We start from the raw sequence: 57,671 nt of genomic DNA, 5'->3' as shown, positions 1-57,671 counted from the left end.
CCAGAGATACGACGCGAAGTGTGTTATCTTTGATTTCAAAAAGCTCACCGGTCATCAGTTTGTTGTTCTCATTGGCTGCAATGGAGAAAATGGTCTGACGGATCAGTTCTTTTAAGGTGAACTGGGAAATGGAAACACAATCGGAAGTTTCGAGAATCGGCAGATAGGAAAAATCTTCTCCTGACTGTCCCGGAATGTTAAATTTTGCTTTTTCACACGTAATCGTGGTTACCAGATTTTCATCTGTTTCTATTGTAACCTGATTATCCGGAAGTTTTCTTACGATCTCAGAAAAAATCTTTGCATCCAGAGCAACAATACCGCGTTCCAGAATCATACCTGTGACGATGGTTTCGATTCCGAGTTCCATATCGTTGGAGGTAAATTTGATCACGTTGGAAGATGCATCAATCAGAATGCATTCCAGAATCGGCATGGTTGTTTTACCGGAGACAGCTTTCATAGCGATACCAACGCTTTTTACAAGGTCTGCTTTGTCAAACACTAATTTCATAATTGTGGATAACTCTCCTTTCCTCACTGCTTGGTGAGTCTGCTTATAAAGAAAAAATATAGTAAAAATCCGTAGTCTTAGTCGTAGGGGCTGTGGATATGTGGAAAACCCCGTCAAGAATGCGGAAATACTGGAAAAATCGATCTGTATAACTCTGTGAATAATCGAACGTGAACCTGTGTATGAAATGTTGATAACTTCAGGCCCCAAATTTGTCCACAATTCATCCACAGGCTTTCCACATCGGTTTGTGTATAAATAAGGGCCTGTCAACCGATGAGTTTCTTCTTATATAAATGTAAATCGTTTTTAACCGTTTTGACAGAGTTACAAAGGCTCCGCCTATTTCGACGGGTTGATCTTCTTCTTTAAGATGTCTACCGTGTTGCGGACACTGTCTTTAGCACTCATTTCCTTTTCGATCTTCTCAATGCCGTGCATGACAGTGGTATGATCGCGGTCGCCCATCATTTTTCCGATTCCGGTTAGCGGGGCATCGAGCATTTCGCGGCACAGATACATTGCGATCTGGCGCGGGAATACGATTTTGCTGCTCCGCTTGCTGCCGACAATGTCGGACGGCGTAATATCGAAGTGATCTGCAACGGTGTCGATGATAAATTCCGGCGTGATCACCTTCTTCTCGTTCGGGGAGATGATGTCGCGCAGCACCTGCTCTGCAAGATCAATGTTGATTTCACGTTTTTCAAGGTTTGCGTATGCAATGATTTTGTTGAGAGCGCCTTCCAACTCACGGATGTTCGATTTAATATTGGAAGCGATGTATTCGATCACATCGTCGCTGACGGAATAGCCGTCTAATTCCTGTTTCTTTCGGAGAATGGCGATTCGCGTCTCATAATCCGGGCTCTGGATGTCGGCAAGGAGTCCCCATTCGAAACGGGAACGGATGCGGTCTTCCAGGATATCCATGTCTTTCGGGGGACGATCCGAAGAAAGGATGATCTGTTTGTTGGCGCCGTGCAGCGTATTGAAGGTATGGAAAAACTCTTCCTGCGTGGATTCCTTTCCTATAATAAACTGCACATCATCGATGAGAAGTACGTCGATATTGCGGTATTTCTCACGGAATTTGGTCATTGCGGTGTTGTTGCTGTTTCGGATGGCCTCGATGACTTCATTGGTAAATTCTTCACTCGTTACGTAGAGAATCCGCGAAGACGGGTTCTTCTGAAGAATAAAATGTGCGATCGAGTGCATCAGATGGGTTTTGCCCAGTCCAACACCACCGTATAAAAACAGCGGATTGTAGATTTCTCCCGGGGATTCGGCCACGGCGAGAGAAGCTGCATGGGCAAATTTGTTATTGCTGCCGACCACGAAGGTATCAAAGGTATACTTTGGATTCAGGTTCGGCACATAGAGATTTTTCTGGACGGGAGCAGGCGCTTTTTCCTGTTTCACTTCTTCCGGAAGAATAAAGCGGATCTCATAGTTGACACCTGTGATTTCCGCGATTGCCACTTTAATAGGAAGAGTATATTTTTTGCTCACGTAATCGAGACCCATTTTTTCGGATGGAACCAGGATTGTGATCAGATTGTCCTCAACCGAATGGATCGTAAGTGGTTCAATCCATGTAGTAAAGGAGATCTCAGATAATTCGTGCTCGTCCCGCACTCTCTGCAGTATTTCTTTCCATTTATCTTGTACGATTTCCATGCTTTTTCTGTCGCTCCGCTTCTATAATCATTGCTTTTTGGGGATAACTTCTGTCTGGAAAACGAAATTTTCCCCGAATAGTCGCATTTTTACTTCTATATGATATAATAAAATGCCGTTTTATTCAACCCAAAAATGTGGATAATTATTTTTTTATCCACAGAATGTGTAAAAAATTTTCCTGTTGATGAAATGGAGGATAGTTTGTGGATAACAGGGAATCTTATGTTGATAAAATTGTGGATAGAGGGCTGGAAAAACCGAAATGTGTAAAGTCTGGAAAACTTATATACACATTATACATGGCGTAAATACTGGAAAAATTAGAAATGCCCACAGGTTGTACACAGCAAAACCGAAAGTTATCCACAAGGTTATCCACAGATTGTGGATAATGTTGATTACGGTTACAAGATATCGTGTGGAAAGCGCAAAAATCGAACTGGTATTTGTACGCGTGCGGCGGACAGTGTGGATAAGTTGTGGATAAACCGAAAATCAGCACACGGAAGGCACGGGCAGCGGCAGACCGGAAAACCGCGTTAGAGCGGCATTTTTCCCGAAAAAAACTGCGAAAATTATTGATTTTAGGGTTGACGAAATGGGGGTTTATGAATATAATTGAAATGATGTTTTCTGTCATACATGTAGTGAAATACTGCCTTGCAGGCAGTTATTGATTAGAATTTAAAGGAGGTGCCTTATCTTATGAAAATGACATTTCAGCCGAAAAAAAGATCCAGAGCTAAAGTTCACGGATTCAGAGCAAGAATGAGCACAAAAGGTGGAAGAAAAGTTTTAGCTGCAAGAAGATTAAAAGGAAGAAAAAAATTATCAGCATAAAACCAAAGGCCGCATAAAATTTATGTGGTCTTTTCTTCTATCTAAAGCTATTCAATGAAAAGAAAATTTAGACAAATCATGAAGGAAAGAATGGATTCATGAAATATTCGGAAAGCCTGAAAAAAAACAGAGATTTTCAGCTGGTTTATAAGCAGGGAACATCGTTTGCAAACCGATTTCTGGTCATGTATGTGAAGAAAAATCAGCTGGGACGGAACCGGATTGGAATTTCAGTAAGTAAAAAGGTGGGAAACAGCGTTGTGCGCCACCATCTGGCGAGACTGATCCGGGAGAGTTATCGTCTGCATGAAGAGGAATTTCAGTGTGGAATGGATGTAGTTGTGATCGCAAGAGTTAATGCAAAAAACTGTACGTATTTCGAGATAGAGGGAGCACTTTTGCATCTGGGAAGACTACATCATATATTAAAGGAAACAGAAAAATGAAGACGGTATTGATAAAAGGTATCCGGTTTTATCAGAAGTACCTGTCTCCTCTGAAGAGGGTGCACTGCCCTTATACGCCGACCTGCTCGCAGTACGGGCTGGAAGCGATTCAGAAATATGGTGCTTTCAAAGGAAGTCTGCTGGCATTATGGAGAATACTGAGATGTAACCCGTTTTCACACGGAGGTTACGACCCTGTGCCGTAGATAAATAAGGAGGAAAAGACGTTTTGGATATCGTACTGAGTAAGTCAACGTGGCCGATTATCGGGTGGGTATGCCAGATCCTCGGCTGGCTGATCAATGGAATTTATTTTTGCCTGGAAAAAATTGGAATTCCGAACATCGGTATTGCGATTATTCTGTATACGATTATCATTTATCTCGTTCTGACGCCGCTTCAGATCAAGCAGCAGAAGATGTCGAAGATGATGAGCGTAATGCAGCCGGATCTGCAGAGAATTGAAAAGAAATATCAGAACAAAAAAGACCAGGCTTCTCAGATGAAAAAATCTGAAGAAACCATGGCAGTTTATCAGAAATACGGTGTCTCCCCGACAGGAAGCTGCAGTACACTGCTGATTCAGATGCCGATTCTGCTTGCACTGTACCAGGTTATCTATCATATTCCGGGATATATCGGAAGTGTCCGCAATGTATTCCAGGGACTGACAACACAGATGATGGGTGTATCAGGATATTCTGACATCCTGACACAGTTTATCACAGATAACCGTGTTACCATGTACAGTAAAGTAAGTGAAACATTAACCGAAAATAACCTTCTGGACATGTTTTATGTGCTGAAACCGTCCCAGTGGACGAAGCTGGCCGATATCAGCGAGTTCTCCGGTATTGCGGATACCATTACAAAAACCGCCGCGGAGTCCAAACATATCAACATGTTCCTTGGATTTAATATTACACAGTCTCCGATGGATGTCATCCGCGAGGGTATGGCAAACGGATCTGCTCTTCTGATTGCAGGAGCAATTCTGGTGCCGGTTCTGGCATGGTTTACCCAGTGGCTGAACTACAAGCTGATGCCGCAGGCACCATCTTCCAACAACGGAAATAAGACAGCAAATTCCATGGAAAATTCCATGAAGACCATGAACACGGTAATGCCTGTTTTTTCCGCATTTATGTGTTTATCGTTCTCCATCGGTATTGGTATTTACTGGATTGCAGGTGCGCTTGTTCGAAGCGTACAGCAGGTTGTGATCAACCGTCATATGTCCTCGATTGACATGGATGAGGTGATCCGCAAAAATCAGGAAAAAGCGGCCAAGAAGAGAGAAAAAGCCGGCCTTCCGCCGCAGAAAATCACACAGGCTGCAACGCAGAGTGTGCGTAATATTCAGGTACAGGAGAACGAAGAGCCGTCTGCTGAGGAAAAAGAGGCAGCAAGAAAAGCTTCGACTGAGTATTACAACAGTAATCAGGAATACCGCGCCGGAAGCATCGCTGCGAAAGCAAACATGGTAAAACAGTTTGATGAAAAGAACAGCAAAAAGAAAAAATAGGGGGTAAATCTTTATGGAGTTTATCGAAGTATCCGCAAAAACCGTGGACGACGCTATTACAAAAGCCTGCATTGAGCTTCAGGCTGCCAGCGATAAACTGGAGATCCAGGTCATCAGCGAAGGCAGTTCCGGATTCTTTGGAATCGGAAGTAAACCGGCTGTGATCCGTGCCGCTGTAAAAGCCGCACCGGAAAAAGAACCGGAAGCACCCCAGAAACCAGAGAAAAAAGAGGCAGCTCCTGCACCGGTAAAGGAAGCGCCGAAAAAAGAAGCTGTAAAAAAAGAAACAGAAAGAAAAGCTGCTCCGCGTCAGGCAGAAACTGCAAGACGCTCCGAGCCAAGAGAAGAGCGTGAAGTAGTTCAGAGAACAGACGAGGAAATCGCCCAGATCAAGGCAACGGCACTTGAGTTCTTAAGCGGTGTATTCAAAGCCATGGAGCTCCCGGTTGAGATCCAGATGGAGTACAATGCCGAGAACGATTCTCTTGAAGTTGATTTTGCCGGTGAGGATATGGGCATCCTGATCGGAAAACGCGGACAGACACTGGATTCCCTTCAGTATCTGACCAGCCTTGTGGTCAACAAAGAGCAGAAGGATTACGTTCGTGTCAAACTTGATACGGAGAACTACCGCAAACGCAGAAAAGAAACACTGGAAAATCTGGCAAGAAACATCGCTTACAAAGTGAAAAAGACCAGAAGACCGGTTTCTCTGGAGCCGATGAATCCTTACGAGAGAAGAATCATCCACTCTGCACTGCAGGGAAATAAATTTGTGGAGACCTACAGCGAGGGCAGCGAGCCATACCGCCACGTAGTTGTAGCGCCGAAACGATAAGAAAAGCGTAAAAAATATGCAAAAAGACGGTACCTGTGTAAAATACGGGGTACCGTCTTTTCTGGTTTTCTGCTAAAATGGAACTATTCAGAGCCATGCGAAAGGAAAGAAAAAATGTGGATCTGAATACTGGGATCCCCAAAAAGAGAGGTTTTAGAAAGGACTGGAAACAATGGCAGGATTTCATTTGGATGATACGATTGCTGCGGTGTCCACAGCGATGGCGCCGGCGGGCATTGGTATTGTAAGAATCAGCGGAAACGATGCGTTCGAAGTGGCGGACCGCGTATTCCGTGCAAAAAAAGAAGGAAAAAAGCTTTCCGCGGTCAAATCGCACACCATTCATTATGGCTGGATTACCGAAGGGGAGGAAGTGATTGATGAGGTCCTTGTCATGGTAATGAAAGGACCGAAAACATATACAGGTGAAAATACCGTCGAGATCGACTGTCACGGCGGTGTGCTGGCGGTAAAAAAGGTGCTTGAGGCAGTCTTACATGCGGGCGCGCGGGCGGCAGATCCGGGCGAGTTTACGAAACGGGCGTTTCTGAACGGAAGAATGGATCTGACGCAGGCCGAAGCGGTCATGGATGTTATTTCGGCGAAAAGTGCCTATGCCTTAAAAAGCTCCGAGAGCCAGCTTCGCGGAACGGTGAAAAAGGCGATCCGGGCAATCCGCAAGAAGCTGATTTACGAGATCGCATTTATTGAGTCGGCGCTCGATGATCCGGAGCACATCAGCCTGGACGGGTATCCAAAGCGGCTGGCCCAGGTTGTTGCGGAGCAGAAAAAGCAGGTGGAAAAGCTGCTTGCATCTGCGGATGAGGGCAAGATGATCCAGGAGGGCATCAAGACGGTGATCCTTGGAAAACCGAATGCCGGAAATCATCGCTTTTAAATCTGCTGGCAGGCGAGGAAAAAGCGATTGTGACGGATATCGCCGGAACGACACGCGACGTGCTCGAGGAAAATCTGGTCTTAAAGGGCATTTCCCTTCGGATTCTGGATACGGCGGGGATCCGAAAAACGGCGGATACGGTCGAGAAAATCGGTGTGGATCGTGCTTTGGAGCATGCAAAGGACGCAGATCTGATTCTCTATGTGGTGGATGCATCCGTGCCGCTCGATGAGAATGATGCAAAAATCATGGAAATCCTGAAAGGGCGCAAGGCGATTGTGCTGCTGAATAAGTCGGATCTGACTGCGGTGATCGAAAAAGAGGAGATGGAGCAAAAGACAGGCGCTCCGGTCATCAGCATTTCCGCGCGGGAAGAGACGGGTATGGAAGAGCTGGAGGAACAGATGAAAAAGATGTTTTTCCAGGGCGAAATTTCGTTCAACGATGAGGTTTACATCACGAATGCGCGCCACAAGCAGGCGCTCCTTGCGGCAAAAAAGAGTCTGGAGCTGACGGCAGAAAGCATCGAAATGGGTATGCCGGAGGATTTCTTTTCCATTGATCTTATGAATGCGTATGAGGAGCTGGGTTCGATCATCGGTGAAGCGGTGGGAGAAGACCTTGTGAATGAGATTTTCAGCAAATTCTGTACAGGTAAATAAAGGCAGCAAATGCAGATTACGAAGATCTGCCGGAATAGAGTTACAAGGAACGACAGCCGGATTTTGACAGAGTAAAAAGCTTAAGACAGAATCTGAAGCTGTAGATAGAGAAAGAGGATAAAAGAAAAATGGCAGTTTTAGAAGAAACAATTGATATTGCCGTCATCGGCGCAGGCCATGCGGGATGCGAGGCAGCGCTTGCGGCAGCGCGGATGGGGCTGGAAACGGTTGTATTTACGGTAAGTGTCGACAGCATCGCCATGATGCCGTGCAACCCGAATATCGGAGGCACGTCGAAGGGACACCTCGTAAAAGAAATCGACGCGCTCGGCGGCGAGATGGGCAAAAATATTGACAAAACGTTCATACAGTCGAAAATGCTGAATCAATCGAAGGGACCGGCGGTGCATTCGCTGCGTGCGCAGGCGGATAAGCGGGCGTACAGCCAGTCGATGCGCGAGGTTCTCGAAAATACCGATCATCTGACGATCCGCCAGATGGAGATTGCGGAGCTGATCGTGGAAGACGGTGTTCTGACGGGTGTAAAGGCCGTTTCCGGCGCGGTTTACCACTGTAAGGCTGCCGTCCTCTGTACCGGCGTTTATCTGAATGCACGGTGCATTTACGGCGATGTGAGCACGTATACCGGCCCGAACGGCCTGCAGGCGGCGACGCATCTGACGGATTCCCTGAAAGCGAACGGCGTGGAGATGGTGCGTTTTAAAACAGGAACACCGGCGCGTATTGACAAGCGGAGCATTGACTTTTCGAAAATGGAAGAGCAGTTTGGCGATGAGCGCGTTGTGCCGTTCTCATTCTCGACCGATCCGGAGAGCGTACAGATCGATCAGGAATCCTGCTGGCTGACGTATACGAATGAAGAAACGCACAAAATTATCCGCGAAAACCTCGACCGGTCGCCGCTGTATTCCGGCATGATCGAGGGAACAGGCCCGCGGTACTGTCCATCCATTGAAGATAAAGTTGTAAAATTTGCCGATAAAAACCGCCATCAGGTGTTCCTGGAGCCGGAGGGACGATACACGAACGAGATGTACGTCGGCGGCATGTCAAGCTCGCTGCCGGAGGATGTGCAGATTGCGATGTATCACACCGTGCCGGGTCTGGAGCATGCAAAAATTGTGCGGAATGCGTATGCGATCGAGTACGACTGCATCAACCCGAGACAGCTTCTGCCGTCCCTCGAGTTCAAGGCGATCAAAAATCTGTTTTCCGGCGGCCAGTTTAACGGTAGTTCGGGATATGAAGAGGCTGCGGCACAGGGTCTGATCGCGGGTATCAACGCAGCGCTTTGCGTACAGGGAAAAGAGAAATTGGTGCTCGACCGTTCGGAGTCGTATATCGGCGTTCTGATCGACGACCTTGTGACGAAAGAGAACCATGAGCCGTACCGTATGATGACGAGCCGCGCGGAATACCGTCTGCTGCTCCGTCAGGACAACGCGGATCTGCGTCTGCGCAAATACGGCTACCGCGCAGGTCTGATCAGCGAGGAGCAGTATGAGGCACTGAAAGTAAAAGAACAGCGGATTCAGGAAGAGATTGAGCGCGTGGAGAATACGTATGTGGGAACGAGCTCGAACATCAATGAGCTTCTGGAAGAGTATGGATCAACGCTGCTTTCCGGCGGAAGTTCGCTCGCAGAGCTGATCCGCCGACCGGAGCTGAATTATAAGATGCTGGCGGAAGTAGATCCGAAAAGACCCAAGCTGCCGGAGGATGTGCAGGAGCAGGTCAACATCAACATCAAGTACGACGGCTACATTAAGCGCCAGATGAAGCAGGTGGAGCAGTTTAAGAAGATGGAAGAGAAGAAGATCCCGGAGAACATCAATTACGACGAGATCCAGAGCCTGCGCATCGAGGCGAAACAGAAGCTGAACCTGTACCGTCCGATCAACATCGGCCAGGCATCACGTATTTCGGGCGTTTCCCCGGCGGATATTTCGGTTCTGCTGGTGTATCTGGGACATAAATAAAGGACAGATATGCGTGCCTGAATTACGTTCTTATGCAGCGAAACCGCAAGTGCTTTCACGCTGCGTGGATCGTAACAAAAAGTGCAGCGGGCACTTGGAAGAATAGAGAAGAACGGAGAACAACATGAAAGAATACAATCTTGAAGGATTTGAGCGCGGCCTTTTTGAGCTTGGAATCACACTTTCCGAACAGCAGAAGACGCAGTTCCTGCAGTATTATGAGCTTCTGGTGGAGTGGAACTCGTTTATGAATCTGACGGCGATTACGGAGTTTGATCAGGTGATTACGAAGCATTTCCTCGACAGCCTGTCGCTGGTGAAGGTCTGTGATGTGGCACAGGCGGGACGCATTCTCGATGTGGGAACGGGAGCCGGTTTTCCGGGAATCCCACTGAAAATCGCGTTTCCGGAGGTGGAAGTTGTACTGCTGGATTCACTGAATAAGAGAGTGAAATTCCTGAATGAGGTGATCGGACAGCTTGGCCTTTCGAAAATCACGGCGGTTCACGGAAGAGCCGAGGATTTCGCACGCCAGAAGGATTACCGGGAGCAGTTTGATCTCGTGGTATCGCGGGCAGTGGCGAATTTAAGCTCGCTTTCGGAGTACTGTCTGCCGTATGTGAAGGTGGACGGACGGTTTGTTTCGTATAAATCGGGCAAATTGAATGAGGAGCTTGCCGCAGCTCAAAAAGCGATTCATGTGCTCGGCGGCGAGGCAAAAGAGCCGGTTTACTTCCAGCTTACGGGAACCGAGGATGAGAGATCGTTTGTCTGCATCGAGAAGGGGAAGGCAACGCCGAAAAAGTATCCGAGAAAAGCGGGAACACCGGCGAAGGAGCCGATTCAGTAAAGAATAGTATATTTTGAAAACTGAGAGTCGCATTCTCGTTACTTCAATGATGAGTTAGACGCGCAAAATTTTGAATAAAAAAGCAAGGCAGCATACCACAGAGAAATTTGTGGCATGCTGCCTTGCTTTTTTGTTGGGAGAATAATGGTCAGATAAGTGAACATAATAGACCATCATATAAAAAATATGTGTTCCCAGAGATGCTTTATTATAATGTGTTTGAAAAGAGAAGTTGATGAAATTTTGTGATCACAAGATTCACGTCGAGCATGTAAAATTTTCTGTGATGCAAAATTTTATAAAGAAGGGAACACGCTATGAATATTTATGGTTACATACGAGTAAGTAGCGAGATCAAAATGAAGATCGGCAGTTATTATCGTTGAAACGAATTGGTGTTTTGGAAAAGAATATTTATCTGGATAAGCAGTCGGGCAGAGATTTTAACCGTCCACAATATCGTAAAATGATACGAAAATTAAAGAAAGATGATTTGTTGTATATAAAAAGTATTGATCGACTGGGAAGAAATTATGAGGAAATTTTGGAACAATGGCGTGTGCTGACAAAAGAAAAAGGTGTTGATATTGTTGTCCTTGATATGCCATTGCTCGATACTCGAAGGGGAAAAGATCTGATGGGAACCTTTTTGAGCGATATTGTTTTACAGGTGTTGTCTTTTGTGGCAGAAAGTGAAAGCAAAAATATTCGTCAACGGCAGGCAGAAGGAATTGCAGCTGCAAAAGCAAAAGGAGTGAAATTTGGCAGACCGTCGCGGTCGGTACCGGATAATTTTGATGAAGTTCATAGGGAATGGAGAGAAAAAAAGATAACGTTAAAGGAAGCTGCGAAAGCATGTGACATGCCGGTTGGGACGTTTTATGGGAAGATAAGAAAAATGGAAGATGAAAAGCAAATGACAGGAGAGCAGAATTTGTAAATGTGTACTTTTGCAAATTCTGAAAATTCAAGTTACTTTGTTGTATTATACAATATTAGGAAGAAAAAAACAATGTATTTTAGTGAAAATATATAAAGAAATAGAATGTATTTTCTGATCTGCAAAAGTACACTTTCTGAAAACGGGGGATTAGGTAGGGGGGATGAAAAAGAAAAAATCGAAATCCAAAACCAAAGATATAGAAGCAGGAGGAATGTGTTATGACACGAAAAAAACAGATGTATTTGTTTTTAATGGTCTTAAGCATGATGATGCTAATTGGATGTGGTAAGTCAACATCGGGAACCAAAGAAGTTACAGATGGCAGCATTGTGGTTCAAGTTCCAGAGGGCAGTACTGTAGAGAGTTTATTTGATTTTACATCTACAGAGAATATCAGCTTAAGTGGTGCAGCAAGTGGAATAATTCATGTGGGAAATTTGGCAAACGGCAACTCAGTAGTATGGAAATCAGATTCAGTTTTTCTGTATCTGCAAGGAAAAGCCCAAGATGTAAGTGTGATATATTACTCGAACAGGCTTGATGATGATCCGATTCCCTATAGCGAATTTAAAGAATAATTTATGGTTCATGTTTGAAAAGAAGGAGAAAAATTAAATGACATATATACGTATCGGTGGCAGCAGTTTTTCTGATAAAGATATTTTTGCGTTTGTTATAGTTGTTTTAGTGATAGGAATCGCTTCCTGGATTGGATACTTTATTTTGAAATCAAAGGACAATTCCAAGCCACTGGAAAAATCGAAAGTAAAAATTCTTGAGAAACCAGTACAAAAAGGAAACATTGAATGGTATGTGGTTGAATTTGAAAATGGAGAGCGTAAAAAGCTTAGAAGTTTTCATGCAGACACCATATTTATTGCAGTAGGAGATGAAGGCATCCTGGAATATCGGGGAATTACAATTCAATCGTTTCGGCCATTAACAGCAAAAAAATAGATAAAAAAATAAATTAAGAGAGAAGGAAGAATATGGGAACAGCTACATATGTAAAAATTTGTTGTCCACGGTGTGGAGAAAAAGACTTAAATATTATAGGAGATCGGGATATAGGAGGTGCTGTAGCAAGCGGAATGGGTGTTTCTGTATTTGCTGGTACGAAAGCTGGAGTATTAGCCGGAGCGAGTGGTTTACAACAGAAGACATATTGGATCTGTAAAAAATGTGGAAGAAAATTTAGAAATCCAGATGAACTTACGGCAGAGATAGAAGCATACCAAAAACGGGCTAAAGGATTTAAAATTGTAGGAATAATAATGTCAGTATTGATGCTGGTAGCGGCGGCAGGAATGCTCATTAATGGAATCGGAATCATGGCATTGTTTTTCTTGATTCTGGATGCACCATTTATTTTATGTATGCGGGTATCTGCATACCAAGTTCAGAGCCGAAAACAAGAGCTGAACGAAATTATGGAAGGGATGCAAAGAATGTGGCAATCTGGATCCAAATAAAATAGTGTTCGTGATAAAAATTTCAAAATGTGGAGGGAAATAAATGCTTTGCAAAAAATGCGGAACAGAAAATCCAGATGGGGCAAAATATTGCAGTAAATGTGGAAAAGCGCTAAATGAAAAGTCACCTGCAAAAAAAAACAGAGAAAAGGGTATTGTATTAGCAGTGTGTGTGATTGTAGCAGTCGTACTTCTTGTTTATACACTTGGGGGAAGAAGCTACAAAAAGACAATAGATACATTTGTAACGTCGCAGTTTGCGGTAGATGCACAATCTATTGTAGAATTGCTTCCGGAAAAGGTAGTAGATAAAGCATTAGAGGAGACAGGATATAGCAAAACAGAGTTGGTAGATGAGGCGAATGATTCTCTCAAGAAACAAGTGGATTCCTTGGATCAATCGCTGGGAGATGACTGGAAACTGTCTTATAAAATGACAAATGTTGAAGATGTGACAGATGATGACCTGGATGATTTAAAAAGCAATTATGAAGATATAAACGTAAAAGTATCTGCAGCTAAAACTGTAGAGGTTGAGTTTACTTTGAAAGGAGATGAAACAGAAGTAAGCAATTCTCTGGAAATATCTGTAATAAAAGTAGATCGTTCTTGGTATTTAGATCTGTATACAATGGGAAACCTGTTTTAGAAGAAAAATCAGATGAAAAAGGACTCTGTATGTTTTATACGGGGTCCTTTTTTGAAAGGAGCACAAATGGAAAAGAAAATGAGGAATATTTTGATCGCGTTGATAATAGGGTTTCAAGTATTTCCGATTACGGTATATGGAAAAGGGAAAGATGCTTTTCTGGCATATCAGGAAGCAATGCAGAAAACAGTCGTGTCAGGAAACTGGAAAGAAGAACTGGATATGGATGCAGATATGACAATTATCCAGGGAAAAGCAAAAACGAAAACGAAAGTTACATTGGATGCAGTTACAGAGGTATCTGGTTATGATGAGAATGACAGTTCTGCAGTTCAAATGACAGGCTCTGCCAGTATGGCTGTACTTGGACAAAAATATATATGGAATATGACGTATCGAGATGGGACGGCTCATTATGAATATAAGGAACCAGTAAGCAAAACGGTAGATGTTGAGATGAATCCAAATTATTTTCAGTTCTCTTCATTAACGCAGAATATGATGAAAAAGAGTAAAATTTCTGGGAATGAGATTACCTTTACAATTCCGGCAGAGAAAGCGAATGAGATAGGAGTAGCCGCTGCTCAGATGGTAGAGGGAGTAGAAAATTTAAAATACAGCGATGTAGAAACAAAAATAACCATAGATAAAACAACAGGAAAGATTGATGAAATTCTTATGGACTTTCAGGCATCTATGCAGTATCAGGGATATGATGCGGATATGCAGTATACAGTAAAATATAAATTTTTAAGTCTCGATCAGGGTGGAGCAGAGGAAACGGAACAGCAGAAGAATGAGGAGGAAAGCACACCAGAAGATGGATTAGCGGTTTATTCAGATTATACCAGTCTGAGTATTTGTAAAGATAATATCATTACGTTAAGTGCTGGAATTTTCAACAATGGAGAACTGATGGATGATGTTTCCGGAATTACATTTTGGGTAGATGATTCATCAGTTCTTGAACTAAAAAAAACAGGTGTGGCAGATAAACGACGTTATACAGAATGGAAAGGAATTCAGACGGGAACGGCACATGTGTTTTTTCAAGACACAAATACAGGGTATATGAGTGAGATTCCAGTTACAGTGTATAAAGACCATGAGCATTCCTATACGGTAAATGCTGTGCCTGTACAATATATTGAAAAAGAATATGCTACCAATATTTATAATATGAATGGTTTATATATTGACAATTATGCATATGAAATAAATAAAGATAATAGGACAGCAAGTGTATCGTTTGATGTATACAACAGCAGTTACATATATGGAAGTGTAGAGACGTATGATGAAAATGGACGTTTAAAAGATGTGATTTTGATTAAAAAGATGAGTTCCAGTAATACGAGTATGAAAGGTGCATTGTGGGATAACACAAGTGGATTGATTTCTGATTTGAAAGATGGAACAATAGGAAGTTATCGACAGAAAAGTGGATTTTCAAAAAAGACGTCAGTCAAGATAGAAATACCAAAAGATGGGTATATTAAAATCAGCAATGATCCACAGGATTCGGCAGTGGTCAATATTATAAATTCAGCGGATCTCCTGATTGGCATTGGCAAACTGGCAAAGACGATCAAAAATTTTGATGTGGACAGTGAAGTATTTAGCAAAGCATTGACTAAAAAACTGCTGGAAAGTAAAACATTTGTGACTTTAATTGAAGATGGAAGCGAGCTTCCGCAAAATTTATGTAAAGGTGTTTCAGATAAAGTATTTTTTTCGACAGAATCGTTGGGTTCATTTAGCGAAACCATTATAAAAAATTTAAATGAATTTGATTTGATGGAGGTCATTGAGGATACAGCTAAAGATTTCGGTGTGAGTATTGGCGAAAAAATATTTCATTTTGTATCTGGTCCGGCAGGAAAAGCTTTAGATGCAATATTTGTTATGGGAAAAGTTGAAAATGAATTTTTGCAGCATATGAATTTTATCAGGTCGCAGGGCGTGGGTTCTGTTTATATTCAAAATCAAAAAGGATTTCGGGCATCGCAGCAGATCAGGGTGGAGAGCAAAAATGGATTTTCAGATGAAACATCGCTGAGCGTTTTTAAAGTGGAGTTGGATTCTGAAAAATTGGAGGAACTAAAGAAAACAAATTTAGCGGCTTACAATGCGATTAAAGATCGAACATCTTACACATACAATATTTCACTTATGGAAAGCGGAGAAGAAATACAGCCAGAACAAAATGTGCAGGTATATATTCCAATTCCAGAAAAAATGAAGCTTTTTGCCTATCTTGGAAAAACAAAAATTTACAGGGTGGAAGCGGATGGATCCTTAACAGAAATGGATGTGAAAATAAAAAATGGAGAATTTATATTTGAAACATCACATTTTAGCGTTTATACATTGATAGAGGAGAGTCTAAGAAAAGAGATTATGTTAGTAATATTAAGCATTTTAGTTTTTGCTGGAATATTAGTATATTTGAGGAAAAGAAAAAAATAAATTGTAGGGCATTGTGTAACAAAAAAAGAATGTATTAAATCAAGTATAAAAAAGCAAATAAAGGTCATATCCAGTTATGGTGTAGAATTACGAAAACAAAATATTCCGATCAGCCAGACACTGGAGATTTACTGTTCCACAGTTGCTGATTCGTCTTATATCGAAACTGACGATGCACAAGGAGAAACCAATATTGTCCTTGATGTTGCAGATCAGCCGGTGAAACATCAAAATAAGATGTTGGTAATTATTTTAGGAATTGGGATTCTGGCAATTGGTGTTATAGCTATTTTAGCAATTAAAAGGAAACAAAGAAAGTGAAAGGAAAGACCGGACGAAACATATCTAAAAACTAAAAGCTTGTAACGAAGAAACAGGTGCTATCTGAGAAAAAGAGATAGCACCTGTTTCTTCGTTATCCACAGCAGCCCGGAATCAGAAATCCGATGTAGCTGATGAGAAACAGTACAAGCCAGACTGCTCCCGGCAGGAGTGTCAGATGGCAGGAGGCGCGTTTCCACTCAGCGGGAAGTTTTGCAGTGAGTGAAGAATAGCCGTCATCGATCCAGACCATCAGCGGGACAAGCGCTGGCATCAGGTAGCGGCCCTGCGACTGGTAGTCGCTGAAATACGTGTTGTACATGTCCATGAACAGCGTGATCAGGCAGGCGAGGAGCAGCATCACAAAGAGGAGAAGCTGCGGCTTTTTGCGGAGCCAGTGCGGGATCATGGCAAGAAACAGAAACAGCAGGAATCCGAACGCCATCAGCGCACCGTACAGCAGGTAAAGCACCATCGGAAGATGGACGGTCATGTAGGAGAACGAGCCGATGAAGCTGCTGACGGTGGAGAACAGCCAGTTGGAGGTGCGTCCCTCCGGGGTCTGTAAATACGTCTGCTTAAAGCTCCAGCCTTCGGATGCCGGTGTCTGGCGGTTTTTCGGTTTGTACTCCTCAGTGGCATACAGCGATGCGGATTCCTTTGTGGTGCGCATGCCGAGCAGGTCTCCGTCGTGGATGACGGCATTGCGGATGAAGAACCAGCCGCCGATCAGGAAGGCGATGGCAAAGACCAGAAGAGCTTTGGCGAAGATCTCCTTTGCCGGTTTCCTGAAATGTATCATCAGCGCGAAGAATAGAAGAATGCTGCAGAGCAGATACGCGTAGGCGTTGTAGTACGACAGCGCGCAGAGTCCGCAGCCTGCTCCAAGGCCGATACAGTCTTTTTTGCAGAATGCGCTTTTCATGCCGCGAATCCAGAAATAGATGATCAGTGCGACCGTGAAAACGGCGAACGAGTCGTTGTTCACATAGCAGGAGAGGAACACAAACTGCGGCAGAAAACCGACGAAAATACCGCCGAGCAGTGCGGATTCGCGCCGTTCAAAGAGCTCTTCGCCGATCAGAAACACAACGATCAGTGTGCCGGTGCCGGAAAGGACGCTGGTGAGGCGGGCGGCAGTTAAAAGAGCCGCTGCACTTTTCGTAAACAGCGATGTAATGGCCATAAACACGGAGCTGATGATCGCGGTCAGATACGGATACAGCGCATAGGAGAATCCCCACAGCGGATGGCGCACCGATTCTTCCATGCCGTTCGGCAGTGTGTGGTGTGAGACGATGTATTCCGGAATCAGCATCCGCATCGCCTCATCGGGGGCGTGTTCGGTTTTCAGGAAAATCGAGGTGCCAAAAGAGATGCAGAAAAAGCCGAAAATCAGCATATACTTGGCCCAGTAGTAGTCTTTTTTATTCATAGAGTCTCCTAAAATCTCCAGTCCCGGACGGGAAAAAGTCCGGCGTAATATTTCGCGGCGGAACAAAAATGGAAAAGCGTCCGTCCGCGGATACGTTATAGTATACATGATTCTTATGGTAAAAGAAATTGATTTTTCGTCGAAAAACAAACAAACTGCTCCATGGCTTCACCGTTTTTTCACAAATTTTCCAGCAAATTATCACATTTTCAGAATAAGATAAAGTGTCTTTAGAAAATGAGAGCATCTCCGGCTCTTTCACCCCCAAGGGCGGGCTGGGACTGCTTTAAGAAACAAGGAGGAAGGAACATTGATAGAGGTTAAAAACCTGGTGAAACGCTATGGCGACCACGTAGCTGTCAATAACCTGAGTTTTACCGTAGAAGAAGGCCAGATCTATGGATTTCTTGGCCCGAATGGAGCCGGAAAATCAACGACCATGAACATCATCACCGGCTATCTGGCATCTACGGAGGGCGAAGTGCTGATCAACGGCCACAACATCCTGGAGGAGCCGGAGGAGGCAAAAAAATGCATCGGCTATCTGCCGGAGCTGCCGCCGGTCTACACGGATATGACCGTTCTGGAATATCTGAAATTCGTGGCGGAATTAAAGAAAATTCCAAAGGATCAGAGAAAGAAACAGATTCTTGAGGTCATGAATCTGGTGAAGATCACCGATATGCAGAACCGTCTGATCAAGAACCTGTCGAAAGGATACCGTCAGAGAGTCGGACTGGCACAGGCGGTGCTCGGTTATCCGCCGATCATCATTCTCGACGAGCCGACCGTAGGTCTGGACCCGAAGCAGATCATTGAGATCCGCGATCTGATTAAATCACTGGGCAAAAAACATACCGTTATCTTAAGTTCCCATATCCTTTCCGAGGTCAGCGCCGTCTGCGATTACGTCATGATTATCGCAAAGGGACAGCTCGTTGCGAGTGATACCCCGGAAAACTTAAGTAAACTGATGCTTGGATCAAACACGGTTACATGTACCGTTCACGGAACGAGAAAGCAGCTGGTTCCGGCGCTTAATGCGCTCGATGCAAAAGAGATCCAATATGAAAATACGCCGAATGAGGAGCAGATTAAGGTAAAAATTACCACGGAAAAGGATAAGGATATCCGCGAGGAGCTGTTCTATGCACTGGCAAAGGCCAACTGCCCGATCCTCGAGCTGACTTCCTCCTCGATGTCTCTGGAAGACGTCTTCCTGGAGCTGACCGATGATTCCGGAAAGGCTGCAAGAAAGCTGAAAAAAGCAGAGAAAGAACAGCTGAAACAAAAAGAATGTGAAAAAGAATGTGAACCAGAAGCAGACAAAACGGCTGTCGGGGAAACGTCTGAAGAAAAAAGCACAGATGTAGCGGAATCAGCCGCTGAAACAAAACAGGAGGAGGGAGACGCACAATGACGGCGATTTATAAAAAAGAGTTAAAAAGCTATCTGACAAGCATGATCGGATATCTGTTTATGGCGTTTACTCTGGCGCTGTTCGGCCTGTATTTTACGGCCATCAACCTGCAGCAGGGTTACCCGGAGATCGGATACGCGCTGCAGAATTCCGCATTTATTCTGCTGATCGCAGTACCGGTTCTGACAATGCGTGTCCTGTCGGAGGAGCAGAAAAATAAGACGGATCAGCTGCTCCTTACCGCACCGGTAAAAATTTCCGATATTATCCTTGGAAAATATCTGGCACTTCTCACCATTTATGTGATTCCGGTGCTGATTATGTGCCTGTATCCGCTGCTTCTTGGAACCCACGGAACAGTTTCCTACGCTGTATCCTACACTTCGATCCTTGGCTATTTCCTGCTGGGAGCAGCCTATATTTCGGTCGGTGTGTTCGTTTCCTCCATCACCGAGAGCCAGGTCATCGCAGCCGTTGTCGGCTTTGTGATCCTGTTCCTGTGCTACGTGGAGAGCGGTATCGCAAACTTCTTCCCGGAAGGAGCCGGAAGCTCTTTCTTTGCTTTCTTTATCATCATTGCACTGGTATGCCTCTGGATCGGCAGTATGATTAAAAACCCGATCATTACAGGTGTGATTGCCGTGATCGGCGAAGGCGCGCTGACGGCAGTTTACTTCACAAAATCCACCCTTCTCGAGGGCAAAATCCAGGATCTGCTCGGTGTATTCAACATGGCAGGCCATATGGATAACTTTGTGAACGGTATTCTGGACATTGGCGGTGTTGTTTACTACCTGTCCGTCATTGCAATCTGCACTTTCCTTGCAATGCAGTCCCTGCAGAAGAAACGCTGGAATTAGGAGGTGGAGACGATGAGCAGCGAAAAGAAAGAAAAGAAACAGCATAAAATGAATTTTAATATTAAAGAAAAGCTGAAAAAGACGTTCTCCAAAGAACATCTGAAGGAAGTGTTTACCGGCGAGGAGCAGAAAAAGCATCTGAAACAGGGCTCTTATTCTTCGATTATGACGGTGATTGTTCTGGCTGTGATTGTGGTTATTAACCTGATTGTGGCGCAGATTCCGACCAGCAAAACACAGATTGACCTGAGTACGCAGAAAATGTACTCCATTACAGATGAGACGAAAACGGCATTAAAGGATCTCGATCAAGACGTTACCCTGTATTATATTGTGCAGAAGGGCAGTGAGGATGACACCATCGAGAAGCTGCTGGAGCACTACGATGAGCTTTCTGACCATATCAAAGTAGAGACAAAAGACCCGGATCTGTATCCGAAATTTACGAGTCAGTATACCGATCAGACGGTAGCTGCAAACAGTGTAATTGTCGTATGCGGCGATAAGAGCAAGGTGGTCAGCAACAGTGATATGTGGGAGACTTCCACAAACTATCAGACCTATCAGACACAGACAACCGGCTTTGACGGCGAGGGTCAGATTACCAGCGCCATCACGTATGTGACGAGTGAAAACAACCCGAAGGTTTACTGGGTAACCGGCCACGGCGAGGCTTCCGAGAGTGATCTCTCTACAAACTTTAGTGATGCCATTAACAAAAACAATGTGGAAATCAGTGATCTTGCCCTGATGACAGACGATATCCCGGAGGATGCCGAGGAGCTTGTGATCATGTCCCCGACCACCGATTTCTCCGAGGATGAGGCAAATAAAGTCATTACCTACCTGGAAAACGGCGGAAAGCTTCTGATGTTCACCAGCTATACCGGAACGGATATGCCGAATCTGGATTCCATACTGGAAAATTACGGTGTGAAACGCTCCAGCGGAATTGTTGTGGAGACCGATTCCCAGCATTATTATCCGCAGATGCCGTATTATCTGCTGCCTAACATTCAGAGTGATGACATTACAACCGAAGTAAAGAGTAATTACATTCTGATGCCGGTTGCACAGGCAATTCAGAAGCTCGATTCTTATCGTGATACCATTACGATCAAGAGCCTTCTGACGACCACCGAGGACGCTTATATTGAAAATGACCCGGAGAACAGCACCTGGTCGAAGAGTGCGGACAGTGAGACGGGCGCATTTGACCTTGGTGTTTCCATCACAGAGACTGTAGATGATAAAGAGACACAGATCATTTATTTCTCGAGTGCATCGATGCTGAGTAGCCAGATTGACCAGGCAATCAGCGGTGCGAACTCGAAGCTGGCAGCGACTGCACTGACCTCCATGTGTGATGTGGAGCAGACCGTTGTTATTCCAAGCAAGAGCACAAGCTATACAAACCTGGTATTTACACAGGGAGCAGTTAACACCTGGTCTATTATTACCATTGCGGGAATTCCGCTGGTACTTGTTGTGATTGGCGTGATGATCTGGATGAAGAGGAGAAAACAGTGATGAAGAAAAAAGGAAAGATGGCGGCCTGCCTGATCCTTTTGGTACTGCTTCTTGCCGTATTGGTGGTGCTGACGAAGAAAAACAGCACCGCCGATGCGGACAGCGGCAGTTCGGATTCTGGTGCAGACGCCGAAAAAGTGGTTGATTTTTCAAAAGATGATGTAACAGCGCTTTCGTTCCGGATCAACGGAGAGACGGTGTCCTTTACGAAAACAGCAGGAGACGATGATACCGATATCTGGACATACGACCAGGAGGATGGATTCCCCCTGGATGAGAGCAAGATAACGAGCGTTTTAAGCTCTCTTAGCAGCATGACAGCAGAAAGAGTCATTGAAGACGATGAAATCGATTCTATGGCCGATTTTGGGCTCGAGACGCCGTCTCAGGAGGTTGTAGTGACTGCGGGAGACGAGAAAACGACGATTCATGTCGGAGATAAGAACAGCTCGAGCAGATACTATATTTATCTGAACGATGATACGAGTAAGGTTTATCTGGTAAGCACATCGCTTGGAACGATGTTCCCGTCCGATATGATGGAGTGGGCGACAACGGAATCCATGCCATCTGTGACGGCGGAAAACATTACGAAGCTGCAGGTGGAGGGTGAGAACGGATATACACTGACAAAAGAAGTAAGCGCTGCTGATTCGGCACTCCAGACGGATGAATGGCAGGTTGTGGACGCAGATGGAGCGGCACATGGCGGTGATGCGGATTCGATCGGCACCATGACAAGTGCAGTGGCATCTCTTAGCTTTGGAGATCTTGTTACGTACAACGCATCGGATCTTTCCCAGTACGGACTGGATCAGCCAAAGACGACGATTCGCGTGCATTACACGGAAGAGCAGGAGGTTGAGGCTGACGATACAACAACGGCAGATACTTCTTCGGATTCCACAACAGATTCTGCATCAAGCGACAGCACTGCAACGAGCTCTTCTTCCGAAACGACAACTGTTACGGTGGAGAAAGATCTGGTATTGTATGTCGGCAATGCAAATGAGGACGGCGGTTCTTATTACGTGAAGCTGGACGGCTCGAATGAAGTTCATCTGATGACGGCTTCGAACGTTGAAACCTTCACCGGAAAGAAGGCATCTGATTTCTGGAACATGTATATCGGCATGGAAAATGTATCGGATCTGACGAGCCTTGATATTACGTATAACGGCGAGACGAAGACGTATGTACGCCATATGGAAGAGAAAAAGGATGACGACAGCGATTCCACAACACAGGAAATCAGTTACACCTGCGGCGATGAAACGATTGATAAATCAACGTTTACCACCTTCTATTCTTCACTCATTGGCCTGAAGGCACAGACGAAGGATGAGAGCCTCGTACAGGCCAAGGATGCCGAGTTTACCGCAGTCTTCCATATGACAGACGGCGACCTGACATTCGCTTACAGCCCGTATGATTCGAGCTTCTATTACACGGTAGATGAGGACGGAGTTCCGTCACTCGTGAATAAAAATAACGTGAAGACCATGCTGGAAAATTACGGGAAACTGCTTGAGGCAAAGACGGAAGATGACAGTTCTTCAGACAGCACGTCAGAATCAGCGGAATAAAGAGTCATTAAAATCTGGTTAAAATTGAAAACGGAGGATTTACTGAGAGTGAAAAAATCAGTAAATCCTCCGTTTTTTTTGTCTCATTTTTTCGCTCGAGGCCGGGAGCAGAAGGGGGTATTACTGTACCGGTGCGAAGAAGATCTGGATCTGGTCTAAGAGGGCCTGTGGGGCCTCCATCTGCGGCATGTGCTTTGTTTTTGGCAGGATCTGGGTTTCGATGGAAGTGTTGAGTGCCGTGTACAGCGCAAAGGTTTCTGCGATGCCCGGCTCTTCCTCGCCGCCGATGAGGAAGATGCTGTTGTCAATGTGCTTTAAGGCGTGGCCGATGTTGAGGTTCACGTAATTGCCCGCAAGGCTTGCAAAAAGGTACTTTCCGGCACTGCTCTGGAGGTGGGCTGACTCATAGAAGGCGTCTACGTCCTCCGGCGAGCGGTGGAACGGGTTGTGGTAGTAGCTCTCGGTGAATAAAAGCTCGATGTTGGAGCGGCCGGTGAGCGTGTGGTACAGCAGCGTGCCGACAAGCGGGAGCTCAATCATGCGTTTCAGGAAGCGGCTGCGTTTATCCGGAATTTTGTTGAGCTTGGCAAGGTCGGTCGGGTTGATCATCATGATTCGGCCGAAGCATTTCGGGGCTGTATTGCAGGCGGTTACGACGAAAGAACCGGATAAACCGGATGCAATTACGTCGGTTGGACATCCGATGACCTGCTTGATGAAGGTGACGATGAGCTGTACGTATAAAAAGTTTGTGTACGTGATCGCCGGCTTGTCGGAACGGCCGCAGCCGAGAAGATCGAGTGTGTAGACGGTGTGATCCTTTGCGAGAGTATCCTCAATATACTGCCATTCGCGGCCGCTGGAGGCACAATGTAAGTCATGAAGTAAGAGCATCGGGGTTCCGGTGCCTTTTTTTGTGTAAAAAATATCGCCGAACTGCCAGGAAAAGATCTCTTTTTCAGCCGAGGCGAGCAGGTTTTTCCGTACGGCGGCGGTATCGAGCGTTTTATTCAGAAAGTAAATCGCTGCGCCGGACATCGTGGTGAGGACACTCAAGGTGACCAGTTTTTTGCTGTGTTTCATATGATAAAACTCCTTTCAGGGGTCTCCCGGAGGGGAGGAATCGGTTCGAAACGTTGTGTTGAGCTTATTATAAGCGAAAAAAGGGAAAGATACAATGCAAAAATTAAGGGAAAAATGAGAAAAAGAGACGAAAATAAGACGCAATTTGACGAAAAGCGTAGACAATTCCAGGAGAACTACGTTATGTCAACTACTGGCGAATGGCATATTTAAATAGTTTACATAACTGCAAAAAACAGAGAAAAAATGATGCAATAATACACATAAAAGCATGAAAACGGCACTATGGGATAAAATCCTTCCAGATTGGTAAAAATCCATGAAAAAATGGTCCCAAAATGCGTTTAGTAAATGGTTTGGAAAATCCGAAAAAACGAATGTAAAAGTTCAATTCATACGAAAATATAAAAATATAATTAAATAATTTAATAAAGAAAGAAAACAGAGACGAAAAACCGCGTGAAACGCGCGAAAATACAGGAAAAATGTAGAAAAGACGGAGAAAATCAAAAATAAAATAGAAAATACGATTGTTTTAAAAATAAGAGAGGTGAAAAATGAGAGTGATTTTCGAAAAGCTGGGAAGCAAATCGCTTCTCACTGATCGCCGAAGACCGAAAATCGTAAAAAACGATGTTTCACGTGAAACATTTTGAGAGACGTGAAACGTGAAAAATGAGACGGGGAAAGTGACATAAGTAGAAACGAAAAAATGAAGGACGATCTAAAAAAATGGCAAAAAGAGGGTGTAAAACGATGGAAGAGGCGGAAAAAGCAAAAAAGATAAAAATGAGTTGAGAAAAGGCAAAAAACGACTGAAAAGGGGAAAATGTAGTATAGACATGGGCGAAAAGAATAAAAACGGGAGGGAGAGGCAGTGAAAGGCAGTGAAAGGCAAGAAAATGGTGTGAAATGGCGATGAGGGATAAAAAACGGAGAGAAGAAATAAAAAATGTTGATAAAAGAGAAAAAGTGAGATTGTTTACAAAAAAAGAGAAAGGTAAGCCAGAAAGATGGAAAAGAGGATAAAAGACGTGGGAGCGAGAGAAAAATATTAAAACCATAAAAACAGAAAAATTATAGTGAAATCAAATAAATCGATAAAAAACAGAAAATGTGCAGCTTGGCCTGTAAAATAAGAAAATCAAAGAAAAACCGCCCGAAAAGAGAAAAACTGGAGAAAAAATGAAAAAGAGGATGTCTCACGGATTATGCCTCTTACTGATGAAAATAAAGAGAAAAATGCTGAAAATTTGAAAAAAGCGAGGAAGAACGATGAAAAAACAGAGCCCTGGTGAATAAAAATACATTTTATATACAAAAGAGACATTTACGATCACCGAACAACCATAAACAGTTTTAATTCCTGATCTATGCATCAATAATATCCTGATAAGTTGATTTTTTCTTCCTAATCACCTGAGATTTCCTTGAAAAAGAGCATCACACGATTAAAATAACGTTTCCAGTATATTTATACCTCAAAAACGTCAAAAATTAAAATGTTTCACGTGAACATTTTATAAAACTGTGTGAAACAGAAAAAAATGTTCTGACATTGCAGAATTACTTGGAAACCATCAAAAAATGCAAAATCATCGCTGAAAAAATTCCAAAAAACCTTTAAACAGCGTAAAAATCGAGAAAAATTATTGTAAAACAGTGCTTTTCAAAATGTTTCACGTGAAACATCGCCAAAAATCTCCAATTTTCTTATGTTTCAAACCGCCTAATCATGCAAAAATGCAGAAAATGTTTCACGTGAAACATTTCCAGTAGTAAAATCCGGCGTAGTATGATAAAATATCTTTGTCCCAAATTGGGGCAATTTTGAGATAGAATCTGAAGAATTCCTCAGATAGACTGGCATAGAAAAGGAGATTTTTCCTATCTATATGCCAAAACACCTGCCGCATGAATCATTTTTTTGAAAGAAGTGCCGGCAGGTCATTTCCTGTAAAAAGGAAAAACTGCAAATGGAAAACAAAAAGATGAAAGGAGGCAATACATATTTTGGGAAGAACAATTGCAATTGCAAACCAGAAAGGCGGCGTAGGTAAATCTACCACCGCAATTAACCTTTCTTCCTGTTTAGGAGAAATGGGACAAAAAGTTCTGACCATTGATATGGACCCGCAGGGAAATACCACCAGCGGAATGGGAGTAGAGAAAAATGAAGTGGAAAATACCATCTATGAGCTGCTTCTTGGAGAGTCAAAACTGGAGGACTGCATCATTCCTCTGAATTTTGACAATCTTTCCCTTATCCCTTCCAATGTCAATCTGGCCGGAGCGGAGATCGAGCTGATCGGGGTGGAAGACAAAGAATTCATCCTGAAAAACGCAATTGATCAGGTTCGCGATCAGTACGACTTCATTATTATTGACTGTCCGCCATCCTTAAATATGCTGACAATCAACGCGATGACCACCGCGGACACCGTTCTGGTGCCGATTCAGTGTGAATATTACGCACTGGAGGGCTTATCCCAGCTTATGCACACGATTGAGCTGGTGCAGGAGCGTCTGAATCCGGAACTGGAGATGGAAGGCGTTGTCTTTACCATGTACGATGCGAGAACGAATCTTTCTCTGCAGGTAGTAGAAAACGTAAAAGACAGCCTGGATCAGAATATCTACAAAACCATTATTCCGAGAAATGTCCGCCTTGCGGAGGCACCGAGCTACGGTATGCCGATCAACTATTACGACAAGCGGTCCACTGGTGCAGAGAGCTACCGTCTCCTGGCAGACGAAGTGATTCACAGGGGGGATGAAGAGTAATGGCAGCGAGAAGAGGAGGATTAGGCAAGGGCCTGGATTCCCTGATTTCACCGGGACATTCGGCCAAAGCAGAAGCAAAAGAGAAACCGGCAAAACCGGAGGTCAAAGTAGTCGAGAAGGTTGTTGAAAAAGTTGTCGAAAAACCAGTCGAGATGAAACTGAAAATCTCCGAAATTGAACCGAACCGCGAACAGCCGCGAAAATCCTTTGACGAGGACGGCCTGATCGAACTTTCGGAATCCATCAAACAGTTCGGAGTTCTGCAGCCGATTCTGGTGCAGAAAAAAGATGATTATTATGAGATCATCGCAGGGGAACGGAGATGGAGGCTGCAAAGCTTGCCGGAATCAAAGAAGTACCGGTCATCATCAAAGATTTTACCGAGCAGGAAGTTGTCGAGATTTCCCTGATTGAAAATATTCAGAGAGAATCCCTGAACCCGATTGAGGAGGCACACGCATACAAACGCCTGATGGAAGAGTTCCATCTCCGCCAGGATGAAATCGCAGAGCGCGTTTCCAAGAGCAGAACAGCGGTTACAAACTCGATGCGTCTCCTGAAACTGGACGACAGGGTACAGCAGATGGTTGTCGATGAAATGCTGACAACCGGTCATGTGCGTACGCTGCTGGCGTTGGAGAATAAAGAGCTCCAGTACAATACGGCAATGAAAATCTTCGATGAAAAGCTCAGTGTCCGTGAGACCGAGCGCCTGGTCAAAGAGATCCTGAATCCGAAGGTGAAGAAAGAAAAGAAAGTCAATCTGGAAGAGGAAGCCATCTACGAAGGTCTGGAAGAGAAAATTAAGAGTATCATTGGTACGAAGGTTTCCATTCACCGCGGGGCAAAGCACAAAGGAAAGATCGAGATCGAGTATTATTCCCAGGAAGAGCTCGAGAGAATCATGGATCTGTTTGAATCAATACAGTAAGAGGTAGAATAATGAGCGATTTATTTAGTAAGGTAGGAATTGACCTTGGCGTTGTTGTACTTCTTCTGATTGTACTGATTATCGTGATGATGATTATGACGGTCAGCATGTCGCTGCGTCTGAGCAGACTGAACCAGAAGTACAGAAGCTTTATGAAGGGAAAAGACGCCCAGTCACTCGAAAAGCTGTTTCATCAGCGGTTCAAGGAAATTGACAAACTGAACAAGCAGAATGAGCTGACGAAAAAAAATCTTGCGGATCTGAAAAAGATCCAGGGCATGACGCTGAACAAATACGGAATCGTAAAATATGATGCGTTTGACGATGTGGGCGGAAAGATGAGTTTTGCGCTGGCAATGCTCGACAAAGAAAACACAGGTTTTATCCTGAATGCAATCCACAGCCGTGACAACTGTTTTTTATATCTGAAAGAGATCGTAAAAGGCGAGTCCTATATCATGCTGAGCGCCGAGGAAATCGACGCGCTGCGCCAGGCAATTACGATGAATTCGATCGATCTGATGTAAAAGCGGACCGCAGAAAAACAGCATGAAAGAACGCTTGAAAAAATGCATATACTGTTATATGATGGTACTGGAACGCGCCAAACCCGCATAAATGCTGGAAAAACGGCAGTGGTTCCGGGCTGGAAAGAACAAAAAGAATCCCGCCAAAATGAGGGGATAAGATCTACTAGGAGGAAATTATGTTAGACATTAAGTTTTTAAGAGAAAACCCGGAAGTTGTAAAACAGAATATCCGAAATAAATTCCAGGATCAGAAACTGGAGCTGGTTGATAAAGTCATCGAGCTGGATAAAGAAAACCGTGACATCAAACAGGAAGTAGAAGCACTTCGTGCAAAAAGAAACAAAATCTCCAAACAGATCGGCGCACTGATGGGCCAGGGCAAGAGAGAAGAGGCTGAGGAAGTAAAGAAACAGGTAGCTGTTGACGGTTCCCGCATCGAGGCTCTTTCTGCAAGAGAAAAAGAAGTAGAAGAAGAAATCAAGAAGATCATGATGGTGATCCCGAACATCATCGATCCTTCCGTACCGATCGGAAAAGATGACAGCGAGAACGTAGAAGCAGAGCGCTTCGGCGAGCCGGTTGTACCGGATTTTGAAATCCCGTATCACACCGACATTATGGAGTCCTTCGACGGAATCGATCTGGACGCAGCAAGAGAAGTTGCAGGAAACGGATTCTATTATCTGATGGGCGACATTGCACGCCTCCACTCTGCCATCCTTTCTTATGCAAGAGATTTCATGATCGACCGCGGATTTACCTACTGCGTACCGCCTTTCATGATCCACGGCAACGTCGTAAACGGTGTTATGAGCTTCGCTGAGATGGAGTCCATGATGTACAAAATCGAGGGCGAGGATCTGTACCTGATCGGAACCAGCGAGCACTCCATGATCGGTAAATTCATCGACAGCATCATCCCGGAGGAGAAACTGCCTCTGACTCTGACCAGCTACTCTCCGTGCTCCGTAAAGAAAAAGGAGCACACGGCATCGAGGAGCGTGGTGTTTATCGTATCCACCAGTTCGAGAAACAGGAGATGGTTGTTGTCTGCAAACCGGAAGACAGCATGATGTGGTATGACAAACTGTGGAAGAACACCGTAGACCTGTTCCGTTCCATGGATATCCCGGTTCGTACTCTGGAGTGCTGCTCCGGTGACCTGGCTGACCTGAAAGTAAAATCTGTCGATGTTGAGGCATGGTCTCCGCGTCAGAAGAAATACTTCGAGGTAGGAGCTGCTCTAACCTTGGTGATGCACAGGCAAGACGTCTGAAAATCCGTGTCAACGGCGAGGACGGAAAGAAATACCTGGCACATACCCTGAACAACACCGTAGTTGCTCCGCCGCGTATGCTGATCGCATTCCTGGAGAACAACCTGAATGCAGACGGAACCGTAAGCATTCCGGAAGTTCTTCGTATGTACATGGGCGGAAAAGAGAAACTGGTTCCGAAACACTAATCGCATAAGAAATACAAAGGAATGAGAGGAGGTGTTCTTATGCACGCTTACCTGAAAACCATTGGATTTTCAAAGATCAAGACGACGAAGGAACTCCAGGAGATTCTTCGTGATGTAGTAGAAAACTACGACCGTAAAAAGATTGTGGAAACAGAAGAACACCACCTTTTTGCTGAATTTTCGAAAGAATATGCATATGACTGTGGTATCACGGTCTGTGGGGAAATTGATGAGAACAACCGTTTCCAGATGGAATATTATTATCCCTATTTCGAGGGCGGGCAGATCAGCTCCTACGAGGAGGTATCGGTGGAGCGCCACGTCGATAAGGAATCGTTTGCAGGCGCCTGCGACGATATGCGGCTTGGCATCACGATGATCTTTTATCTGACGCATGCAGCGGAATATCTTGAGATGAAACAGAAAAATGCGCTGCAGCCGCTTCCGCTCCCGCTTTCTGTCTCCGGTCTTGCAGCGGAAGGAACAATTCTGCTTCCGATCCAGAAAGACCCGGAACAGGTCGAGAAAGAGCGCCGCAGCACGCAGCAGAAGAATTCACTGATCTCGGCTGCCAGAAACGGGGATGAGGATGCGATGGAAAGTCTCACCATGGATGATATTGACACATATGCCATGATTTCCCAGCGTCTGACGAAGGAAGATGTCTTTTCTATTGTAGATAGCTTTTTTATGCCGAGCGGTCTCGAATGTGACCAGTACAGCGTGATGGGTGAAATTACGGAGATGAATACAACGAAGAACGCGGTAACGGGCGAGCGGGTGTATGAGCTCGGCCTCGTCTGCAACGATGTGCCGATAGACATCTGTATCAACGAAAAGGATTTATTTGGAGTACCGGAAGTGGGAAGACGTTTCAAAGGCCAGATCTGGCTGCAGGGAATGCTGGAACATCTGTAAGGGAAAAATAAAAAGAGCGAGGACGGAAAAAGAGAAAATTCAGTCCTCGTTCTTTTTTTGCAGATTTTTATAGCGATAAACGGATGTTTACTGGTTCTGCACCAGATTCAGATGCTTACGCACCCGCTCGATCAGCATTTCAAGAGCAACGGTGTTCTGTCCGCCTCCGGGATGATCACGTCGGCACGGCGCTTGCTCGGCTCTACGAACTGCTCGTGCATCGGTTTTACGGTCGTCAGGTACTGCGTTACAACGCTGTCCAGGGAACGGCCGCGCTCTTTTACATCGCGCAGGATCCGGCGGAGAATCCGCACGTCCGCATCGGTATCGACAAAGACTTTGATGTCCATCAGATCGCAGAGATCCTTCTCAACGAAGAGGAGAATGCCCTCGAGCACGATAACCGGGGCAGGATGGACCAGAATCGTTTTATCCGAGCGGTTATGCATGGCATAATCGTAAACCGGCATCTCGATGGATTTTCCGGCTTTCAGCTCGAGAATGTGCTGGCATAACAGGTCGGTATCAAAGGCATCGGGATGATCGTAATTTAATTTGGCACGCTCCTCAAAAGGAATATAGTCATGGCGTTTGTAATAGTTGTCATGGCGCAGAATGCTCACTTCATCGCGTCCAAAACTTTCTACCAGCTTATCTGCCAGTGTCGTTTTTCCACTGCCGTTTCCTCCGGCAATTCCTATCAGTATCGTATCCATAAGAAACTCCTTTTTATCCGATGATAGCCAGTGTTGCGCTTGTTCCGAGACGGCTTGCGCCGGCATCTACCATAGCCTGTGCCTCGTCTGCGTTGTGGATTCCGCCGGAAGCTTTTACGCCCATATCCGGGCCTACGGTCTTTCTCATCAGGCAACATCAGCCGCTTTTGCACCGCCGGTAGAAAATCCGGTGGAGGTTTTTACGAAGTCAGCGCCGGCTTCTTTTGCGAGCTCGCACGCTTTTACTTTCTCTTCATCGGTTAAAAGGCAGGTCTCGATGATGACTTTCAGAACGATGTCCTTGCCGCATACTTCTTTTAAGGTCTGGATATCGGAGCGTACGAAGTCGTATTTGCCGTCTTTGAGGGCTCCGACGTTGATGACCATATCAACCTCCTGTGCACCGTCTTCGATGGCTGCATGGGTCTCAAACGCTTTTACACGGGTATCGGACATGCCCAGAGGGAAGCCGACAACGGTGCAGACTTTGACGTCAGATCCTTTGAGCTTTTCAGCAACGAATTTGGTGTAGTACTGGTTGACGCAGACAGAAGCAAAATCATGTGCAAGTGCCTCGTCGCAGATCTTTGCAACCTGTGCTTCGGTTGCGTCTGCTTTTAAAATAGTGTGGTCAAATAATTTGGTGTTCAGCATAATTTTTTCCTTTCTTTGATGAAAAATAAATCAGAATGATAGAGAAAAGGCAGAGCCGAAAAAACACAGTTCGGATTTAACGGCTCTGCCTTTAAAAATTGTAACTATTCAGAGCCACATCTCGATTCCGCTGCGCTGCATCTCGATGTGGCTGCTCGCCATATGAAATTCCAGAAAAAACCGCTCATTCATGCAAGCATGATTCGCAATTTTTTCTTCCATTTCACATGGCTCTGAATAGTTACATATTATCTTGCGCCCTTATCGTATGGAATACCTTCGGCTTTCGGAGCCTGGGAATTCTTGGATGTGAAGGCGAGAATAATCATGGATGCGATAAACGGCATCATGTTGTAAATGTTCTTGGACAGTCCCAGATGGGAGAGGACGGTGGAGTCCGCAATGTTTGCCAGGGAACGGAATACCGCAAAGAATACGGCTGCTCCGGCAATGTGGAACGGTTTCCACTGACCGAAGATCATAACAGCGAGGGCAAGGAATCCGGCACCGGCTACGCCGACTTCGAAGTTCCAGGTGGTAACGGACGGAACGATGTAGGCAAATCCGCCGATACCGCCGAGTGCACCGGAGATGATAACACCGGTGTATCTCCACTGGTATACGTTGATACCAACAGAGTCGGCTGCCTGTGGATGCTCACCGCAGGCACGCAGGCGCAGTCCCCATTTCGTTTTGAAGAGAAACACGTAGCTGCAGATCAGAAGGATGATGCCGATGAACAGGAAGATGTTCACGGTAAATGGTCCGATCTTGTAAATGAAAGCGGCGTTGGTGTAGTTCAGCTTTGCGGAAGCTGCACCGTTTCCGGCATCCGAGCCGTTGTTGAATGCTTTTACCAGGACGATGGCAATGGCAGTAGCCAGCATGTTCAGCGCGGTTCCGCCGATCGTCTGGTCTGCTTTCAGTGTGATGGCGGAGAAGCCAAGCAGCAGAGAGTAGATCATACCGGATACGGCGCTCGCCAGAATGGAAAGTGCCACAAGTGCAGGAGCCGGGAGGTCCGGGAACAGAACCAGGACGAAGACACCGGCAAGGCCGCCGATCGCCATGATTCCTTCCAGCGCGATGTTGATGACACCGCTTCGCTCGGAGAACATACCGCCCATCGCAACGAGCATCAGAACAACGGCGTACAGTAAGGTAAATTTAATTAAAAGGAACATTATTTCTTCTCCTCCTTTCCGTTGTCTGCATTGGCATTTGCTTTCTGCTCTTTTTTGCTCTTGAACAGGTTTGCAACGATGCCCTTGAACAGGGTAACGAATGCGCAAAGGTAAATGATAACGGCAACGATCAGGTCCGCGATCTCCGGCTGATAATATTTCGTAGGCAGGTAAGCACCGCCGACCGAAATATGAGCAACGAAGAGAGCAGCGAAGATAACGCCGATCGGGTTGCTAAGTGCAAGAAGCGCAACCGGGATACCATTAAATCCGATGGCCGGGAGTGCTGTCGATACCTGCGGGTTCCACTCGGATGCACCGGAGAGGAAGTAGAGGCCTGCACCGATTCCGGCAAGCGCACCTGCGATGGTCATGGAGAGAACAACGTTTCTCTTCTCGTTGATGCCGGCGTATTTGGCAGCATCCTTATTGAATCCGCAGGCTTTCAGCTCATAGCCGAAGGTTGTTTTGTTCAGAACGATGTAGATGATGACCGCAATGGCAATCGCAATGAAAATCGCAATCGTTGTGGAACTGGTACGGAAAATGGAGTTCATGCCGCAGTCCGGAATCAGGGATTTCGGAGAAGCGGAGCTTAATTTGTAAGTACGTGTGGTCTTCTGATCATACATGCCCGGGATGGTGTTGTACATCAGCTCATTGACAAGATAAAGACCAATCCAGTTGAACATGATGGAAGTAATAACTTCATTTACGTTGAAGTATGCTTTGAAGATACCAGGAACTGCTCCCCAGATGGCTCCGCAGACCATAGCAGCCAGAAGGCATACATACCATGGCATGTGGAGGATGATGGCAAAATACAGGGCGCCGAAGACACCGACGGTGTACTGTCCGGCAGCACCGATGTTGAACAGACCTGTTTTAAAAGCAAATGCAACCGAAAGTCCGGTCATAATCAGGGGAGCGGACTGAGCGATTTCACTTCCGATTCCCTTCGGCTTTAAGTAAAAGCCGCCTTTGATGATTCGTGTAAATCCATCCACTGCGTTCTCCGCGTTGATGCAGTATAAAATGATAAATCCCACAAGAAGACCGATCACAATACATACAAGAGAAGCGACAATGGACAGAAGAGCGTTTTTCGTTTTTTCGTTCATGCTTTTCTTACCTCTCTTTTATACTTCTTCGGGAACCGGATCCCGTTTTGCACCTGCCATGTAGAGACCGAGTTCTTCGACAGAAACGGCTTTCGGATCCAGCTGGCCGACCAGCTCTCCTTCGTACATAACAAGAATACGGTCGGAAACATCCATAACCTCATCCAGTTCCAGAGAAACCAGAAGAACGGCTTTTCCCTTGTCGCGCTGTGCAACGAGCTGGCTGTGAATGTATTCGATGGCTCCGACATCAAGACCACGGGTAGGCTGTACCGCAACGAGAAGATCAGGATCTTTATCGATCTCACGCGCGATGATTGCTTTCTGCTGGTTTCCGCCGGACATGCTGCGGGTGATGGTCACAGGACCCTGGCCGCTGCGGACATCGTACTGCTCGATCAGGCGCTCGGCATATTCGCGCACGGCTTTTGATTTGATAAAGCCGAAGGATTCAAATTCCGGCTGCCAGTAACGCTGCAGCACCATGTTCTGCTCGATGGAGTAATCCAGCACGAGGCCGTGTTTATGGCGGTCCTCCGGGATGTGGCTCATGCCCATCTTGGAGCGGCCGCGGATGGAAGCTTTCGTGATGTCCTGTCCGTTGAACAGAATTTTACCGCCGGATACTTTTTCCAGTCCCGTGAGGCCCTGAACGAACTCGGACTGGCCGTTTCCATCGATACCTGCGATGCAGACAATCTCGCCTTTTCTTACATTAAAGGAAACATCTTTGACGGCGTTGTTTCCGTGCACCTTGCTCGGTACGGTCATGTGCTCTACTTTCAGAACGGTGTCGCCCGGTTTTGACGGCTTTTTGTTGACGGAGAAGCTGACGTTTCTTCCGACCATCATGCGGGAGAGCTCTTCTTTGGAAGTTTCGCTGATGTTGACGGTTCCGATGTATTTTCCTTTGCGGAGAATCGTACAGCGGTCGGCAACTTCCATGATCTCGTTGAGTTTATGGGTGATGAAGAGGATGGATTTTCCTTCTTTTGCGAGGTTCTTCATGATCTTCATCAGCTCGTCGATTTCCTGCGGCGTCAGAACCGCGGTCGGCTCGTCGAAGATCAGGACTTCGTTGTCACGGTAGAGCATTTTCAGAATTTCGGTACGCTGCTGCATACCGACGGTGATATCTGAGATCAGAGCGTCCGGATCGACCATCAGACCGTATTTTTCGCTCAGCTCCATGACTTTTGCACGGGCATTCTTTTTCTCGAGGAAAAGGCCTTTGGTCGGCTCTACGCCGAGGATGATGTTGTCGAGAACCGAGAAACATTCGACCAGCTTAAAGTGCTGGTGAACCATACCGATGTTGAGATCATTGGCGTCGTTCGGCGTGTTGATATGGACTTCCTGCCCATTCTTCTTGATGATTCCGGAGGTAGGCTGATACAGACCAAAAAGAATACTCATCAGGGTTGATTTTCCTGCACCGTTTTCTCCAAGCAGAGCATGGATTTCTCCTTTTTTGAGCTGTAATGTAATGTTGTCGTTCGCCTTGATACCCGGGAATTCTTTGGTGATGTTCAACATCTCAATAATGTACTCATTTTCCATATACATATTCCCTTTCAAGCGTGGTTTTGCAGGACTGCCGAAGGCATGGAAAACAGGGCAGAACTGCGGGCTTTCATTATGTCTAGTATAGCATTTTGTGTGACAGAAAAAAAGGGGAAGAGAAATAATATTCTCTTCCCCAAAAGGCATATTGTTACAGAAACAGTATGCACATTAGCTGATGTAATCAACGGTTACGTGAGAGCCTACTTCCGGCTGATTTTCTGTATCGCTGGAGATTTCGATGGAACCATCGCGGATACCAGCCAGTACAGTTTCATACTGATCCTGTGTGAAGGTTGTGAATCCCCAGGATTCGGAATCGGTAGGAAGGCCGATGTAATCTCCGTCTTTCAGTCCAAGCTGCTGAGCAGTTCCGCCAAGTTCAGAGAAGTTTCCGTTGAAGTAGGAATCCAGAGCGTTGTTGATGGCGCTTGGAAGACCTTTCATAGCGGAAGTCAGGCAGCGCTCGCCGATTTTGGAACGCTGGTCAACGTCTACACCAATAACTTTTCCGTCGTGTGTCTCAGCTGCATCCAGAGCAGATGTCCAGATACCGCCGCCGCAGGCGAATACAACCTGTGTTCCGTCTGCATACCAGCCCTCCATACGGGCGGTGATGGAGTCATCGCCGTAGAACTGGCCGCCATAGTAATATTTTACGTTTACATCTACGCCGTCTTCTTCAGCAGCAGCGTTGATACCCTGTACATAACCGTAACCGAAACGGATAACGGCCGGAACAGCGATACCGCCGAGGAAACCAAGACTTGTGTAGCCGTCTTTTACTGCAGCGTATCCAGCCAGGTAGCCGGCCTGCTCTTCTTCGAAGGAGCAGATGTACACGTTCTTTCCGAGATCAACAGCTTTGCCGTTTTTTACAATATCACCTTCGGTAACATCGACTGCGATGAAGGTTACATCCGGATAGGTGTCCTGCTCTTCAGCGATGGCAGGTCCGAACAGGTAACCTGGCATTACAACAACGGTAGCACCCTCGGAAACAGCAAGATCGATGGAGTTGATACGCTCTTCATCGGTATCCTCTGCCGGTTTGTAGTACTCGTACTCTACGCCGTTTGCATCGCCGTAGGCGCATACCGTTTCCCAGGTGATCTGGTTGAAGGATTCGTCGGTGATATCTCCGGAGTCTGTGATCATGGCAATTTTCTCACCTGCGGCGTCTTTTTTTTCTCCATCTGTGGAAGCAGAAGCGGAAGTTGCGCTGGTGGAATCGGCGCCTGTGGATGCGTCGGAGGAAGAGGAGCCGTTGGAGGAACCGCATCCTGCGAGTGCAGCAGTTGTCATGGCGGCTGCAAGCAGTAAGCTAACTACCTTCTTTTTCATAATAGTATTCTCCTTTCAAGAGGTACAGCGTTTTTGCGTGTATGGCTACATTATAATATAAAAGAAAAAAGTATGTCAAGCAAAGGAAAAACTGCGTGAAATCCACTAATTATCTGCATGCGAGCCGGAAATTCTTCGGATAATGGCGTTGGATCTTGCATAAATTTCTTCCGGGTCAAAGCCGATATGGAATTCGCCGTTTTCGTAGAGGATTTGACCGTTTACCATGGTAAGCTTTACGTTCTGTTTGCTGCCGCTGTAAACGAGGTTTTTGATCAGATTATTCTCCGGCTGCATGTTCGGCTGATGGAGGTCAATCATGACGAGATCGGCCTTTTTGCCGGCAGCGAGACGGTCGCAGTCAGTAAGCTGCATCGCGTGTGCGCCGCCTGCGGTTGCCATGTAGAGTATCGCATCAGCCGGGATTCCTGCGGCGTCCATCTCACGGACTTTGGAAAGACCGGTGGTCAGGAACATTTCGCGGAACATGTCGAGGCAGTTGTTGCTGGCTGGCCCGTCAGTGCCGATGGCGAGGTTGATGCCGTTATCGTAAAAACGCTTCAGCGGGCAGATGCCGGAGGCGAGCTTCAGGTTTGAGGAGGGATTGGTAACGGCCGTCAGTTTCCGGTCACGGAAGATCTCAAAATCGCGGTCCTCCATCCAGATGCAGTGGTAGCCGCCGCCTCCGTACTGGAACATGCCTAAGCGTTCCATCAGCTGTGTCGGGGTGAGTCCCCAGCGCTCTTTACAGCCCTCGACTTCGCTTTTTGTTTCGGCGTTGTGTGTCCAGACAGGGGAATGGTATTTTTCGGCGAGTTTGGCAACGGATTCAAGAAGCGGGCCGCCGGTCGTATATTCGGCGTGGAAACCGAGCAGATACGAGGTGCGGTCGGAGAGTTTGTTGACATAGTTATACATCTCTTCGAGAATTTCCGGGCTGTCGACGAAGTTGTTGAGACCGCTGGTAAGAACGGTGCGGAATCCGGTGTCGACCGTGGCAGCGATGCTGTTTTTCTGCTGGATGTACATGTCGAAATTGGAGGTGATGCCGCTCGTCAGATATTCCATGATGCCGAGGATATTGAGCCAGTAACGTCGTCCCCGGCGAGCTTTGCCTCGTTCGGGAAGACCTGGCGCTCGAGCCATTCGTGGAGCGGGAGATCGTCCGCGTAGGAGCGGAGGAAGGTCATCGGTGTGTGTGTGTGTGCGTTTTTAAAGCCTGGGATCAGGAGATTGCCGCGGGCGTCAATTTCGCGGTCGAAGACAGGGGTCTCTGCGGCATCTGGATCTGCTTTTCTACCAGGTCCGATATAGGTGATGGTGTCGCCGGTGACATGAAGTTCGTCTTCGGCGATGGAAAAATGGTTTTCAGCGTCGAGTACGAGAATTTTGGCGTTGTAAAAACGTGTATTCAAAAAAGATCTCTCCTTTATTTTACGTGCTGTTTACAGTGTCTTTGCGATGCCCTGAATCGTTGCGGCAACGAGTTTTTTGAACTGCGGTGCAACCATGTCAGCTGCCTCCTGAACTTCCGCATGGCACAGAGGCTGCGGGGAGATGCCGGCGGCAAGATTGGTAATGCAGGAAATACCGATGACGCGCATGTCCATATGGCGTGCAGCGATGGCTTCGCAGGCGGTGCTCATGCCGACCGCGTCTGCGCCGAGGGTGCGGCACATGGCGATTTCCTGCGGGGACTCGTACTGCGGGCCGGTGAGCTGCAGATAAACGCCTTCCATCAGGTCGATATCAAGGCAGGCTGCGGCTTTCCGTGCGATTTTCTGGAATTCAAGGTCGTAGATCTGGCTCATATCCGGGAAACGGGTGCCGAGCTCGTCGATGTTCGGCCCGATAAGCGGAGATGGAACGAAGCAGGCGATCTGGCCGTTTAACAGCATCAGAGAGCCTGGTTTTGTGCCCTGTTTGATGCCGCCGGCGGCGTTGGTTAAGAACAGTGCTTTTGCGCCCATCAGCTTCATGAGGCGGGTCGGGAGAACGACGTCGGTCATCGGATAGCCTTCATAATAATGAACGCGGCCCTGCATGCAGACAACCGGCACATCGCCGACGTAGCCGAAGATAAAACGGCCCGCGTGGCCCGGAACAGTGGAAACCGGGAAGCCTTCGATATCGTGGTAATCGAGGGTTGCGGTAACGCGGATATCATTCGCAAAATCACCGAGGCCGGAACCGAGAATCAGTGCGACTTCCGGCTGGAAATCGATCTGGGAGCGGAAGCTCTCGTAGCATTTCATCAGTTTTTCGTAAACAGGGTTTGGGGTGTTGCTCATAGGAAAAACCTCCTTAATATAAATGATTTTCTGCTTTTTGAGTCTTTTTTCGGCTATTTTTAGGGAAGAAAAGCCTGCCACAGAGATGTGAGTCCCGGAGGCAGGCTTTTCTTTTAGAAAAAAGATCATCTGGTAGTTCTATTGTAGTATAGAAAGCGCGGAAAAGCAATGATTTCAGTCATCAAAAATATTCAGATGCTGTTTCATGATATTTCCCAGCCATTCAATGACCGGGCCGAGGGTAATAACCATCAGCACGGTAACAATGCCGAGTTTTCCGCCGAGCAGAACGGCGATCGCGGTGACAACGAAGTCGTAGACGATGCGGATCACACGGAACGAAACGTTCGGCAGGTGGGTGGAGATAATGAAGGATACTGCGTCGTACGGTGCAGTTCCCATATCAACATCCATATAGAAGGATGCGGCAAGGATAAACAGGATCAGCGCCGGGATCAGCACGGCGATTCGCACACCCATCGAGGTGAAGAGGTCTGCCGGAAGGACTTTCGCCCAGATCCAGGAGAAAAAGTCGATGGAATATCCCACGAGAAACATGTTTGCGAGGGTTCCGAAGCCTAAGTTTCTGCCGCCGAAAATGATAACGAAGATGAGCAGGACGGTATTGAAGAGCGCCTGCCAGTTTCCGATGCTGATGCCGAGGCGGGTGGAGATGGTCTGGTTTAACAAGGTACACGGATCGGTGCCGAGATCGACGAGAAGCAGCCATGAGAGCGCAAAGCCCATCAGGATGACGGCAGCGATGACCAGAATCAGGCGGGTCCAGAAATGTTTCTTCTGGTAGAAGCCCTGGATGATTTCTTTCATAGTATGAGTTCCTCCCTGTGATTTATGCTTGGCTTTTCACCTTTTCGGGCGGATTTTCTACGCATTTTCTTCGAAATTTTTCGATCGTCTTTCCAACACGTTTTTCGCCCTTCTTTCCAGAAAAATCTCCGCCGTTTTTTTCGGCGGAGATTTGACCGTTTCTGTTATTTTAGTATATTTTTTCCAAAATGTAAACTATTTTCTTTTGATGATGTCAACTTAATGTTCACAAAATGATGAATAATAAATGAACATAAATTAACACAAAACATAAAATTGAAAAAACACGTTCATTAACAAATTAACGAAATGAACATGTAAGCTGAATGAAATTTGTGCATTTTACAATGTGTCCACGCGAGACGGACAGAGTCTTGAAAAGAACTACAATATACGGATATACGAATTAACGCCATAAACAGAAACCAAAGTTATAGAACCAGCTCCACGTTTTTACCGAAGACTTCGCGGTATAACTGTTCGCGTTCCGCGGTGATCAGCCGCCCGACGGAATCGGTTGGCGCACCGAGACAATCGGCGCAGGTGAGGATCTGGTAGAGAATGGCGTTGTCGTTGCCTTTATGGGTATACTCGCGCGGATAGCCGCCTTTTTCGTCGTACCAGAGATGGTGGTAGAGCGCCGCCTCGGCGTATGGTCTTGTGGAATCCCATTTGCTGAGGAGCTCATAGCCCATCTGTGGGTGGAGACGGATCAGATCAAAGAGAAAAAGTACATTGCATCATTGGAACCGTATATTGGAGATATTCTACTGGTTGGAATTAATTATGATAAAAAGACCAAAAAGAATGAATGCCTGATAGAAAAGGCGTAAATGAATAAAAAAGCAAGGCAGCATACCACAGGAAATCCTGAGGCATGCTGCCCTATTGCCAGGCATATCAATAATTGGTTCAAAAAGGATACGTTAGAATACCACTACCAGAAGCATCTTATACTGCTCTTTGCCATACACTGCATGCGGATGTTTTGCCGGCATGACGATGGATTCGCCTTCGTGGAGTTCGTATTTTACGCCGTCGATGGTGATTTCACCGGTTCCGTCGAGGCAGGTGACGAAGGCGTCGCCGCCGGACTCGTGGGTGCTGATTTCTTCGCCTTTGTCGAAGGCAAATAAGGTGATGCTGACGGATTCATTCTGTACCAGTGTTTTGCTGACGATCTGGCCTTCCTGGTAGGAAACCTGATCTTTTAAGACCATAACCTTGGCTTTATTGATATTTTTCATGATGCTCATAGTTCATAAATCTCCGTGATAGAATGAGAACGTGTCTGAAAAAATTCCCAGGCACGTTCTAAAATGTGTGATTAAGATGAGATGACTCATCGGTGTCGGGCGTGTATAGAAATGGAATCTGAGGTCCGTTTTCTGATATGCCCAAATTCAAAGATATTTTTGTCTGAACATATACAGTATACGTGGAAAAATGAAAGAAAGCAAGGGGTTTTCTTTATTTCCCGAAAAACAATTCCATATCGTTTTCAACGGTATCGATTCCGGCGATGCCGAAGTTTTCAACAAGAAGAGCTGCAACATTCGGGCTTAAAAATGCCGGAAGTGTCGGGCCGAGGTGGATGTTCTTGACACCGAGCGACAGCAGTGCCAGAAGAACAATCACAGCTTTCTGCTCGTACCAGGAAATATTGTAGATGATCGGCAGATCGTTGATATCGTCGAGGCCGAAGACCTCCTTTAATTTCAGTGCAATCACGGCAAGAGAGTAGGAATCATTGCACTGGCCGGCATCGAGGACGCGCGGAATGCCGTTGATGTCGCCGAGGTTCAGCTTGTTGTATTTGTATTTTGCACAGCCGGCGGTCAGAATCACGGTGTCTTTCGGCAGTGCCTGTGCAAAATCAGAGTAATAGCTGCGGCTCTTTGCACGGCCGTCACATCCAGCCATGACAACGAATTTTTTGATCGCGCCGGATTTCACGGCATCGACGATCTGGTCTGCCAGGGCGAGTACCTGTGCATGGGCGAAGCTCCGACAATGGTTCCCTGCTCGAGTTCCGTCGGCGGTGCGCAGTGCTTTGCCTGTTCGATGAGCAGAGAGAAATCTTTTGTCTCACCGATGACGCCGTCGATGTGCGGGCATCCCGGATAACGAACCGCTCCGGTTGTGTAAATACGGTTTTTGTAGCTGTCCTTCGGCGGCACGATACAGTTCGTCGTCATCAGAATCGGGCCGTTGAAGGCTTCAAATTCTTCTTTCTGTTTCCACCAGGCGTTACCATAATTTCCCTTAAAATGTTCATATTTTTTGAACGCCGGATAGTAGTGTGCAGGCAGCATTTCGGAGTGGGTGTAAACATCGATGCCGGTGTTCACGGTCTGCTCGAGCAGCATCTCGAGGTCGCGCAGATCATGGCCGGAGACGAGAATACCCGGCGGGTGCCGACACTGAGATCGACGGTGGTGATCTCCGGATTGCCGTAAGCGGAAGTATTGGCCTCATCGAGCAGTGCCATTCCCTGCACGCCGTAGGAGCCGGTCTCGAGTGCGAGAGCCGTCAGTTCCTCTGCAGAGAGGGAATCGTCGAGCGTTGCGGCGAGAGCACGCTGCAGGAAGGCATCGATTTCCTCGTTTTCTTTTAAGAGAACATTGGCATGGCTGGTGTACGCGGCAAGTCCTTTCAGACCGTAGGTGATGAGCTCGCGTAAAGAGCGGATGTCCTCATTTTCCGTGGAAAGTACGCCGACGGTTACTGCTTTTGCGGCAAACTCATCGGTTGTGCCGTTCCAGAGGGCGGCTTCCGGCAGAGCGGAGCAGTCGGCAAGCTGAGCGAGAAGCGCTTTGGTCTCAAGCGTTGCCTCAATTCGTGCGCGGATCGTATCATCATCAAAGTTCACGTTTGTGATGGTCGTAAACAGGTTTTCGGTGATGAGATGATTGACGCTGGCATCGACGGTTTTTCCTTCGCGGCGGAGCTGTGTCGTCACGGCGGAAAGTCCTTTCGTCGTCCAGATCAGCAGATCCTGCAGCGCCGCTGTCTCCGGGCGCTTTCCACAGACACCGGATTTTGTACAGCCGGAGCAGCCGGCAGTTTCCTGACACTGGTAGCAAAACATATTCTGTTCCATAAAAATAGTTCCTCCTGTAGGGTATTTCCGAGGGGTTAAGCGCAGAGGGAAAAACAGATCTGCGCGGAGTTTCATAATTTACACGTACAGAATATCGGATATAACAGGAAAAGTATGTGGTTATAACCACGGAAAATACTTTTTGTGTATATTCGTTTATGAAAAATAAGCATTTGAAACGATGAAACGGTAAAAAATTTACGCTGCGGTACCGCCTAGAGAGACGGATGACGCAGCGTAAATTTGTTTTTATGAAATTCGAGGATTCCCTCTTTCTGCATTTTTCCGAGTTCTTTGGAGAGGGCGCTCCGGTCGAGGTTCAGGTAGTCGGCGAGGCCCTGGCGGTCGAAGGGGATCGTAAAGGTGTCGGCGCCGGTTTTGGCAGACTGCGCGGCGAGGTAGACCAGCACGCGCTCGCGGATCGTCTTTGGTGTAGTGCAGAAAATGCGTTTGGAGAGGGTAAGATTTTTCTGCATGGAGATGCGGAGCATGTTACTGCGAAGCTGGGACAGCCATGCATCATCACCATCGGCGGTCTGGTCGAGGTTTCGAAGATTGAAAAAGAGAACCGTCGAGGCTTCGGCTGCCGTGACATTCACCATCATCGGCTCCCGACAGAAGGCATACGTTTCGGCAAATACCTGGCCGGGGGTGATCTTGCTTAAGATACTGCGGTTGCCCCAGAGATCCGTATTCTCCACGAAAACGCTGCCGGACAGCACAATCCCCAGTTCGGACACGCGGTCACCCATGTGATAAATGGTCTGGTTTTTCTCAAACGAACACGTCCGCAGCCACCCGCTCGAAACAAGAGCCGTCCGCCCGGTTTCCGAGATGCCATGAAAGAGCGGGAGAGAAAACACCTCGGCCGGAAAAACAGCATCAGCCAATGATTTCATACTGCAGCATCTCGTATTTCAAAATACTGCCCTCCATAATTTCCGGCGGCAGCAGTGCGCGGGCAACCAGTTTCATTTCATTGTCCTCCGGTTCGATGTCATTGCGGCGTAAATGCGCGTAATCACCATCGATGGCGACTACTTCGTAGGTGCAGGATAACATAAGAAAACAACCTCCTTTTTCTTTACATGATACCTATTATACCGTGTGCAGAAACGGATGTCGATGGAATTTTTAATGCCGGAAACAAAAGTCTATCCGATGCATTACTTGGAAGAAATGGTGGTGACGAATTCTGCATTCTTTTACCAAATTGTACCTTTGCAGAAGCAGCTATACAGCTGCAGAAATTCACCAAACTTCCTAAATCATTCTCATACCGTGGTAAGGAACATGCATTTTATATTTCTCTAGGATATGCAGAATATCCAACATTTGCATCCAATCGTTCACAGCTCATGCGCTTCGCAGATGCCGCTCTTTATGAAATAAAACTTCATGGAAAAAATGGATGTATGGTCTACAGAGAAGGACTTCGGTCAGGTGCCCGCAAACAACTTGGATTCGCATTCAAGGATATCTCTGAACATCTTCCAGGTGCATTCATCATATACAGAGCTGACAAAGAAGATGATGAACTATTTTTGCAAATGATGAATTTCTTCATATGTCCGGATATAAAAATATAGATGAACTGTTCAGACTTACTGAGAAAAGTTTTCGCAACTTGATTCGTGAAGCTGAACAGCAACAGATAGAATCGAGTATCTGGGAACAGATTGACAACGTCAATGAAAATGACTATATTCACTTTCATCTTCGAAAAGCTGACGGAACTTATTTTTCTGTTCTTGATCATGGAAGAATTGTAGAGAGTCCGCAATACGGGAAAGTATTTTATGTATTGTTCATGGATTGGGAAGATATGCATATTCGTTACAATGATAAATTCGCAAGATAAAATATTGCAAAAAACAGAGCGTATGATCTATTTTCATATAATGTTTATGTCGGCAAGCTCTATCAAAAGGAAATCGACTTTGTTGCGCAGAGAAGCAACGAGAAGTTTTATATTCAAATCAGCGACAACATTTCCGGGCAGTAAACATTTGAGAGAGAATGCTTTCCTCGGCTTCAGATTCGAGATGCTTATCCGAAAATGATTATTGCTAGAACCAAACATCCCCAATATAGCTATGAAGGAATCGTAATTTACGATATAGCCGATTGGTTACTACAAGAATAAGCAAGGCGAAATATCTCCAGCATTCTCTTTTGAAATGATGGAGATATTTTTATTATGACGGAGATTGCAGATGAATTCAGACAAAGCATCCTACGAAAAGAGTTTTATATGGATGTACTGAACTGTGATCCGATGTCTTTTGACAAGAAATGCGAACTGACAAACCCAAGCAAAAGCTTTTTCACTGTAGCTGATCCGTTCTCTGTGAAGATTAGAATAACATCTTTTTTCTGACATTTCTTTATCCTCTTTTCTTTGAAATATGAAAGAAAAATTAGCCCTTCATATAACGAAACGCTCAGAGCATGTTTTACAGTGGTCAAAAGCAAATTTTTTTACTTTTTTTCTTACGAGTTTTCTTGCGAGTTTTTTTAATGCAACTCGTAACATTAGATTTTTACATTTTTCATGAAATTAAGTAAAGAAAAAGAGCATATGGAATTGAATCCATACACTCTATGATTACTGGAACTTTATTTCATTTTTAATTCAACAAACTTCGGATTGTGACATCATTTCTTTCACTAATTCATAATCACTTTTCCAGTATTGATTGGAAATAAAATAATGTGCTTTCAGATTTGTCTTTAACCATATGTCAGTGACTCTATCGATATCTCTGTTCAGCAACTTTCTAATCATAACAAATATTCTCCACAACAACATCCTTTATGCTTTTCTCTTTATCTATTCTATCACAAGCTCACCATTAATCATCATTTTTTTGATATTTTTTCTTTTCCCCCACTGTAAAACAGCCTCTGAGCGTTTCGTTATATAGAGGGATACGAATAAGAGCAAGATCCACCCATGTTTAACGGTATTGCCATTTGGCCTCCCGTCAACCTATGGATTTTATCTTGATGGGGATCTCCCCATACCCTCTCAATAACAGACGTTTCACTTGTCTGTTGGTTCCACCTAAAGGTGTTCACAGCACTATTTCTAATATCGGAAGGGACAGCCGATATTGAAATACGTGGACTCCCGGTGGGAGGAATAGTCTCAGCGCAAGGAGGAGTATGAGAACAAAAAACAAAGATAAAGAACTGAATCACAGACATTTTATAGGATTCTCCTAAATATTTTTCTAGTCATTGCAATATAAAATTGCTTATACAGTCTCTCCCTTAAGAGTCCTGGTATTCTGGATAATATACAGAGCGACCGATATGACCATCATTATAGCGCACAAACCAATCAACAGATCTGATACCATCGGTGTAATGTGGAACCATATAATATGCACCGCTGCAGTTCCATATAATAAAAAGGTTACTATCTTTCCATGCCAGTCTGCACCATGTACTTTTCCTGTCTTTCGTATCACAAGACATCCACTGACTACCATATACAGCTCCTTACCTGCCATTATTACGATTAAAAGAAGCACATGCGGAAAACGAGTAAACAGACAGATTAACATCGCTGCCTGTGTCAGCTTATCAGCCACCGGATCAAGTATTTTTCCTAAATTACTAATCCTATGGAATCTTCTTGCGATATATCCATCAGCAAGATCCGTAAGCCCAGACAGCAATAAGATTTCACCAGCTAACAGAGGATTTTTCTTTACACAATAACTCCATATAATTACCGGAATCAGACAAAGCCGAAAAAAAGAAAGAAGATTAGGAACCGTAATAATTCTATTCAAATTTTCTTCCTGATTCACTTCACTCTGCATGTACGGTCACCTTACTTTCCTTTTTTTTAGACATAAACCAATAAAATATAACACAAAATGCTAAAGCAAACACAACACCAAAAACATTTTGAATCACTCTAAGACTAACCGCTCCTTGTAGTCCATAAGTCTCTGTAGCAATGGCTAAAGCACCAAATGTGTTAAATACTGCCTGCCAGCCATATTGTGCTGAAAATCCTACACCGATTCCACCAAGAATTCCTATATATGCATAGATTGACGAAGGAAGCAGAAAATATAATACTGTAAAACATATAACACCTGCAATATTTCCGACAATCCTTTTACGGACTCTGTAGTGCATATCTTCCATAAACGGCAAAATCGTGGACATGGCCGCAATACCAGCCCACATTGCACGTGGCATATTACAAAGTTCTGCAATGCAAAGGACAATCGGTACGCATAAAATCTGACATATCTGCCATTTTGTTCTGGAAGAAGTGATATCAAATTCTTGTATCAGATCTTTCAGATTTCTTTTATAGGTTCTGTTTTTATGATTTCGATAAAATACGAAGCAGGTAAGTGCTGCACCTAAAGCCATTCCGACTAATCGCATCTGATAGCTTTTTCCCGTAACATCATAACCATATAGCAGTAGATACCCAAGAACCAATGTAGATTGATTAAACATGAATGGATTATGGCATCCGAACAGAATCAACACAGCCAGTGCCGCAATATTTAACAGCATTCCCAATACCGGTGAAAACTGATTTGCTAAATGCGGACATACAGTCATAATTACAAAGAACAAAGCCAAAAGCATCGTAGATTGTCCGGTGTGGATCCCCAGATCCGCATTTCTAAACACCATGAGACATAATAAGACTACTACACCTACAATGCTGTTCTCATTTCCAAATAGGATACTGAAAATACTAACAAAGCAAAAACAAAATGCCATTGTAGCAGCTATCTTCACCAGATATACCCACATATGATATGATTTTTCTTTTAGTGTTTCACTCTTTTTCAACAGGTTTTTAGAACCTGCCTGATTTAACTGCAACTCCTGATAAAATGTCATGTAATTCCTCCTCTATCTGTTTTTCTTAAACTTATATGGCCTTATCTTTCTGTATTGGAAGCTCTACAACAAATCTGCATCCACCATATTCACGGTTTTCTGCTTTGATTGTTCCTCCGGCACTATCTACAATCCGTTTTACAAGTGCAAGACCTAGGCCATTTCCTTCTGCTTTATGAGATCCATCTACCTGATAGAACTTGTCAAATATTCTGGATTTTACATCATCCTCTATTCCTGGTCCTTCATCTTCCAGAATGAACTTAACAGAATCCTGTTCTTGTTTCAGAAACATCGTAATTGTCCCCTTTGAAGGGCTGAACTTAATCGCATTATCCAAAAGATTTATCCAGATATGCATAAAAAGTCCTTCATTCCCAGTATATTTAACTTCCTCCAATTCTACCTGAAAACCAATTTCTTTTTCTGTCCATTTTGTTTCCAATGAAAGAAATGCCTGGCGGATCTGTTCATCCAGACGATATTCTGTTTTTTTCATTGGTATATTCTGATTCTCTAACTTGGATAACAGCAAAATATTACCAACCAATCCGGAAAGTCTTTGGGTGTTAAATAAGATTTTTTCTACATATTCCTCTTGATCCGGAGACAGTTCTTCTCCCTGAAGCAGCATTGTATATCCTTCAATGGCATTAATCGGGGTCTTAAACTCATGAGAAACATCAGATACAAAATCCATCTGCAGCACCTCTGTTGCACGAAGTTCTTTTGTCATAACGTTAAAACTTTGATAAGATTCTCCGACTTCTGCTATACGGCTGTTCGTTTCCAAATGCTGTTCAAAATCTCCCTGAGAAACTTCCTTCATTGCTTTACTAAGTCTGGTAATTGGTTCCAGTAACTTTGCATTAATAAAGGAAGTGATCAGCCCGGCAATCAATGTATTGAAAATCAAAAGCCAGCCAAGCACAGATATGCTGCCCGGCAGATTAAAAAAATGATTCAAAAAAGCAAATAATAAAGCAGATATGACTGTTGAAAATACAAGTGCCAGCCAGATTGCACCAGTCAGACAGGATCGGATCCGCAATCCTTTTTCTTTCTTTTGTTCCATTATTTTTTCACCACCTTGTATCCAATTCCACGCATTGTTACGATTTCAAAATCAGGGTTATCTTTAAAACGCTCTCTGATTCTTCCTATATGTACCTCTATCGTATGTGGGTCTGCCTCCGTCTCGTATCCCCATACTTCATCCATCAACTGTTGTTTTGTAAATGTTCTGCCTGGCGAAGCTGCAAGCTTATATAAAAGCAGGAATTCTTTTTTAGGCAAAACAAGACTTTCCTTATCAGTTGTAACCGTCATTGCATCATAATCAAACTCTGTTGAACCGATCACAATTTTGTGTTCATTCAGTATCTGTGCACGGCGAAGCAGTGCTCCAACTCTTAAAACCATTTCATTCACATTTACCGGTTTTACCATATAATCGTCACTTCCCGAAAGAAATCCCTGGCGCATATCATCAAAGGAACCTTTCGCAGTGATCATAAGTACCGGTATCTGATATCCTGCTGAACGGAGTTCCGACACCAGTTCATAACCATCCATAACCGGCATCATAATATCGGAAATGATCAGATCAATATACTCTTTATCCAATATTTCTAATGCCAGTGCTCCATCCGATGCACTTTTGACCTGATATCCATTCTTCTCAAGCACTTTTTGGAATAGCTGGCTTAATTCTTTATCATCTTCTACAATCAATATTTGAAACACGTTTTCCTTCCTCCTTATTAAAACAGATACCTTGCCCATCCAAGCAGATGCTGTACCAAAAATATTTTTCTCTGACGTTTCTTTGTTAATTCGATTGGCTCTACATGATATGGATCACGATAGGTTCCATCTTCCAATACCTGTCGGGACACTCTTTCATATTCCATCATGCCTTCTTCCAACTGTTTATTAATCTCTTTGCTACGTATTACAAGCATCAGTTCCGTATCCAGATACGTGCTTCTCATATCCATGTTAAAGGAACCGATTACGGATAGATCATCATCAATCAGGATGCTTTTTCCGTGGTAAGAATAGCCGCCTTCATACTCCCAGATATCAATTCCTGTATTTAAAATTCTGTTTCTGTTTCTCGCATAATCAGCAGAACCAAACGGATTTCCATTGTTGGCAACCGAATTGGTCATGATAGAAAAATCCGGAACTCTCTCCGCAATCTCTTTCCATGTATTATACATCATATCATTGCAAATAATATATGGTGTATGAATTTTCACGCGCTCTTTTGCATTTTTCATTAGTTCTCCCAGTTGATACCAGACTACTGGTTCCTTGGAACCTGTGTGGATAGGATTTGACACTAATGCAATCTTTTCTGTCTCAAAAGTTTCGTCCGTGTAATCGGTATCGCAGATTCTTTCCTTATTCTCTTCAAAATATTTCTGATAGCCGTTCTGCAGCTCTAAAACTGCGTTCTTTACAGATTTTCTATTTGCCAGTTTTTTATTGTCATGAAAATAACCACTGTCTTCTTGTTCCCATATCGTTTCAAAATACTCTAACAACTGGTTAACTGAATTTTCTTTCTCAGGTTCATCGCAAACCACTAACACGTCTCTGTCATAGTTCTTATGTCCCGGAAAATCACCCAGGAAATAATTGTATGTATTTCTTCCCCCAAGAATATATCTCTTTCCATCTGCAATCAAATATTTATCATGCATTCTACCCATCATTTTCCACGGTTTCAACGGATTGGCCTTATTATATAGTTTAATTTCAACATTCTCATGGGAAGATAATCCATAGAAATACGGATTTCCTTCCATATCAATCCAGCTCTCCATTCCATCTACTAACAGACGAATATGTACACCCCTGTCTGCCGCATCATGCAGTGCTCCTAAAATCAATTTTCCACTTTCATCGGATTGAAATGCAAAAGTAGAAAGAATAATTTCCTTTTTTGCATTCTTGATCAAACGCACTCTTTGTAAAAGCGCTTCTGGATTCTTTTCTATGATTACTGCCCGTTCTGTATTTTCACTGCATTCGTTCCATGACCCATTTTTTGTTTCTTTTTTGGTTGTATTGGACACTTCCGGCTGCTTTTTATATGCAACGCGGATTCCGAGCAATTCATAAAAAGCCACACATAAAAAAACTGCCAGTATAACAAGAAGGATTTTACATATTTTATACTTTTTCATTGTACATCACCTGATTCCTTTTTATTTCATACTTATACAATACAAAGTCAATCTCAATTTAACCTCAACAAGGTTTGTTTTTTCATCCATGCAAAATCTTCTTTGTACAACAGACTGTTAGATATAGCAAAAACGGCCTTTCAAAAACAGTTAACTTCTAAATCAACTGTTTTTTGAAAGGTCGTTTCATCAGATTCTTATAGCAATCCAGCAAATAATCTCATAAATAATTGTCCCAGTCGCAAATATGCACTTCGTCCGGTTTGATATTGGTCTGTCACATCACGACATTCTCCCATCGTTCTTATCAGATCATTTTTTATTTCCACAACTGCCTGACAATCTGCCATAAAACAGCCGTTTTCAAAATGGTGATATAAACTTCGATAATCCAGATTAATTGTTCCACAAGTTGCCATACAGTCATCTGCCACACTCATTTTTGCATGACAGAAACCAGGAGTCCACTCATAAACACGAACACCATGTTTAACCAATCCATGATAAAAAGAACGAGTTATATTATAAATGAATTTTTTATCAGGGATACCAGGTGTGATAATTCTTACGTCTACCCCTCGCTTAGCAGCCAGACATAACGCATGCGTCATTTCATCTGTTATGATTAGATATGGAGTCATAAACCAACAATATTTTTCAGCTTTATTTATCATACTGATATAAACTTCTTCTCCTACTTGCTCATTATCCATAGGGCTGTCTGCATAAGGTTGAACAAACCCAGTTTGCTGTGCCGCATAATCATAGTGGAAAAGGTATTTACTAAAATCAGAATCATTAGCATCCTTATCACTTACTGCATTCCACATTTCCAAAAATGTCACCGTAAGCGACTGAACAGCATCTCCTTCTAAACGAATACCTGTATCTTTCCACTGTCCGTACGGGTGTGTGTAATTAAAATATTCATTTGCGAGATTATATCCACCTGTAAATCCGACTTTTCCATCAATAACTGTTATTTTTCTATGATCACGGTTGTTCAAAAACAGATTTAAACCTGGCATAAACGGATTGAATACACGGCAATGAATTCCTATTCGCTCCATTTTTTTCACAAAATCTGTATTAATAAAGCCTATAGAACCCATATCATCATAGAATACTCTAACTTCCACACCTGCTTTTACTCGCTCTTCCAGAACATCTTGAATCTTATGCCATGCTTCAGCGTCTTCTATCGCATGATATTCCATGAAGATAAATTTCTGTGCTTTCTTCAAATCCTTAAGCTGTGCCTCTAATCCTGTCACTGCTTCATCAAAATACACAATATCTGTATTCTGATAGATTGGATACTGCGAATTTCTTTGTATGTAACTTGCGATATTTCCTGCTTTCGGAATCGTTTCTTTTATTCTACTCAAACACTCCTGATTGTCAGGAAGCATTGGTAACAATTTGCTATCAATTTCTGCATATCGCTCACGCATTTTATGTGTGCCACCATTCAAACCAATCAACAAATACAGGCCTACACCCATAATTGGGAAGATTAGAATTAAGATGACCCAAGGCATTTTCATAGAAGAGGTCTTATCTGATGCGTACAATCCCAAAACCAAGATTCCACTCAAAATCCTTGTAAATAAATTTATAATTTCTGCATATTCATTCAAGCGTGTTACGATAGTAATAATAAAAATTACTTCCAGAAGAATGCAGACTATGGAAAAACACAGCCGTTTTACCCCATTTTTTGTTTTTGCTTTGCCCTCTAAAGTATCTTGCTTCATATATATTCCACCTTCCTACTTGCTCAGTTTTCTGCCTAAATTTCATGAAACATACCAATTTTGTCTTTTATTCTCTGCATTTCATTATCCGCTTCAATGATAGCTCTTGCAGAATGAAGTAATTCTTCACTTATCTCATCATAACCAGGCATTTCTTCAATTCCTTTTTTATAGCGAAGTTGATGTTCCAATGTTGCCCAGAAATCCATACCATTGGTTCGAATCTGTAATTCTACACGCATAGGTGTTTTACCCTTAGCAAAAAATACTGGTATTTCAACAATCATATGATAGCTTCGATAACCATTCGATTTTGGATTTTTTATATAATCTTTTATTTCAATAACTTTAATATCATCCTGTTGGGTAATCAAATCTGATATCATATAAATATCGTCAATAAACGCACAAACTATTCGAACGCCTGCTACATCATTGAGATATGTCTGTATATTTTCTGTTGTAAATTCATATCCCATCTTCTGCAGTTTATCGTAAATACTATTGGGCTTCTTAATTCTTGTTTTTATAAAAGAAATAGGATTTCGATTGTTCTCAACTGAAAATTCATCATCCAAAACCTCAAGTTTAGTTTGTATCTCCCGAATAGCACAACGATACATCATCATTAAATTATAAAATTTTGTAGCATTATTTAAAAACTGTAGTGATTCCGGACTGTTCATCTTGAGTTTTTTTACTTCATCTTTTGTCATGGAACTTTCCTTTCTACCTCATCCCTGATTTCAAAACATTATTTATTTTGATAGTTGATTCGTTCTCCTTGAATTACTGGATAACAAATCATTTTATCACTATCCAGATTTTCTACATGCATATCTACTGCACTGATCTGATGGTTTTCATAAGTATTGTAATAATAAATACCTTTTGTAACATTACAACACGACGTATACAATGTGATTTCATATTTTCCATCCGCTACTTCGCAACATCCTCGTTGCTGATCCACAGATCCGAGAATGTGGAAGAATTGGCTAACGCTTTCTTCCTCTGATTCACCTGAAATTGCATTTACCTTTGTAAAAGCTACACGTACAAAGCGTCTGTTCTACATAATCTACGGAACAGTCTCGTTTGTACGGATAAAAAAATAAACTGAGCCACAGCTGTTCCAACATGAAATCAGCCGTGGCCTTATTTATATCATTTCACTCTTTTTTGAAATAGAACAACACCACAGCAACAACTCAAATCGACTTAAAATTCCAGACTATTCGCATTCAGCAAGAAATACTTCATTCCCATGATGACAAAACCTTCATCATTTCTCCAAGGCTTTTTGCTACCATTTACAATGACGATCTTCTTGAAAGAGTCCGGGATATTACGCAGAGAATTGAACTCCTGCGTCTGTTTTTCTTCCGAAGTCATGTCATATGCAACCTGGATATAGTATCTCTGGTTTCCTTGATTCACCACAAAGTCAACCTCCAACTGCTTGCGAACACGTTTGCCCTCTTTATCCTTATCGAAGATATCCACGACACCCACATCAACATTGTAGCCATGGATCAGCAGCTCGTTATAAACAATGTTCTCCATGATATGAGTAGGCTCCTGCTGCCTGAAATTCAGACGTGCATTTCTCAGTCCCAGATCAGTAAAGTAGTATTTCAGATTTGCACCGATATACTTTCTGCCCTTAATATCGTATCGGCTTGCCTTGGAAATCAAAAAGGCATCTGTCAAATGGTCGATATGCTTGGAGATGGTTTTATTAGCATAAGTCATCTGGCGCTCACTGGCAAAGGTATTGGCAATCTTTGAAGGGTTGGTCGGTGCGCCGATTGCAGATGCAAGCACATCAACCAGAATCCCAATCTCATCCACGTTCTGAATCTTATTTCTTTCAATAACATCCTTCAGATAGACATTTGCAAAGATGTTCTTCAGATAGTCCGCTTTCTGTCGTTCGCTCTGGAAACTTACGATCTGCGGCAATCCTCCGTAGATCATGTAGTCATCCCAGGCATCATCATAATCGCCGTCATAGACAGAATAAAACTCTGCAAAGGAGAGAGGGTAGATTCTAATCTCATCACCTCTGCCACGGAATTCGGTCACAATGTCGCTGGACAGGAACTTGGAATTACTTCCGGTGACATACACATCAATATTGCTCATGCGGAGCAGGCTGTTCAGCACTTCCTCAAATCGTGGCATGAACTGCACTTCATCCAAAAGGAGATAATACTTCCCGTCGTCTTTCATGGCATCCTTGATGTACTTGAAGCATACCTTGGGATCTCTTAATTCCTCGTTCTCAATACCATCCAATGCAATTTCAATAATATGATCAACATCAACGCCGTTCTCCAGTAAGTATCTCTTAAAGATGGTAAACAGCAAAAAGGATTTGCCACATCTACGAATGCCGGTAATCACCTTTATCATTCCATTATCTTTTCGCTCGATCAGCTGCTGTAGGTAAGCGTCTCTTTTAATCTCCATCGTTACACTCCCCATTTCTGTGCATCTACACACTTTTTAGTAATGAGATTCTATCACAGAACGACCTGAATTTCAATATGTATTCCCATTTTATGTGCATCTACACACTTTTATGTAATGTTGATAAATATATTTTCAGATTTTTTTGATTGCAGTGTCTATAATCGATTACTCCAATCGTTATTATAGGTAGACAACAAAAAGAAGATGGTTCCGATGTTTCATTAAATATGTTCGTTAGTCTTTTACGCAAAGGATTCTATCTCCTCTGCGCCCTAATGCTTTTCGGATTCAGTTTAACAAACTGGATTTTACCAATTTTCGGAGATTAAGGTTTCCGGATGTGAAAAAACTAATTTAATATTCTTCTTGGAATTCAGCAACAACATCAATGTACCTTGTTCTTTTGTCTCCATTTGCGTTGTCATGACCAATGAACGATATGGTTTGAAGCCACATTTTGTCTGAACTCGTTTTGATTGTTCATTGAAATCATAGTAACCACAAATCAGAAAATCATAATCCAATTCGCCAAATAAATAATCTTTAACTGCATTTACGGCTTCGGGCATAAGTCCTTTTCCCCAATAATCTTTACTCAAAACATATCCTAATTCTCTGCCGTAATAATCCTTAAATTCTGTCAAAGCATCTTCTAACCCATATTTTTCTATGCCAACAGTACCGATTACTTTATTGTTTTTCTTTAAGCAGATTGCAAATACTTTATCCTCACTGATAAAGGAATTCATAATACTTTGAGATTCAGCAATATTTTCATGATGTTTCCATCCTGCCATCTCCCCAACACCTTCGACAGATGCATACTCATAGAAATCCTCCAAATCTGTTTGTTTGAATGATCTAAGAATGAGCCTTTTTGTTTCTATTACTTTTCCGTCTATTCTGAAGTCAGCATTCATATTTTTACGCTCCTCATAACGTCTAATTCCCACAACTTCCGATTTCTATTTTTGTTTCCATAGCATAGTGTACTCTTTTTCACCAGTATCTTCATCCAAACCTTCACATTGAATAATGAATCCTTCTCTTTGGTAAAAAGAAATTGCTCTGGCATTCTTCTGATATACACTTAATCGTAAGCTGACTTTTTTATCCTTAATATAATCCAATAAAAGCTTACCTATGCCACATGACTGCATTTCATCAGAGACAAAAATACCTTCGATATATTCATCATTTAGTCCTACAAATCCTTGTATCATTTTATCTGCTTCAAACACATAGACTTCGGATTGTGACAGCATTTCTTTTACTAATTCATAATTACTTTTCCAGTATTGATTGGAAATAAAATAATGTGCTTTCAGATTTGTCTTTAACCATATGTCAGCGACTCTATCGATATCTCCGTTCAGCAACTTTCTAATCATAACAAATATTCTCCACAACTACATCCTTTATGCTTTTCTCTTTTTTCCATTCTATCACAAGTTCACCATTAATTATCAATTTTTTGATATTTTTTCTTTTCCCTCACTGTAAAACAGCCTCTGAGCGTTTCGTTATATAGAGGGATACAAATAAGAGCAAGATCCACCCATGTTTAACGGTATTGCCATTTTGCCTCCCGTCAACCTATGGGTTTTATCTTGATGGGGATCTCCCCATACCCTCTCAATAACAGACGTTTCACTTGTTTGGTTCAGTCATCTTGACTCCTTTCCTCCAGGATTCAGGAAATAAAAAATGCCTGCCTGGAACTTTTATAGATAGTAAAGTTCCAAACAGACATTGCTGTTTGACCATTAGCTGTAGCTAATAGAATTGAAAACTGCGCGTCGCATTCTCGTTACTTTAGTGATGAGTTAGACGCGCAATTTTTTTAATATAAAACAGAACAAATGTTTGATATATTATTATGGATATGGTAAAA

At 44.1% G+C, this 57,671-nt stretch carries 45 protein-coding genes and 11 pseudogenes (1 of these 56 running past the window's edge); 27 read left to right on the top strand and 29 right to left on the bottom strand.

What is annotated here, in order from left to right; all coding sequences use genetic code 11:
- Both dnaN and dnaA read right to left on the bottom strand, forming a co-directional pair.
- Positions 1-514: the beginning of a DNA polymerase III subunit beta gene (gene dnaN / locus DXA55_RS13525; RefSeq protein ID WP_022462274.1), read on the bottom strand. The gene continues 596 nt to the left of window position 1, outside the view; the window shows 514 of its 1,110 coding nt (coding positions 1-514); the start codon lies at positions 512-514; its stop codon lies beyond the left edge, outside the window.
- A gap of 342 nt (positions 515-856) precedes the next feature.
- Positions 857-2,197, bottom strand: a complete 1,341-nt coding sequence (gene dnaA, locus DXA55_RS13520; protein ID WP_022462273.1) for a chromosomal replication initiator protein DnaA — start codon at positions 2,195-2,197, stop codon at positions 857-859.
- 708 nt (positions 2,198-2,905) lie between these two features.
- On the opposite strand from dnaA, the gene rpmH reads away from it, so the two are divergent.
- From rpmH to DXA55_RS13450, 14 genes and pseudogenes are all read left to right on the top strand, one after another.
- Complete coding sequence (gene rpmH, locus DXA55_RS13515; protein ID WP_005952426.1) at positions 2,906-3,040, top strand: 50S ribosomal protein L34; 135 nt, start codon at positions 2,906-2,908, stop codon at positions 3,038-3,040.
- Positions 3,041-3,138: 98 nt separating this feature from the next.
- The gene (rnpA, locus tag DXA55_RS13510; RefSeq protein WP_117814440.1) at positions 3,139-3,486 is read left to right on the top strand and encodes a ribonuclease P protein component; all 348 of its coding nucleotides are present in this window, start codon (positions 3,139-3,141) and stop codon (positions 3,484-3,486) included.
- On the top strand, positions 3,483-3,692 hold the full coding sequence (gene yidD, locus DXA55_RS13505) for a membrane protein insertion efficiency factor YidD (RefSeq protein WP_022462271.1): 210 nt from the start codon (positions 3,483-3,485) through the stop codon (positions 3,690-3,692). Before rnpA ends, yidD begins: the two co-directional genes overlap by 4 nt.
- Before the next feature lie 23 nt (positions 3,693-3,715).
- The gene (gene yidC, locus DXA55_RS13500; RefSeq protein ID WP_117814439.1) at positions 3,716-5,011 is read left to right on the top strand and encodes a YidC/Oxa1 family membrane protein insertase; all 1,296 of its coding nucleotides are present in this window, start codon (positions 3,716-3,718) and stop codon (positions 5,009-5,011) included.
- A 13-nt stretch (positions 5,012-5,024) separates the two neighbouring features.
- Positions 5,025-5,849, top strand: coding sequence for an RNA-binding cell elongation regulator Jag/EloR (gene jag / locus DXA55_RS13495; protein ID WP_117814438.1), 825 nt, complete (start codon positions 5,025-5,027; stop codon positions 5,847-5,849).
- Positions 5,850-6,021: 172 nt separating this feature from the next.
- Positions 6,022-7,409, top strand: a pseudogene (mnmE, locus tag DXA55_RS19375) (tRNA uridine-5-carboxymethylaminomethyl(34) synthesis GTPase MnmE).
- A gap of 128 nt (positions 7,410-7,537) precedes the next feature.
- Positions 7,538-9,409, top strand: coding sequence for a tRNA uridine-5-carboxymethylaminomethyl(34) synthesis enzyme MnmG (mnmG, locus tag DXA55_RS13485; RefSeq protein WP_117814437.1), 1,872 nt, complete (start codon positions 7,538-7,540; stop codon positions 9,407-9,409).
- Between the two features lie 124 nt (positions 9,410-9,533).
- Positions 9,534-10,259 carry a 16S rRNA (guanine(527)-N(7))-methyltransferase RsmG gene (gene rsmG / locus DXA55_RS13480; RefSeq protein WP_117814436.1) on the top strand — a complete coding sequence of 242 codons (726 nt, stop codon included), beginning with the start codon at positions 9,534-9,536 and terminating at the stop codon, positions 10,257-10,259.
- Between the two features lie 317 nt (positions 10,260-10,576).
- Positions 10,577-11,199, top strand: a pseudogene (locus tag DXA55_RS13475) (recombinase family protein).
- A gap of 221 nt (positions 11,200-11,420) precedes the next feature.
- On the top strand, positions 11,421-11,780 hold the full coding sequence (locus DXA55_RS13470; protein WP_117805248.1) for a hypothetical protein: 360 nt from the start codon (positions 11,421-11,423) through the stop codon (positions 11,778-11,780).
- A gap of 37 nt (positions 11,781-11,817) precedes the next feature.
- On the top strand, positions 11,818-12,159 hold the full coding sequence (locus DXA55_RS13465; RefSeq protein WP_117805247.1) for a hypothetical protein: 342 nt from the start codon (positions 11,818-11,820) through the stop codon (positions 12,157-12,159).
- Between the two features lie 32 nt (positions 12,160-12,191).
- Complete coding sequence (locus DXA55_RS13460) at positions 12,192-12,674, top strand: hypothetical protein (RefSeq protein WP_117814435.1); 483 nt, start codon at positions 12,192-12,194, stop codon at positions 12,672-12,674.
- A 43-nt stretch (positions 12,675-12,717) separates the two neighbouring features.
- Positions 12,718-13,323, top strand: coding sequence for a zinc ribbon domain-containing protein (locus tag DXA55_RS13455; protein ID WP_117805245.1), 606 nt, complete (start codon positions 12,718-12,720; stop codon positions 13,321-13,323).
- Positions 13,324-13,389: 66 nt separating this feature from the next.
- Positions 13,390-15,792, top strand: a complete 2,403-nt coding sequence (locus tag DXA55_RS13450) for a hypothetical protein (RefSeq protein WP_117805244.1) — start codon at positions 13,390-13,392, stop codon at positions 15,790-15,792.
- A gap of 415 nt (positions 15,793-16,207) precedes the next feature.
- Here the strand turns inward: DXA55_RS13450 and DXA55_RS13445 are convergent, their stop codons facing one another.
- A complete protein-coding gene (locus DXA55_RS13445) occupies positions 16,208-17,548 on the bottom strand; it encodes an ArnT family glycosyltransferase (RefSeq protein WP_158565088.1) in 1,341 nt (446 codons plus the stop codon).
- Between the two features lie 310 nt (positions 17,549-17,858).
- Between DXA55_RS13445 and DXA55_RS13440 the strand changes: the two genes are divergently transcribed.
- Genes DXA55_RS13440 through DXA55_RS13425 form a run of 4 tightly spaced genes read left to right on the top strand, consistent with a single transcriptional unit; the run spans position 17,859 to position 22,944 of the window.
- Positions 17,859-18,968 (top strand): ABC transporter ATP-binding protein, encoded by a 1,110-nt coding sequence (locus DXA55_RS13440; protein ID WP_117814432.1) that lies wholly within the window; start codon positions 17,859-17,861, stop codon positions 18,966-18,968.
- A complete protein-coding gene (locus DXA55_RS13435) occupies positions 18,965-19,828 on the top strand; it encodes an ABC transporter permease subunit (RefSeq protein WP_022462025.1) in 864 nt (287 codons plus the stop codon). The genes DXA55_RS13440 and DXA55_RS13435 overlap by 4 nt, the downstream gene beginning before the upstream one ends.
- A gap of 12 nt (positions 19,829-19,840) precedes the next feature.
- Entirely contained in the window at positions 19,841-21,358 is a 1,518-nt protein-coding gene (locus tag DXA55_RS13430; RefSeq protein ID WP_022462024.1) for a GldG family protein, read from the top strand.
- On the top strand, positions 21,358-22,944 hold the full coding sequence (locus DXA55_RS13425) for a DUF4340 domain-containing protein (RefSeq protein ID WP_117814431.1): 1,587 nt from the start codon (positions 21,358-21,360) through the stop codon (positions 22,942-22,944). Before DXA55_RS13430 ends, DXA55_RS13425 begins: the two co-directional genes overlap by 1 nt.
- Positions 22,945-23,064: 120 nt before the next feature.
- On the opposite strand, the gene DXA55_RS13420 is transcribed toward DXA55_RS13425, so the two are convergent.
- Complete coding sequence (locus DXA55_RS13420) at positions 23,065-24,027, bottom strand: alpha/beta fold hydrolase (RefSeq protein ID WP_117814430.1); 963 nt, start codon at positions 24,025-24,027, stop codon at positions 23,065-23,067.
- A gap of 2,013 nt (positions 24,028-26,040) precedes the next feature.
- On the opposite strand from DXA55_RS13420, the gene DXA55_RS13410 reads away from it, so the two are divergent.
- The 5 genes and pseudogenes from DXA55_RS13410 to DXA55_RS13390 all read left to right on the top strand — a co-directional run bounded on the left by DXA55_RS13410 (position 26,041) and on the right by DXA55_RS13390 (position 30,654).
- Positions 26,041-26,811: a ParA family protein gene (locus tag DXA55_RS13410; protein ID WP_022461756.1), complete on the top strand. Its 771-nt coding sequence runs from the start codon at positions 26,041-26,043 to the stop codon at positions 26,809-26,811.
- Positions 26,811-27,742: pseudogene (locus tag DXA55_RS13405) on the top strand (ParB/RepB/Spo0J family partition protein). Before DXA55_RS13410 ends, DXA55_RS13405 begins: the two are co-directional and overlap by 1 nt.
- Before the next feature lie 11 nt (positions 27,743-27,753).
- Positions 27,754-28,269 carry a DUF4446 family protein gene (locus DXA55_RS13400; RefSeq protein ID WP_022461754.1) on the top strand — a complete coding sequence of 172 codons (516 nt, stop codon included), beginning with the start codon at positions 27,754-27,756 and terminating at the stop codon, positions 28,267-28,269.
- 179 nt (positions 28,270-28,448) lie between these two features.
- Positions 28,449-29,736 (top strand): annotated as a pseudogene (serS, locus tag DXA55_RS13395) (serine--tRNA ligase).
- Between the two features lie 39 nt (positions 29,737-29,775).
- Entirely contained in the window at positions 29,776-30,654 is an 879-nt protein-coding gene (locus DXA55_RS13390; RefSeq protein WP_117510628.1) for a DUF3881 family protein, read from the top strand.
- Positions 30,655-30,741: 87 nt separating this feature from the next.
- Here DXA55_RS13390 and udk read toward each other — a convergent pair.
- From udk to DXA55_RS13345, 9 genes and pseudogenes are all read right to left on the bottom strand, one after another.
- A pseudogene (gene udk / locus DXA55_RS13385) lies at positions 30,742-31,370 on the bottom strand (uridine kinase).
- Between the two features lie 13 nt (positions 31,371-31,383).
- A pseudogene (gene deoC / locus DXA55_RS13380) lies at positions 31,384-32,024 on the bottom strand (deoxyribose-phosphate aldolase).
- Positions 32,025-32,272: 248 nt separating this feature from the next.
- Positions 32,273-33,208, bottom strand: coding sequence for an ABC transporter permease (locus tag DXA55_RS13375; protein ID WP_055225933.1), 936 nt, complete (start codon positions 33,206-33,208; stop codon positions 32,273-32,275).
- Positions 33,208-34,329 carry an ABC transporter permease gene (locus DXA55_RS13370; protein ID WP_022461586.1) on the bottom strand — a complete coding sequence of 374 codons (1,122 nt, stop codon included), beginning with the start codon at positions 34,327-34,329 and terminating at the stop codon, positions 33,208-33,210. Before DXA55_RS13370 ends, DXA55_RS13375 begins: the two co-directional genes overlap by 1 nt.
- Before the next feature lie 18 nt (positions 34,330-34,347).
- Positions 34,348-35,895, bottom strand: a complete 1,548-nt coding sequence (locus tag DXA55_RS13365) for an ABC transporter ATP-binding protein (protein ID WP_442857665.1) — start codon at positions 35,893-35,895, stop codon at positions 34,348-34,350.
- Positions 35,896-36,063: 168 nt separating this feature from the next.
- A complete protein-coding gene (locus DXA55_RS13360; RefSeq protein WP_117814428.1) occupies positions 36,064-37,236 on the bottom strand; it encodes a BMP family lipoprotein in 1,173 nt (390 codons plus the stop codon).
- 105 nt (positions 37,237-37,341) lie between these two features.
- Positions 37,342-38,651 (bottom strand): annotated as a pseudogene (locus tag DXA55_RS13355) (amidohydrolase family protein).
- Positions 38,652-38,681: 30 nt separating this feature from the next.
- The gene (locus DXA55_RS13350; RefSeq protein ID WP_117814427.1) at positions 38,682-39,527 is read right to left on the bottom strand and encodes a purine-nucleoside phosphorylase; all 846 of its coding nucleotides are present in this window, start codon (positions 39,525-39,527) and stop codon (positions 38,682-38,684) included.
- A gap of 174 nt (positions 39,528-39,701) precedes the next feature.
- Positions 39,702-40,355, bottom strand: coding sequence for a YczE/YyaS/YitT family protein (locus tag DXA55_RS13345; protein ID WP_022461580.1), 654 nt, complete (start codon positions 40,353-40,355; stop codon positions 39,702-39,704).
- 581 nt (positions 40,356-40,936) lie between these two features.
- On the opposite strand from DXA55_RS13345, the gene DXA55_RS17350 reads away from it, so the two are divergent.
- Positions 40,937-41,188, top strand: coding sequence for a hypothetical protein (locus DXA55_RS17350; protein WP_118697722.1), 252 nt, complete (start codon positions 40,937-40,939; stop codon positions 41,186-41,188).
- A 93-nt stretch (positions 41,189-41,281) separates the two neighbouring features.
- Here the strand turns inward: DXA55_RS17350 and DXA55_RS13335 are convergent, their stop codons facing one another.
- From DXA55_RS13335 to DXA55_RS13320, 4 genes and pseudogenes are all read right to left on the bottom strand, one after another.
- Positions 41,282-41,611: a cupin domain-containing protein gene (locus tag DXA55_RS13335; RefSeq protein ID WP_022462474.1), complete on the bottom strand. Its 330-nt coding sequence runs from the start codon at positions 41,609-41,611 to the stop codon at positions 41,282-41,284.
- Positions 41,612-41,825: 214 nt separating this feature from the next.
- Positions 41,826-43,458: pseudogene (gene hcp / locus DXA55_RS19370) on the bottom strand (hydroxylamine reductase).
- Positions 43,459-43,673: 215 nt separating this feature from the next.
- On the bottom strand, positions 43,674-44,357 hold the full coding sequence (locus DXA55_RS13325; protein ID WP_117510613.1) for a Crp/Fnr family transcriptional regulator: 684 nt from the start codon (positions 44,355-44,357) through the stop codon (positions 43,674-43,676).
- The gene (locus tag DXA55_RS13320) at positions 44,341-44,520 is read right to left on the bottom strand and encodes a hypothetical protein (RefSeq protein WP_055225919.1); all 180 of its coding nucleotides are present in this window, start codon (positions 44,518-44,520) and stop codon (positions 44,341-44,343) included. Before DXA55_RS13320 ends, DXA55_RS13325 begins: the two co-directional genes overlap by 17 nt.
- A gap of 26 nt (positions 44,521-44,546) precedes the next feature.
- Between DXA55_RS13320 and DXA55_RS13315 the strand changes: the two genes are divergently transcribed.
- The 3 genes and pseudogenes from DXA55_RS13315 to DXA55_RS13310 all read left to right on the top strand — a co-directional run.
- Positions 44,547-45,047 (top strand): GGDEF domain-containing protein, encoded by a 501-nt coding sequence (locus DXA55_RS13315; protein ID WP_199605831.1) that lies wholly within the window; start codon positions 44,547-44,549, stop codon positions 45,045-45,047.
- The gene (locus DXA55_RS17345; protein WP_199605822.1) at positions 45,026-45,319 is read left to right on the top strand and encodes a PAS domain S-box protein; all 294 of its coding nucleotides are present in this window, start codon (positions 45,026-45,028) and stop codon (positions 45,317-45,319) included. The genes DXA55_RS13315 and DXA55_RS17345 overlap by 22 nt, the downstream gene beginning before the upstream one ends.
- A 36-nt stretch (positions 45,320-45,355) precedes the next feature.
- Positions 45,356-45,604, top strand: a pseudogene (locus DXA55_RS13310) (ATPase); the annotation flags it as partial.
- A gap of 495 nt (positions 45,605-46,099) precedes the next feature.
- Here the strand turns inward: DXA55_RS13310 and DXA55_RS19365 are convergent.
- The 12 genes and pseudogenes from DXA55_RS19365 to DXA55_RS13245 form a co-directional block, all read right to left on the bottom strand.
- Positions 46,100-46,246 (bottom strand): annotated as a pseudogene (locus DXA55_RS19365) (GNAT family N-acetyltransferase); the annotation flags it as partial.
- Positions 46,247-46,718: 472 nt separating this feature from the next.
- A complete protein-coding gene (locus DXA55_RS13295) occupies positions 46,719-47,291 on the bottom strand; it encodes a CDP-alcohol phosphatidyltransferase family protein (RefSeq protein WP_005335451.1) in 573 nt (190 codons plus the stop codon).
- Positions 47,281-48,345, bottom strand: coding sequence for an FUSC family protein (locus DXA55_RS13290; protein ID WP_117814423.1), 1,065 nt, complete (start codon positions 48,343-48,345; stop codon positions 47,281-47,283). The genes DXA55_RS13295 and DXA55_RS13290 overlap by 11 nt, the downstream gene beginning before the upstream one ends.
- Positions 48,346-48,376: 31 nt before the next feature.
- Positions 48,377-49,420 carry a sensor histidine kinase gene (locus tag DXA55_RS13285; RefSeq protein WP_055225915.1) on the bottom strand — a complete coding sequence of 348 codons (1,044 nt, stop codon included), beginning with the start codon at positions 49,418-49,420 and terminating at the stop codon, positions 48,377-48,379.
- Positions 49,420-50,130, bottom strand: coding sequence for a response regulator transcription factor (locus DXA55_RS13280; RefSeq protein ID WP_044024695.1), 711 nt, complete (start codon positions 50,128-50,130; stop codon positions 49,420-49,422). The genes DXA55_RS13285 and DXA55_RS13280 overlap by 1 nt, the downstream gene beginning before the upstream one ends.
- On the bottom strand, positions 50,109-51,542 hold the full coding sequence (locus DXA55_RS13275) for a phospholipase D family protein (RefSeq protein WP_117814422.1): 1,434 nt from the start codon (positions 51,540-51,542) through the stop codon (positions 50,109-50,111). Before DXA55_RS13275 ends, DXA55_RS13280 begins: the two co-directional genes overlap by 22 nt.
- 197 nt (positions 51,543-51,739) lie before the next feature.
- On the bottom strand, positions 51,740-53,299 hold the full coding sequence (cls, locus tag DXA55_RS13270) for a cardiolipin synthase (protein ID WP_117814421.1): 1,560 nt from the start codon (positions 53,297-53,299) through the stop codon (positions 51,740-51,742).
- 35 nt (positions 53,300-53,334) lie between these two features.
- Positions 53,335-54,015 carry a GTP pyrophosphokinase gene (locus tag DXA55_RS13265; protein WP_055221206.1) on the bottom strand — a complete coding sequence of 227 codons (681 nt, stop codon included), beginning with the start codon at positions 54,013-54,015 and terminating at the stop codon, positions 53,335-53,337.
- Positions 54,016-54,053: 38 nt separating this feature from the next.
- A pseudogene (locus tag DXA55_RS13260) lies at positions 54,054-54,365 on the bottom strand (linear amide C-N hydrolase); the annotation flags it as partial.
- 155 nt (positions 54,366-54,520) lie between these two features.
- Entirely contained in the window at positions 54,521-55,774 is a 1,254-nt protein-coding gene (locus DXA55_RS13255; RefSeq protein ID WP_055221204.1) for an ATP-binding protein, read from the bottom strand.
- Positions 55,775-56,085: 311 nt separating this feature from the next.
- Positions 56,086-56,697 (bottom strand): GNAT family N-acetyltransferase, encoded by a 612-nt coding sequence (locus tag DXA55_RS13250; protein WP_055221231.1) that lies wholly within the window; start codon positions 56,695-56,697, stop codon positions 56,086-56,088.
- Between the two features lie 45 nt (positions 56,698-56,742).
- Entirely contained in the window at positions 56,743-57,168 is a 426-nt protein-coding gene (locus tag DXA55_RS13245) for a GNAT family N-acetyltransferase (RefSeq protein ID WP_117814420.1), read from the bottom strand.
- Between the last annotated feature and the right edge of the window lie 503 nt (positions 57,169-57,671).

The organism is Blautia sp. OF03-13, from assembly GCF_003460685.1.
GTDB lineage: Bacteria > Bacillota > Clostridia > Lachnospirales > Lachnospiraceae > Fusicatenibacter > Fusicatenibacter saccharivorans.
The sequence above is the reverse complement of the archived record's forward strand: the minus strand, read 5'-3'. Positions and strand labels throughout refer to the sequence as shown.

Excerpts from the sequence above, each read along its gene's own strand:
- DXA55_RS13250 (WP_055221231.1), bottom strand. The coding sequence starts at position 56,697 with ATGAATGCTGACTTCAGAATAGACGGAAAAGTAATAGAAACAAAAAGG.
- DXA55_RS17350 (WP_118697722.1), top strand. The coding sequence starts at position 40,937 with ATGGGTATACTCGCGCGGATAGCCGCCTTTTTCGTCGTACCAGAGATG.
- rpmH (WP_005952426.1), top strand. The coding sequence starts at position 2,906 with ATGAAAATGACATTTCAGCCGAAAAAAAGATCCAGAGCTAAAGTTCAC.
- DXA55_RS13370 (WP_022461586.1), bottom strand. The coding sequence starts at position 34,329 with ATGAACGAAAAAACGAAAAACGCTCTTCTGTCCATTGTCGCTTCTCTT.
- rnpA (WP_117814440.1), top strand. The coding sequence starts at position 3,139 with ATGAAATATTCGGAAAGCCTGAAAAAAAACAGAGATTTTCAGCTGGTT.
- DXA55_RS13390 (WP_117510628.1), top strand. The coding sequence starts at position 29,776 with ATGCACGCTTACCTGAAAACCATTGGATTTTCAAAGATCAAGACGACG.
- DXA55_RS13295 (WP_005335451.1), bottom strand. The coding sequence starts at position 47,291 with ATGCAGAGTGAAGTGAATCAGGAAGAAAATTTGAATAGAATTATTACG.
- DXA55_RS13265 (WP_055221206.1), bottom strand. The coding sequence starts at position 54,015 with ATGACAAAAGATGAAGTAAAAAAACTCAAGATGAACAGTCCGGAATCA.
- DXA55_RS13315 (WP_199605831.1), top strand. The coding sequence starts at position 44,547 with ATGATACCTATTATACCGTGTGCAGAAACGGATGTCGATGGAATTTTT.
- DXA55_RS17345 (WP_199605822.1), top strand. The coding sequence starts at position 45,026 with ATGTCCGGATATAAAAATATAGATGAACTGTTCAGACTTACTGAGAAA.
- DXA55_RS13345 (WP_022461580.1), bottom strand. The coding sequence starts at position 40,355 with ATGAAAGAAATCATCCAGGGCTTCTACCAGAAGAAACATTTCTGGACC.
- DXA55_RS13430 (WP_022462024.1), top strand. The coding sequence starts at position 19,841 with ATGAGCAGCGAAAAGAAAGAAAAGAAACAGCATAAAATGAATTTTAAT.
- DXA55_RS13470 (WP_117805248.1), top strand. The coding sequence starts at position 11,421 with ATGACACGAAAAAAACAGATGTATTTGTTTTTAATGGTCTTAAGCATG.
- jag (WP_117814438.1), top strand. The coding sequence starts at position 5,025 with ATGGAGTTTATCGAAGTATCCGCAAAAACCGTGGACGACGCTATTACA.
- DXA55_RS13245 (WP_117814420.1), bottom strand. The coding sequence starts at position 57,168 with ATGATTAGAAAGTTGCTGAACGGAGATATCGATAGAGTCGCTGACATA.
- yidD (WP_022462271.1), top strand. The coding sequence starts at position 3,483 with ATGAAGACGGTATTGATAAAAGGTATCCGGTTTTATCAGAAGTACCTG.
- DXA55_RS13325 (WP_117510613.1), bottom strand. The coding sequence starts at position 44,357 with ATGAAATCATTGGCTGATGCTGTTTTTCCGGCCGAGGTGTTTTCTCTC.
- rsmG (WP_117814436.1), top strand. The coding sequence starts at position 9,534 with ATGAAAGAATACAATCTTGAAGGATTTGAGCGCGGCCTTTTTGAGCTT.
- DXA55_RS13450 (WP_117805244.1), top strand. The coding sequence starts at position 13,390 with ATGGAAAAGAAAATGAGGAATATTTTGATCGCGTTGATAATAGGGTTT.
- DXA55_RS13435 (WP_022462025.1), top strand. The coding sequence starts at position 18,965 with ATGACGGCGATTTATAAAAAAGAGTTAAAAAGCTATCTGACAAGCATG.
- DXA55_RS13425 (WP_117814431.1), top strand. The coding sequence starts at position 21,358 with ATGAAGAAAAAAGGAAAGATGGCGGCCTGCCTGATCCTTTTGGTACTG.
- DXA55_RS13455 (WP_117805245.1), top strand. The coding sequence starts at position 12,718 with ATGCTTTGCAAAAAATGCGGAACAGAAAATCCAGATGGGGCAAAATAT.
- DXA55_RS13400 (WP_022461754.1), top strand. The coding sequence starts at position 27,754 with ATGAGCGATTTATTTAGTAAGGTAGGAATTGACCTTGGCGTTGTTGTA.
- dnaA (WP_022462273.1), bottom strand. The coding sequence starts at position 2,197 with ATGGAAATCGTACAAGATAAATGGAAAGAAATACTGCAGAGAGTGCGG.
- DXA55_RS13365 (WP_442857665.1), bottom strand. The coding sequence starts at position 35,895 with ATGTATATGGAAAATGAGTACATTATTGAGATGTTGAACATCACCAAA.
- cls (WP_117814421.1), bottom strand. The coding sequence starts at position 53,299 with ATGAAGCAAGATACTTTAGAGGGCAAAGCAAAAACAAAAAATGGGGTA.
- DXA55_RS13420 (WP_117814430.1), bottom strand. The coding sequence starts at position 24,027 with ATGAAACACAGCAAAAAACTGGTCACCTTGAGTGTCCTCACCACGATG.
- DXA55_RS13350 (WP_117814427.1), bottom strand. The coding sequence starts at position 39,527 with ATGAGCAACACCCCAAACCCTGTTTACGAAAAACTGATGAAATGCTAC.
- mnmG (WP_117814437.1), top strand. The coding sequence starts at position 7,538 with ATGGCAGTTTTAGAAGAAACAATTGATATTGCCGTCATCGGCGCAGGC.
- DXA55_RS13255 (WP_055221204.1), bottom strand. The coding sequence starts at position 55,774 with ATGGAGATTAAAAGAGACGCTTACCTACAGCAGCTGATCGAGCGAAAA.
- DXA55_RS13460 (WP_117814435.1), top strand. The coding sequence starts at position 12,192 with ATGGGAACAGCTACATATGTAAAAATTTGTTGTCCACGGTGTGGAGAA.
- DXA55_RS13360 (WP_117814428.1), bottom strand. The coding sequence starts at position 37,236 with ATGAAAAAGAAGGTAGTTAGCTTACTGCTTGCAGCCGCCATGACAACT.
- DXA55_RS13290 (WP_117814423.1), bottom strand. The coding sequence starts at position 48,345 with ATGACATTTTATCAGGAGTTGCAGTTAAATCAGGCAGGTTCTAAAAAC.
- DXA55_RS13335 (WP_022462474.1), bottom strand. The coding sequence starts at position 41,611 with ATGAGCATCATGAAAAATATCAATAAAGCCAAGGTTATGGTCTTAAAA.
- DXA55_RS13285 (WP_055225915.1), bottom strand. The coding sequence starts at position 49,420 with ATGGAACAAAAGAAAGAAAAAGGATTGCGGATCCGATCCTGTCTGACT.
- DXA55_RS13320 (WP_055225919.1), bottom strand. The coding sequence starts at position 44,520 with ATGTTATCCTGCACCTACGAAGTAGTCGCCATCGATGGTGATTACGCG.
- DXA55_RS13275 (WP_117814422.1), bottom strand. The coding sequence starts at position 51,542 with ATGAAAAAGTATAAAATATGTAAAATCCTTCTTGTTATACTGGCAGTT.
- DXA55_RS13445 (WP_158565088.1), bottom strand. The coding sequence starts at position 17,548 with ATGAATAAAAAAGACTACTACTGGGCCAAGTATATGCTGATTTTCGGC.
- DXA55_RS13375 (WP_055225933.1), bottom strand. The coding sequence starts at position 33,208 with ATGTTCCTTTTAATTAAATTTACCTTACTGTACGCCGTTGTTCTGATG.
- DXA55_RS13465 (WP_117805247.1), top strand. The coding sequence starts at position 11,818 with ATGACATATATACGTATCGGTGGCAGCAGTTTTTCTGATAAAGATATT.
- DXA55_RS13280 (WP_044024695.1), bottom strand. The coding sequence starts at position 50,130 with ATGGGCAAGGTATCTGTTTTAATAAGGAGGAAGGAAAACGTGTTTCAA.